The organism is Novosphingobium sp. BF6 (assembly GCF_058273105.1).
In genome coordinates, this window is record NZ_CM177775.1 from 1,893,669 (window position 1) to 1,951,339 (window position 57,671).

Consider the following 57,671-nt stretch of genomic DNA (forward strand, 5'->3'; position numbering starts at 1 on the left):
CGGCGCAGGACCTTGAGCAGGCCTTCCGGCGTCTCCATCCGCTCGGGGGCCTTGCCGCCGGAACGGAGCTCGGCTCGTTCGACTTCGGGAGGATTGACGCGGCGAACGCGCACGGGAGCATGGCTGCCCGGCGCCAGACCAAGCTGCGTGGCGGCATCTGCCGAGAGCTCTACCAGCGCGTCATTGACCATCGGCCCGCGCCGTTCGACCCGGATGAGGATCGTGCGGCCGCTGTCGAGCGCGGTTACTTCGACGTAGCTGGGCAGAGGCAGGGTCTTGTGCCCGCCGCTGGTTCCGGCCCCCTCCCCGACGACGGCATGCCCTACCGCGTCGTAGCTGAGCTGGTCCGTCGGCGTCCAGATGACGCTGCCGATAGTGAACGGCTCTCCCACTACCACGGGATAGTCTGCTGCCGATCCCGTCGCTGTTGCTGCCTGCGCCGTCGCAACCTGAGCGACAAGGAACAGTGCTGCCAGAGGCAGGCAATGGTTAACGGGCAATCTCATCTGCAAGCAATCCCACGGACAATGCGTAGTAGTTCGAGCAGTTGTACTGGAGGATCACCCGATAATTACCGGTTAACAGATAGGCGGGAGTCCCCGGCCCGTCGGGCTGGAACAGCGAGGCCAGCACGTCGCCGCCGATGGCACTCTGCGGCGTCACGCCCAGCGCGCGCCATTCGGATACGGACTTCCACTGGCCGTGGCGGGCATGGACCCGGTCGCATGTCGGTGCGGCCAGCTTGGATGCATAGGTATTGGCGTCGAAGCCCGCAGGCAGCGAGACGCGCACCCCCCAGGGCTGGCCCGGACGCCAACCGGAATCGCGGAAGTAGTTGGCGATCGAGGCAATGGTATCCGCCGGGCTGGTGAAGATATCGCGCGTGCCGTTGCCGTCGCCGTCCACCGCGAGGCGCAGATAGACGCTCGGCAGGAACTGTGGGTAACCGAAGGCCCCTGCCCAGCTTCCTTTCAACCGGGAGGTCGGCACGCCTTGGTCCACCATCTTGAGCAGCGCGATCAATTCGCCTTCGAACAGGCCGCGGCGGCGCCCTTCCCAGGCAAGCGTCGCGAGCGAGCGGGCGAGATCGAAATCGCCGACATAGCTGCCGTAGTTCGTCTCGTGCCCCCAGATCGCGAAGAGCACCGGTGCAGGAACGCCATAGCGCCGCTCGATCGCGGGAATGATGCCGGAAAGCTCGGCATAGCGCGAGCGGCCCCGCGCGATGATGCTCGGGCCGACGTGCTGCGCGATATAGGGACCGACCGGGGGAGGTGTTGTCGCGCGGCTCGGCTGGGCCGAATCTAGTTCGACAACCCTTTGATTCGGCGTCAGTCCCGTCAGCACCCGCGAGATCGTCGCCTCGCTGACACCTTCCCGGCGCGCGCGTGCACCAACCGTTTGCAGATAGCTCTCGAAGCTCTGCGCGGGAACGGCCTGACTGCCGATATTCTGCACGACCGGCTGCGCATCCGATGAGACCATCGGCACGGCGGCAAGGGCGGTGGCAAATAGCGGAAAGCGCAAGGAACGAAGCTTCGAAGCAAAAGTCATCACTTGCAAATCTGGCACAATGCCGCGCTCTTGAAAATGGTCGCCGTGCATCGTCCGTGGACAGTCACCGCAAGCGGGCGGCCGTCTGTCCCAATCAGACTTTGCAGGCGGGGCTTGCAAGCGGCTGCGATTTCTCTATTCGCAGGGGCCAACGGACAGGTGGCCGAGTGGTTTAAGGCAGCGGTCTTGAAAACCGCCGTGGGTGTAAGCTCACCGTGGGTTCGAATCCCACCCTGTCCGCCAAGTGCTTTTCCCAGGATATCCCGAAGAGTCTTGGAAGTGTCTGATTTTAGACGATTTTTATGCTATCACTGGTCTCACTTAGACCTGCTTTGTTCCACTCTCGCCCACGGTAGAGTGGGGTACAAAGCGGGGTATCGTACTTACGGACAAGCAGTGCAGAACGCCAAGCCGCGAGAGAAGGCTTAGAAGCTTTGGGATTCGGGCGGGCTGTTCCTTCATGTTACGAAAGCCGGCCTCAAATCCTGACGCATGAAGTTCAAGTTCGAGGGCAAGGAGAAGCTCCTGACTTTTGGAGTCTACCCGGACGTGAGCTCATTCAGGCCCGGGATAAGCGAATAAGGACCGAGGGAAAGCTTGGTGCATACACATTTTCCTTGGCTAAATCGTGAGGGTTCAGGAATCCAGCAAGACCGTCACTGTCTTGCTCTCCGTATAGTGAAGAACGCCCTCTTCACCGACCTCTCGGCCCCATCCTGACTCCTTCACGCCACCAAACGGCGCGGAAGGGTCGTTCATGCCGTGCGTATTGACCCAAACGACGCCTGCCTGGAGCCTGCGGGCCGTCAGATGGGCGCGGGAAATGTCGCGCGTCCAGATATTGGCGGCAAGGCCGTAACGCGTGTCGTTCGCGGCCCGCACCACTTCCTCGACATCGTCGAACGGCGTGGCGACGAGCACCGGGCCGAAGATTTCCTCGCGCACGATGCTGGCATCCGGGTCGGGATTGGCAAAGATCGTCGGTTCCACGAAATAGCCTTCCCGGCCACCCGTGTTGCCGCCGAAAACCAGCTCCGCACCGGCCCGTTTCCCCTGTTCGATGTAGTCCAGAACCCGGCTCTGCTGCCCGCGCGAGACGAGCGGACCGATCCGCCATGGCGAACCCGGCCACGAGGTGGATCTGCCGGACACGCGGATGCTGATCGGCGGCGCGCGCTGCGAAGCGGAAAGCGGTGAGCGGATCGATGTGGAAGACCCTGCCACCGGCAAGGTCTTCGCCAGCGTACCGGCGGGCAGCGCGGCCGATGTGGACCGTGCTGTCGCGCGGGCGCGCAAGGCATTCGAAAGCGCCGAATGGTCGCGCATGCGCCCGCTCGATCGGGGCCGCATCATCGAGGCGATCGCCCGCAAGGTGGAGGAGCACGCCCACGAACTGGCGCTACTGGAAAGCTACGACAACGGCAAGACCTACCATCACGCGCTGGCGGTGGACGTACCTTCGGCTGTCGACATCTTCCGCTACATGGCCGGCTGGGCCTCGAAGATCGGGGGACAGGTCAATCCGTTTTCGGGCGACGGACGGCAGTACCATTCCTATACCGTTCGCGAGCCGATCGGCGTCGTCGGCCAGATCGTGCCGTGGAACTATCCGCTGGCGATGGCGGCATGGAAGATCGCGCCTGCGCTTGCCGCCGGCTGTACGATCGTCCTGAAGCCGTCCGAAGTGACTCCGTTGACGGCGCTGCGACTTGCCGAACTGGCGCTGGAAGCGGGTCTGCCGGACGGTGTGCTCAATGTCGTGACCGGCTACGGCCACGAAGCGGGGCAGGCGCTGGTCGAGCATCCCGGTATCGACAAAGATCGCCTTCACCGGATCGACGCGCGTGGGCAAGCAGATCGTCCAGACCGCCGCTCGGGACCTGAAGCGCGTCACGCTGGAACTGGGCGGCAAGTCGCCCTCGCTGGTCTTTGCCGATGCCGACCTCGACGCGGCGGCCGTGGGGGCTGCGCTGGCGGTGTTCTTCAATTCCGGACAGGTCTGCCTCGCAGCCTCGCGCCTCTATGTCGAGCGCTCGGTGTTCGACCGCGTGGTCGAAGGGGTGGCCAAGGCGGCGGCGGGCTTCAAGCTGGGCCATGGCCGCGATCCGGATGCCATGCTCCCCGTCCATGTAGGTCAGCGAGGAGATGATCTTCGTCGATCCGCCGTTGATCGAACGGGTGAACTCGTCCGAGGCGCGGTCGTTCAGCACCGGGTTGAAATCGGAATTTCGGAACAGCTTCGCATTGCGTTCCGCCTCGCGAATATCCGCGTGCTTGGTCACGATCCAGATCGGATCGAAGCCCGGAACATGCGCCTTGGCCAGCGGCATGTTCTCGCGCAGCCAGCGAAATGTGCCGTAGATCAATTCGTCGTCGGTATAGGATTTCGGCGAGATCACAATGCGTGCGATATCGTCAGGAATGACGGGGCAGCTCTCGGTATCGAGCGAAACGGTCATGGGCTCTCCCTTGGGCGGTTGGCTCCGCCGCAAATTGCGTGTTACAGACACGTAACTATGGACAGGCTCCGAGGTCAATCGTAGATATAGGTCCGACCATTCGAGGGATAAAATGGCAGGAATGGCCGTTTTCCGGTGCTCACGAGACCGATCGGACAAAGGACCATCCCGCTAATCGAATGGCGAGGCAAAGATCGAATAGGAGAGAGATGCGCCATGGAAATACGTGCAGCAGTGGTTCGCCGCCCGGGCGAGGCCTTCGCCGTGGAGACGCTGACGCTTTCGGGCCTGCGGCCCGACGAAGTGCGCGTGAAGATCGTCGCGACGGGCCTGTGCCACACCGACCTCGTCGTGCGCGACCAGATCCTGCCGGTGCCGCTACCCGCCGTTCTGGGGCATGAGGGTGCCGGTATCGTGGAGGCGGTCGGGGCGGACGTGACGACGCTGCAAGTGGGCGACAGCGTGATCCTCGGCTTCGCCGCCTGTCGGGGATGTCCGCAGTGCGACGCCGGGGAACCCGCCTATTGCAGAGACTTCGCCGCGCTGAACTTCGGCGGGCGCCGGATGGATGGCAGCACCTGCATTCACGACGGCGACCACGATGTCAGCAGCCATTTCTTCGGGCAATCCTCGTTCGCCACCCATGCCATCGCTGCCGCACGCAATCTGGTGAAAGTGCCAAAGGAAGCGCCGCTGGCGCTGCTCGGCCCGCTCGGCTGCGGGATCATGACCGGGGCCGGTGCGGTGCTCAACGCCCTCGAGGTCAAGGCGGGAGAAAGCCTGCTGGTGACGGGCGCGGGTCCGGTGGGCCTGAGCGGGGTCATGGCTGCCGCCTCGGCCGGGGCGCGCGTGATCATCGTCTCCGACCCGCTGGCTTCACGGCGCGAAATGGCGCTCGACCTTGGCGCGACCCATGCCCTCGATCCCGCCGGGGAACCGCTGGCCGAACAGGTCCGCGCCATCCTGCCGCCGGGGGCAGACGCCATGCTCGACACCTCGGGCGTGCCGGGGGTGATCGAGGATGGTCTCGGCGCCATGGCCGTGCTGGGGCGCCTTGCCATGGTCGGCGTGCCGCGCAGCGCGGACGCGGCAATCTCGCTCAACCTCCTGCACATGCTCTCGCTCGGCCTGAAGGTCTGCGGTGTCACCGAAGGCAATGCGGACCCGCAGGAATTCCTGCCCCGCCTGATCGAACTCCATGCCGCCGGGCACTTCCCGTTCGACCGGATGATCCGCACTTATCCGCTCGACCGGATCAACGAGGCCGTTGCGGACCAGCACGCGGGTCGCTGCGTCAAGGCGGTCCTGACGATGTAAACCCATGGGCCGGACAACCTCGGGGGCTGTCCGGCCTCAGCCCTCTGTGTGGCCCCTGATCGCGTCAAAGTGGCGGAAGAACGCGCGCTGGCGCAGGACGCCGAAGAAATCGAGCATCAACGGCAGCGCCTGCTCGACGAGATCGGCCGCCTCGCCCACTTCCACCCGCCCGGTCACGCGTTCGAGGAAAGTCGTGGCTTCCCACTTGCCGACGAAGTCCGCCGCCTCGACGTAGAAGCCCAGCACTTCGGGGGTATAGTCCAGATGCGCGTCGAACCCGGCCTTGCGCATGTCCCCCCAGATGCGAACCATCTGCGCATCGGAAATGGTCAGCGCATCGCCGTCCGGCGTCTCGATGATCGTGAGCACCCCGATCCCGGCAAGTATGCGTGCGTCCTCGGCGGCAGAGGGATAGCTTTCGAGCAGCGAGGCGACCGGAACCGGCCCCTGGTCCTCGCCCGCGCGGTGCGCCACGAGTTGCTCCAACTGGTCCAGCGCGCTGGTGTCGACACGGGGCTGCTGGCCGCCGCCCTCCATCAGCGCCTTGATCTGCGGCAGGGTCAGGCGGCTTTCGTGCTGGAGCTTGCGGACCGTGGCTATCGCCTGGACGTGATCCTCGCGGTAGATCGCAACCGTGCGCTTGGGCCGATCGGGCTCGGGGATGACGCCGCTGCGCAAGTAGAGGCGGATGACCTCCCGGTGCACGCCGGTGCGTTGTTCTAGCTCACGCATCTTCATGGGCACGTCTAGAGCACGGCACGGGAGCCTTCGCAATGCGGCGCGCCCGGCCTGCGAAAAGGCACAGCGCGGCGATCTCGCAGCCGATCAGGATCGCGATGGCCGTCATCGCCCCGTCGCCGCCGACGCTTGCCCCTGCCGCCGCCAGCGCGCCGACGGCCATCTGGATCGCGCCATAGAGCCCCGAAGCCGAGCCGAAGGCGGCGGGATCGACGGACGTCGCCAACGCCAGCGCCGCCGGTCCGGCAAGACCGACGCCGCAGGTGAAGAGGAACATCAGGCCCGTCACGAGGATCGGGCTGGCAAGGCCCGAAAGAAATGCCGCCAGCAGCCCGAAGGCCACGCCCAGCGACAGCCGGCATCCCAAAGCCAGCATTCGGGCCGCCGCCCAGTGGTGGCTCAGCCGCGAGGCCATAAAGCTGCCGACCCAGGCTCCGGCCACCACCACGCCGAGATGCACGCCGCTGGCATCGGGCGTTAGTCCGAAGCGCTGCTGGTAGATGAGCGGCGCGGCGCTGAGAAAGGCGTACCAGCCGGTGGTGACGCAGCCACCGCCGATCGCATAGGCCGCGAAATGGCCCGATGTTACCAGCCGCGCATAGTTCCCCAGCACGCCCCGCGTCGTTGCCGCACGCGGCGTGCCGGTTTCCGGCAGGAGCGAGACGATCGCGGCGGTGTTGAGCGCGCCCGATAGCGCCAACAGGATCAGGATCGACTGCCATCCTGCATGCGTGACCAGAAAGCCGCCGATCATCGGCCCCAGCCCCGGCCCGACCAGAATCATCAGATTGAGCCTGGCGAGGCCGCCGGTCGAGCCCTGTTCCGTGCTCACGTCGCGCACGATGGTCCGGGCGATCACCATCCCCGCGCTGCCGCCCAGCGCCTGCGCGAACCGGCACACGTTGAAGAAGCTCGCCGAAAACGCCGTCGCCGCGATGAGGCTCGCCAGGGTGAAGACGGCGCTGCCGCCGATCAGGACCGGCCGCCGCCCGAAGCGGTCGGACAGTGGGCCATGCACCAGCTGCCCGAAGGCGAGGCCCCAGATGTAGAGGCTGATGCCGAGTTGCAGTTCGGCGTTGCGGGCTCCGAAAGCCTGTGCGGCAACCACGAGCGCGGGGGCGAAGATGTGAATGCCGAGCGTGCCGCTCAGCGTCATCGATCCGAGCAGCCAGATCGGCACCCTTGCACGGGTGCCGATCCCGGCCTCGCTCACGCTGGCCTCACCCAAACTGGCAGGCATTACTCGGCGGCGGCGAGTTCGCCCTGCTCCGCCTCGAACAGGTTGCTCAGGACGCGGCGGGCCTGGTTGACCGCGCCGTCGCTGGCGATGCCCACGAAGCCGCGATGCGGCTGGTCGTCGATGCGAAGCTGCTGCGCCTGAAGCGTTTCCTCGTCCTCGGTGATGGTATCGAAGAACTGGTCGAACAGCACCTCCGGCACGCCGCTTTCCTTCGAGGCGGTCGTGCAGATGGTCCAGAGATAGTGGCTGCTCTTGTCCGTCTCCGGTGTGATGAAGTGGTTGTTGGCAAGCATGAAACCGTTGTCGCGCTTGCCTTCGTAGGCCCCTGTCCCGACATCGCAGCCGCCGGCATTGACGCGGCAGGTCATGCCCACGCGCGGTTCGAAGCGCACTTCCTGCCAGCGGTCCACCCTTCCCTTGAAGCCGCCGGCGTCGATGTAGGAGCGCGGCGGGACGGAGTTGGGCATCTTGCGCAGCAGCGTGACCTTGTTGCCGTCGAACTCCACCTTGGTGTCGGCGCCGTAATGCTGTTCCGGATTGCCGCCGATGGTGCGCGCATGGATGTACGGGACGTGCGTCAGGTCCATGATGTTGTCGATGATGAGCTGCCAGTCGGCCTTCACATGGAAGTTGTAGGGACGCCAGGTCCAGGCCGGATCGTTGTGCTCGGGACTGTCGATCACGGTGGAGGGATCGGCCAGCGCCTCGTCGCCCATCCAGATCCAGATCAGGTGGTCCTTTTCGAGAACCGGGTAATGGCGCACATTGGCCGAGGGCGGGATGCGGGTCTGGTTGGGGATGCGCGTGCAGGCGCCCAGCCGGTTGAATTCGACGCCGTGGTAGCAGCAGCGGATCACGTCCCCTTCGACATGGCCCGCGCTCAGCGGCATGGCGCGGTGACTGCACCGGTCCTCCAGCGCCGCGATCTGGCCGTCCGACGTGCGGAAGAGGACGACCGGTTCATTCAGAAACCGCCGCGCCAGGGTCTTGCCGGGCTCGATCTCGGCGGCGAAGGCGGCGACGTACCAAGTGTTGCGAATGAACATGTAACTCTCCTTGTCCGGATCGGTCTTGCCGCCGTCCGGCTTGCTTTATGGATAGAGGCTATCCTCGCAGAAATCCCGCCTCCAATCGCAATTGAATAAAGCCATTGGAAAAGCGGGACGAGCACCGGCATGCCATGCGCTTACCGGAGGTAGAGTCCGCCGTTCATATCGAGCGTTGCCCCCACGAAGAACCCGCCGCGATCCGAGGCGACCAGCGCGACGGCGGCAGCGATTTCGCCCACTTCCATGAACCGGCCGACCGGCACTTCCGCCTCCACGCGCGCGATCTGTTCTTCCGAAAGGCGGCCCTTGGCAGTGTCGATCGGGCCGGGCGCAATGGCGTTCACGGTCACGCCGGTTCCGGCGAGATAACGCGCGAAATACTTCGAGAGCATGATCGCTCCGGCCTTCGAGGCGGCATAGTGCGGCGAGGCGACGGTGCCGCCGTTCTGGCCCGCCAGCGAGGTGACGTTGACGATACGGCCATAGCCGCTGGCTTTCATATGCTCGGAGAAGATCTGGCAGCTGAGGAACACGCTGCGCATATTGATGGCGACGATCTCGTCGAATTCTTCGGGGCTGATGTCCTGCGTCGGCGTGCGGCGCGCAAGGCCGGCATTGTTGACGACGATATCGACCCGCTCCCATGCCGCGACGATCCGGTCGCGCGCGGCGAGGAAGTCGTCCTTGCTGCGAACGTCGAGCGCGAGGGCCATGGCCGTCTCGCCCGAGGGATCGAGCGAGCGCGCCACCGCCTCGGCAGCGGCAAGGTCGATGTCGCTCACCGCCACCTTGCCCCCGCCAGCATGGATTTCCCGCGCGACCGCCTCTCCCACGCCGCGCGCCCCGCCGGTGACGAGCGCGGTACGCCCCGAAAAGGAGAAGCTGCCGTTGGCGGGAAGCTGGGTAGGCATAGTCATCTCGGATTCCTTGGTTCTTGAATTTCCATCGAAAAAGGCGGAGGAACGGCGTGCCGGTCCCCCGCCAGGCCGTCAGCGCCGAATGGAGAGAGTCACGCCGTAAGTGCGCGGCGTGTTGGTGAAGATCTTCCAATACGTCGTGCCGTTGCCCGGCCTCGCGAGGAACGCCGTGATGTCGTCGGCATTGACGATCTGGTAGTTGTTGGTGAGGTTCTTGCCCCAGATGCCCAGGGTCCAGCGGCCATCGGCGGACTCGTAGTTCAGGCGCGCGTTGAGCGTGCGGCCCCGCGTATCGTTGTAAAGGTTCTGGTAGAGACGCAGCGTGTTCGCATCGTCGGTCGAGATGCGCGCGGAGTAGTTGAAGTCCATCTGCGGCGTCAGGCTTGCCCCGTTGCCGAGCACCGCCTGATAGCTCGCACCGATGGTGAAGGCGTCGCGCGGCGCGAACTTCGCCGGATTGCCCGAATAATCGAGGCCGACCAGCGGATCTTCCAGCGAGGTATATGTGCCGATCAGGTGGGTATAGTTCCCGGTCAAGCGCAGTCCGTCCATCGGCCGCAGCACGGATTCGATTTCCCAGCCCTTCATCTTGAGCGTGCCGTTGTAGGTATGGGCGATGCCACCCGCGCCGGAGAAGTTCTGGAGGTCCTTGGTCTTCTGGCGGAACAGCGCGACATTGAAGTCCAGCATGTCGCCGAACAGGCGGGTCTTGGCGCCGATCTCGTAGTTTTCGGCATGTTCGGGCGCGAGCGGGATGGTGGGATCGCGATAGGCATTGTCCACGAAGCCGCCCGACTTGAAGCCCTTGGCGTACGTCGCGTAGAGGTTGACCTTGTCGAAGGGCTCGTACTTGATCGTGAAGCGCGGGGTGAAGGCGTTCCAGGTCTTGCCGCCCGAGGCGATCACTTCTCCGGGGAAGCCGAAGCCCGGAATGGCGCCGGCATCGGTGGTCGAGAACGCGTGATAGTCGATCTTCTTGCGATCGGACGTATAGCGCCCGCCCGCAACAAGAGAGAGCTGGTCGGTGACTTTGAGCGTCGCCTCGCCGAACACCGCGAGGCTGCGCACGTCGCCCTGCTGCACGCGGGTGATGTTGTTCACGTCGGGATTGCGGCGCACGCTGGCGGGAACGGCCGAGCCGGGCAGCGGGCTGTAGTTGAAGATGTTCGTGGTCGAGACGTCTGCCGAGAGGTAATAGGCGCCGACCACGTAGGACAGCACGCCCGGCGCCGAGGCGTAGCGCACTTCCTGCGTGAAGCTGCGGTTGCGCACCACCTGACGGCGGTCGAACACGGGCACTTCGGTGCCGACCGGCACGTCGTCGTTGGTCGCGCGGCTGTCGTTCATGCGGTAGCCGGTGATCGAGGTCAGCGTGCCGCCCAGCAGGTCGAGGTCGCCGCGCAGATAGCCGCCGCGCAGACGCTGGCGATAGGGCGAGGCCGCGTAGTCGTTGTTCACCCACTTGTCGTTGGTAAAGTCCCCGAAGGTATCCGGAACCACCTGATTGCCGCCGATCCCCAGCCCGATCGCGCCGCCATTGCCCTTGGTGTAGCTGTAGTCGCCCGAGAGCACGACCTTCAGCGTGTCGGTGGGCTGGAACAGCAACTTGCCGCGCATCGCATAGCCGTCCGTCTTGCCGTAGCTGCCCGACTGGTTGGGCGTGTCGATCTGGCCGTCCGAAGTCTCGGTGCTGAACGAGAAGCGCGCGGCGATCTTGTCTTCGACGAGCGTGGTGTTGACCATGCCTTCGCTGCGGAAGTAGCCCGCATTGCCGCCGGTGCCCTGGAGGAAATAGTCGTCCTTGAACTCTGGGTTCTTGCTGATCACGGCAATGGCGCCGCCCACGACGTTACGGCCGAACAACGTACCCTGCGGGCCGCGCAGCACTTCGACGCGCTCCACGTCGAAGAAGTTGGCGTTCAGGTCGTTGTTGAACACATAGTAGATGTCATCCATGAAATAGGCGACCGGAGTATCCAGCGTCGCCGTGCGGAACGTCGAGACGTTGCCGCGAATGGCGACGATCGACAGCGACTTGTCCGACGTGTTGACGGTGATTCCCGGCATCTGCTGCGTCAGCGCGGTGGGGCTGAAGACCTGATCGGTGCGAAGCTGTTCGCCGCCGAACGCAGCAATGGAGAAGGGAACCTCGCGCACGGTGGAAGCACGGCGCTGGGCGGTGACGATGATGTCCTGCGAATCGACGCTGGGGCGCGATGCGGCAGCAGGGCTGTCGTCCGCTTCGGCCGTTTCCGGCGCGGCGGTCTGCGCAAAAGCCGGTGCAATCGATATAGTCGACAAGGCGCAAACGGCCGCGGAAGTCATATACTTGAATGTCATGGATGGCATCTCCCCAAGGGCTTTATCGCGGCTTCCCTGCCGCCTTGAGACGGTGAGAAGCGGCAAACGCGATGCCTTGCAATAGTTTCATCCCGGTTTTCGAATGGTAAGACCATATTCCGATTGGGGTTGACGGAAATCTGCGGGTAGCTCGAATGGGCAAACGAGAACCGCCACCGCCTCACCGGAACCACAGGCTTCAGGAGGAGGGTCGAGGCGATCGAAGACGACCAAGGAAGAGCCTGAACCATGCAGCCACAAGACAGCACCGACCTCACCCGCGTTGGCCCCGGAACCGTCATGGGTTCCTTCATGCGGCAGTACTGGATGCCTGCCTGCCTCTCCTCCGAGGTGAAGGCGGACGGCGATCCGGTGCGCCTGATGATCCTGTGCGAAAAGCTGATCGCCTTCCGCGACAGCTCCGGCCGGGTGGGAATCATGGACCACCGCTGCCCGCACCGCTGCGCCTCGCTGTTCGTGGGCCGCAACGAGCAGAACGGCATCCGCTGCGTCTATCATGGCTGGAAGTTCGACGTGGACGGCAAGTGCGTGGACATGCCCTCTGTGCCCGCCCGCATGGACTTCAAGGAAAAGGTCCACGCCAAGGCCTACAAGACCCATGAGGCGAACGGCCTGATCTGGGTCTACATGGGCGAGAACCAGGCGAGCCCGCCGCCGCTTCCCGAGATCGAGGCGACCATGCACGCCGATGCCGAGATCTGGTGCCTCCAGCGCGACTGCAACTGGCTTCAGGCGCTGGAAGGCGACATCGACACCAGCCACGTCGGCTTCCTTCACGTCGGCTCCATCGAGGCCGAGGATCTCGAAGAAGACCACCCGATGCGTCCGACCGTGCTCAACCGCGCGCCGGAATATGAAGTGCTCCAGTCCGACTGGGGCGTGATGTACGGCGGCTATCGTCCCAATGACGACGGGCAGATGTCGTGGCGCGTGGCGCACTACATGTTCCCGTTCTGGACGCAGACGCCCAACAACCGCTTCGCCACCCGCGCCATCGCCCGCGCCTGGGTGCCGATGGACGACGAGCATTCCATGCTGTTCGACATCACTTGCGGCGTCGATGCCGGCAATCCGGCCTATACGTCCACGCTCAAGGACGGCACCCCGCTGTTCGGCCCACTGGAATATGCACCGACCACCACCGACTGGTTCGGCCGCTGGCGCTCGCCCGATAGCGAAGCGAACGACTGGGCGATCGACCGCGAATCCCAGCGTAACGGCACCCAGTTCACCGGCATCGCCAACATCACGATGCAGGACCAGGCCGTTACCGAGAGCATGGGCCCCATCACCGACCACAGCTTCGAGAACCTGGCCCCGACCGACCAGATGATCGCCCGCGTACGCCGCCGCGCTCTGATCGCCGCCCGCGCCTTCGCCAACAAGGGCGTGGTGCCGCCGGGTGTCGAGGACCCGTCGATCTTCTACCGCGCCCGCGCCGGATCCTTCCTGCACGATCCGCAGGACAGCCTGCAGAACGCCTATGAGTCCGCGCTTGCAAGGGCGGTGCGCTGGCCCGAAACGGTTGAAGCGGCAGAGTAATGAAAACCGGCGGGATGGTGCGATCCATGCACCGTCCCGCCCGATAAAAAGGACAGAGGGTGACGAGACGCATGAGGGTCTCCATCGGGCGCCGATCCATCGCGCACCGGGGCGACCACCGGACGCATCGTGCCTCAAGGAGAGTGTGATGCAGGCATTCATTCGGACCATTCGCTGGGAAGCGGAAGGCATCAATTCCTACGTGCTCGAACCCGTCGGCGGCGGCCTGCTGCCCGCCTTCGAACCGGGCGCGCATATCGACGTCCAGCTCAAGCCGGGCCTCGCCCGCAGCTACTCGCTGGTCAACGATCCCGCCATTCGCGGCTATTACGAGATCGCCGTCCACCATGCGATCGACAGCCGCGGCGGCTCGAAGCACATCCATCAGGAATGGCGCGTGGGCGAGCGGGTCGAGATCTCGGAGCCTAAGAACAACTTCCCGATGGTCGAGGATGCGGCGCACACCGTGCTGGTCGCAGGCGGCATTGGCATCACCCCGATGCTGCCGATGATCGCCCGCCTCGAAAAGCTGGGTCGCTCCTGGGAACTCCATTACGTTGCCGCCACCCCCGAGCGCGCCGCCTATGTCGACCGGATCGAGGACCATGACCGCGTCAACGTCGTCTATGACGGACTGCCCGGCGCGCAGCGGCTCGACCTTGCCGCGATCTGCGCCGCCGCGCCCGCTGACGCCCATCTCTATTGCTGCGGCCCGAACGGCATGCTCGACGCGTTCGTCGCCACCAATGCCGGGCGCCCCAAAGACCACGCCCATATCGAATATTTCTCGGCCGAGACCGAACTGGCAACCGAAGGCGGCTATACGCTGGAACTGGCGCGCAGCGGCAAGACGCTGACCGTGAGCGAAGGCGAAACGATGCTCGACGCGCTGCTCGGGGCCGGCGTCGACGTCGGCTTCGCCTGCTCCGAAGGCGTCTGCGGCACTTGCGAGGTCAAGGTGCTGGGCGGCGTTCCCGATCACCGTGACCATTTCCTGAGCGAGGACGAAAAGGCGGCCAACCGCTCGATCATGGTCTGTTGCTCGGGCGCGAAGACGGCCAGCCTGGTGCTCGACATCTGACGGCCATGATCAAACGGGATCGGCCATCCCGGCGATAACAAGAAGGGGCAAAGCCCCATGAAGAGGAGAAGCTGTGGCGATCATCGCGACAGACCGGGACGCGAAGGGCTTGCTGGACGACGCACCGATGTCGTCCTTCCAGGTATGGACGGTTCTGATGATAGCGGCGACCGTCGTCCTTGACGGTCTCGATAACCAGATGCTGGGCCTCGCCGCCCCGTCGCTGCTGAAAGAGTGGGCGATCGGGCGCGAGGCACTGGGCGGCGTCTTTGCGCTGGGCTTCGTCGGCATGGCGGTAGGCACGCTGGCGGCAGGCTACATCGGCGACCGCTTCGGACGGCGCGGTGCCCTGCTGGCAGGCGTCGCCCTGTTCGGCGTGGCGACCCTGCTGACCGGCACCAGCACCAGCCTCTGGCACATTGCCGCGCTCAAGACCCTTGCCGGGGTCGGCCTTGGCGGTGTGCCCGGAACGGCCAGCGCCATGATCGCCGAATTCACGCCGACCCGCTGGCGCAGCGTGGCGGTGACGTTCGGGGTCGTCTGCGTCTCGATCGGCGGCATTCTCGGCGGGATCGCGGCAGCTGCGGTACTGCCCGTGCTGGGCTGGCGCTGGCTGTTCTATCTTGCCGGCGTCGTCACCATCGCTTTCACCGTGCTGCTCCACTTCATCCTGCCGGAATCGCCGCGTTTCCTCGAAAGCCGTCCCGAACGGCGCGGCCAGTACGAGCGACTGATGCGCAGGATCGGCCACGCGCCTCTGCGGAGCGGCCCGGCCACCGTGGAGACCACCGACCACGTGCCGTCCGGCGCGCTTCTGCAAGGACGGCTGCTGCGCGACAGCCTCGCGCTTTCGCTGGCGATGTTTTCCGGCATGTTCATGATCTACCTCATGTTCAACTGGTCGCCGACGTTGCTGTTCTCTTCCGGTTTCAGCCTCGCCTCGGCCAGTCTTGGGCTGACCAGCTTTAACCTTGGCGGCACGCTGGGCGCGGTCGGCGCTTCGGTGGCGATCATGCGCTTCGGCTCGCGCCCGACCCTGATCCTGATGGCGCTGGTCGGCGCGGCGGTCTGCCTGTTCCTCGCATTCCTGCGCACTGGCGGGGGCGACGCCGAGACTTCCATGCTGATCGGCCTCGGCGCGCTGGGTCTGTTCGCCAGCGCCGCGCAGTCGGCCATGTTCGCAGTCGGCGCCCACGCCTTCCCCACTGCAGTGCGGGCGCGCGGCCTCGGCCTCATGGGCGCCGCCGGACGGGCCGGGGCCATCGTCAGTTCGGTAGCCGGTGCGGGCTTGATCGGCGGGGGCAATTTCCTGTTCTTCGGCGTTCTGGCGGCGCTCATGCTGGTCAATGCCATCGGTTTCATCGCCGTGCGCGGGCATGTCCCGCCGCTCGGCCGCCCCTCATTCGGCCGCAAGGAAATGACCGCGTGAACGACAGCTTCGACTATATCGTGATCGGCTCCGGTTCGGCCGGAAGCCTGATGGCCAACCGCCTCTCGGCCGATCCCGCCAACCGCGTCGCCCTGATCGAGGCGGGACCGTCCGACCGGAAATGGCCGGTAAACCTCAAGACCGTCATGCCGGTGGGCAACATCTTCCTGCTGCCGAGCGACCGGACCAATTGGAAGCAGGCGCTGCAAGGCAATGATGCCGTCGGGAACCGAACGATCAACTTCCCGCGCGGCAAGCTGCTGGGCGGATGCAGCGCCATCAACGGCGGTGTCTATATTCGCGGCCAGAAGGAAGATTACGAGGCCTGGGAAGCCGCCGGCAACGCGGGCTGGTCCTACGATGATGTGCTTCCGGCGTTCAAGGCGGTCGAAAACTATGCCGGCGCCGACAAGCCTTGGCACGGCAAGGGCGGCGAACTCGATGTGCAGAAGCCGCGCTCCTTCAATCCGGTGACAGGCGCCATTCTTGATGCCGCCGAACAGGCCGGGCATTACCGCAACGACGACTTCGCCGGGGAGCGCAAGGACGGCTTCGGCCGCTACGACCTCAACCAGCGCAAGGGCACCCGCCTGTCGAGCGCGCGGGCGTTCCTGCACCCTGCCCTCAAGCGCCTCAATTTGACCGTACTCGACGAAACTCTCGTCCGCCGCATCGTCTTCGACCGTGGCCGCGCGACCGGGATAGAGATCGAACGGGATGGCGTGCGCAGCGTGCTGAATGCCCGGCGCGAGATCGTGCTCTGCGCCGGCGCGACCAACTCCCCGCAATTGCTGATGCTCTCCGGTATCGGCCCGGCGGATCACTTGCGCGAAGTGGGCATCGAGCCGCTCCACGATCTTCCGGGCGTGGGTGCCCATCTCCAGGATCATCCCACGGTCCATGTCGCGATGGAGAACCCGAGCGGGGAATCCTACGCCGTCTCGCCCAAGTCGCTGCCGCGCATCCTCGCCAGCCCGCTGCAATATCTCGTCAATCGTACCGGCATGCTTGCCTCGAACGTCGCGGAATGCGGCGGATTCCTCTGCACCGACGGCAGCGGACGGCCGGATATCCAGATCACTTTCCTGGTCGGCCTCAAGCTCGACGCCCGCGCCATTCCGCGCCGCCACGGCTATATGGGTCTGGTCCAGTTGCTGCGCCCGCGCAGCGCCGGATCGGTGCGCCTCGCCAGCAACCGGCCCGAGGACAAGCCGGTGATCGATCCCAACTTCTTCGCCGATCCCTACGACATGAAGACCCTGATCGCCGGTTTCCGCGAGACCCGGCGCATCTTTGCACAGCCCGCACTGGCGCCGCTGACTGGCGAGGAAATCGAACCGGGCGCACAGCACCGGACCGATGCCGAGATCGATGCAGCACTGCGCAAGATCGTGAACACCGCCTACCATCCCACCGGCACCTGCAAGATGGGGCCGGATTCCGATCCGATGGCCGTGGTGGACGGCCGCCTGCGCGTACGCGGAGTCTCCGGCCTGCGCGTGGTCGATGCCTCGGTCATGCCCGAGATCGTCAGCGGCAACACCAGCGCCCCCACGATGATGATCGCCGAGCGCGCCGCACGCTTCATCCTCGAGGATGCCGCCCGTTCCAACATCGCCGCCTGACCGGCACGCCCTTTTCCAAGGAAACCGACATGGAACTGACCTCTATCGCCCGCCCCCGCCTGCTCGATATGCCGGAGCAGGACATGCTGATCGGCGGCCGCCGCGTCCCCGCTGCCTCGGGCAAGCGGTTCGAGACCCACAATCCGGCAACCGGCGAACTGCTCGCCATGGTCGCGCAGGGCGATGCCGAGGACGTCGACCGCGCCGTCAAGGCCGCGCGCACGGCGCTGGAAGGGCCATGGCGGCGCATGAAGCCCGCCGAACGCCAGCGGATCATGCTGCGCCTCGCCGATCTCGTGGAAGAGCATTACGAAGAACTGGCGATGCTCGACACGCTCGACCTCGGCGCGCCGCTGTCCCGCACCGTCCTGGGCAAGACCCGCGCCGCCGCGCTGCTGCGCTACTATGCGGGCCAGGCGACGCTGATCGCGGGCGATACGCTGAACAACTCCGCGCCGGGCGATGTGCTGTCGCACACGCTGAAGGAGCCGGTCGGAGTGGTCGCCGCGATCAATCCGTGGAACGGCCCTGTCGGCATGGCCGTGTGGAAGACCGGCCCGGTCCTGGCGAGCGGCTGCACTTTGGTGATGAAACCCGCCGAGCAGACGCCGCTTTCGGCGCTGCGCTTTGCCGAACTGTGCCTGGAAGCCGGCGTGCCGGAAGGCGTCGTCAACGTCGTGACCGGCCTCGGCGATGCCGGGGCGGCGCTCTCGGCCCACCCCGGTGTCGACAAGATCGCTTTCACCGGATCGACCGGAGTAGGCGAGAAAATCATCAAGGCCGCGGCGCCGACGATGAAGCGCGTAACCGTCGAACTCGGCGGCAAGTCGCCCAACATCGTCTTCGCCGATGCCGATCTGGACAAGGCGATCCCGGCTGCCGCTATGGCGGTCTTCGCGAACTCCGGACAAATCTGCAGCGCCGGCACGCGGCTCTTCGTCCAGTCCTCGATCCGCGAGGAATTCATGGAGCGCCTTGCCGCCTTCACCCGCACGATCCGGGTCGGCGATCCGCTCGATCCCCGGACGCAGATCGGCCCTGTGGTTTCGGCACCGCAGATGGACAAGATTCTCGGCTATATCGAGGGCGCCCGCAGCGAAGGCGCGCAGGCGCTGGTCGGCGGCGCGCGGCTTGCCGGCCCCGGCTATGACGATGGCTTCTTCGTGGCGCCGACGATCTTCACCGACGTGCAGGATGACATGACCATCGCACAGGAGGAAGTGTTCGGTCCGGTGCTCTCGGCCTTCTCCTTCGACACCATCGACGAAGTGCTGGAACGCGCCAATGCCACGCCTTTCGGCCTCGGCAGCGGCGTGTGGACGCGCGATCTCTCGACGGCGCATCGCATGGCGCGCGGCATCCGCGCCGGTTCGGTATGGGTGAACTGCTACCAGATGCTAGACCCCGGCGTGCCCTTCGGCGGCTTCGGGGTCAGCGGGTTTGGACGCGAATCCGGCCCGCATCACATCGAGGAATATCTCGAAACCAAGGCCGTCTGGATCAACCTCGACTGATCGGGGCTATACCCAGCCCGACGCGCGCAGATCGGGCTGGGTGAAGTCCGAGCGGATCTGCCCGGCGCTTTCCTTGAGCAGATCGAGGAAGCGCCGCTGGATCGCGGTAGGCCGCCAACTGCGCCGCGTGGTGATGCCGACGACACGGCGACTGTGTTCGAGCGGCGCACCGATCTGGGTGAGGAGCCCACTGCGGATCTGCAGCGCGACCTGGTCGGGCGACAGCAGGGTCAGGAAATCGCCGTCGGTCAGCAGGCGGCCGATGATCATGACCGAACCGCATTCGATGGGAGTAGGCGGCAGCGCACGCCCTTCGAACAATTCCTGCCATTGTTCGCGCAAGGGCGAATTGGCCGGTGCAACGATCCAGGGAAAGGCCGAAAGCTGCTCCATCGTCGGTCGCTCCACGCCCGCGAGCGGATGCTGGCTTCCGGCCGCGATCACCAGACGGTCCTCCACCAGCGGCATCTGGTAAAGGTCGGCGATCTCATAAGGCCGCAGTGCCCCCACGACCATATCGATCACCCCGTCGCGCAACGGCTCCACCAGTTCGCGCCAGCTGCCCTCCAGCACCTTGAAGGCAGCGCGCGGCTCTTCACGGGCGAGCCCGGCCATGGCGGCAGGCGCGAGATAGGGCCGCGCCAGAGGCAGCGCGCCGAACGCGATCAACTCGCTGCCGCTGCGGCTATCCAGGCCGAGGTCCGCGATGGCGGCGGCGATCTCGGCGCTGGCAAGGCGGGCCCCGCGCGCTAGCTTCTTGCCCGCCGGATTGAGCCAGACCACCCGCCCCCGGCGTTCGAGCAGCTTGCCGCCGATCATGTGCTCCAGATCGCCGACCGCGCGGTGCACGGCGGTCTGCGACAGGCCGGTGGACTGGGCAGCCGCGGAAAAGCTCCCGGCCTCGGCCAGTGCCATGAAGGCGCGAAGCTGCGTCATCGTCATCAGCCGTTCGGGATGGGCGAAGACCGCCGAAAGCCCCTTCGCCGCCGTGGAGAGATGTTCGAGCGCCAGGGTCGCACGCTCGATGACGATTGCCCCCATCGGGGTCATCACCATCCCGCCCGAGCGCCGTTCGAACAGCGTATAGCCGAACTGCTGCTCCAGCTTGGCAAGCCCTTGCGTCAGTGCCGGTTGCGAGAGGCTGACGACATCGGCGGCGGCCGTAATGCTGCCATGCTCACGGATCGCGAGAAGCGCGCGCAGATGCCGCAGGTTCAGGTCGAACGGATCGGTCGTCATGGACTTCCTTGCTCTACGTCATGGGGACCCCGGCACCAAGCCCGGAAAAATCGCATGGACGACCTATATATTGAATGGTACGACCATTAGGTCAATGACTCGTGACGGCTATTGCCGTTCATGCCAAGAGGAGAGGCTTCCCGTGGATTTCGAACTTCCCGAAGACGTCCGGAACATCTGTGACGTTACCCGCGACATCGTTCGCGACCTGTTGCCGCTGGAACAGCAGTTCGTGGAAACCGGAGAGGTTCCGCCTATCGTGCGCCAGACGCTGGTGGAGAACGGCTACTTCGGCATGGCCCTGCCCGAAGAATACGGCGGCCTCGGCCTCGGCGCCCTGGCGCAGGCGGCGGTGCAGATCGAACTGGCCCACCTGCCGCCCCAGTTCTGGACCGAGCTGCGCCCGCTCATGGGGCCGGGTGCCAAGAACATCATCTACCACGCCAGCCAGGCCCAGCGCGAACAGCTCCTGCCCGGCATGGCCACCGGCGAAATCGGCATCGCCTTCGCCCTGACCGAGCCCAACTCCGGCTCCGACCCCGGCTCGATGCGCACGACCGCCGTTCGCAATGCCGACGGTTGGGTTATCAACGGCAGCAAGACTTTCATTTCCAACGGGAAGAAGGCCAAGTACGTCATTGTCTATGCCTATACGGACAAGTCCGCGGGCACGCGCGGCGGCATCTCCGCCTTCCTCATGCCAACGGATACCCCCGGCTTCTCGGTGACCGGCACGATCGAACTGATGGGCACGGCCACGCCCGGTGTGTTCGAACTCAGCTTCGACAATTGCCAGGTTTCCGCCGACGCCCTGCTCGGCGAAGAAGGCCAAGGCTTCCGCTATGCGCTGGAAGGACTCAATGAGGGCCGCATGAACGTCGGCGCGACCGCCGTAGGCATGGGCGAATTCGCGCTCCAGCTCGCTATCGAGGAATCGAAACAGCGCCCCGCTTTCGGCGGCGTCATCTCGGACTTCCAGGCGATCCGCCATTACATCGCGACGATGGCGACCGACATGCGCGCGGCGCGGCTGATCCTGCTCGACGCAGCCTGGCGCTACGATCAGGGCGACAAGCGCCGCGAGCTTGCCTCGATGGCGAAGCTCTTCGCGACCGAGGCGGGCAGCCGCACCGTCGACACCGCCGTGCAGATCTTCGGCGGTACGGGCTACTGCCGTGGTTTCGCGGTGGAGCGCCTCTATCGCGACATCCGCATCACCCGGATCTACGAGGGTTCCTCGGAAATCCAACGCAACACGATTGCGAAGGAACTCCTTCGCTGACGACCGAAGGGGGCGGGCGCCCTGCCCTGCCCCCTGACACCGGCGCCTAAAGCAGTTGGCGTGCCTCCTTCAGAGCCATCACGGCTTCCTCGCCCAGGCCCAGTTCCTCCTGCAAGACCCCCGCGCCATGTTCTCCGAGTTCGGATACGAACGGGCGCACCTGTACCCGGCTTCCGCTCATCGTGAACGGCGGGTTCGGCACGAGATAGCTTCCGGCCGCATCGCCGACAGACGACATCGCCCCGCGCGCCGCGAGTTGCGGATCGGCCAGCACTTCGTCCATCTCGCGGTAGCGCCCGCAAGGCACGCCGTGACGGGAAAGAACGTCCTCCGCTTCCGCCGAGGACCGCTGGCTGGTCCATTCCTCCACGAGCGAAAGCATGGTCGCCCAGTTCGCATTGCGATCGGCATTGGTCAGGAAGCGGGGATCCTCGCGCCATTCCGGATGCCCCACCGCTTCGGTAAGCTGTTCGAAGTTCTTGGGGCTGGTCGGCGCCACCATGACGAAGCCGTCCTGCGTCCTCAGCGGAGTATAGAGCGGCCGACGCGGGCCGCCCGGAAATTGCGCTTCCTGCGTCTCGAACACCAGCATGCCGACCATCGCCTCCAGCATGGACAGATCGATGTACTGCCCCTTGCCGGTCCGTTCGCGTTGGAAAAGCGCGGCCTGGATCGCGCCGAAGGCATGGGTGCCGCCCAGCACGTCGGCCACGAAGATGCCCGAAGTCGCGGGCCGGCTCGCGTCGTCCTGATAGTGCAGGTTGACCATGTCGAAGCCGCTGGCGGCATGGATCACCGGGGCATAGGCGGGGAAGTGCGCCTTCGGCCCCTGCTGACCATAGCCTGAAATCGAGCAATAGATCAGGCGCGGATTGATCGCTGCAAGCGTCTCGTAATCGAGCCCGAAGCGCTTCATCACGCCGGGACGGAAATTCTCGACCACCACGTCGTAGCTTTCCGTCAGCCGCTGGATGAGGTCGCGCATTTCAGGTGACTTGAGGTTGCAGGCCAGGCTGCGCTTGCCCGCATTGAGATGGCCGAAATAGGCCGAATGCCCTTCTCGAACCGGCGGACGAGCGCGGACCTGATCGCCTTCCAGCGACTCGATCTTGAGCACATCCGCGCCCAAATCCGCCAGCATTCGCGTGGCGAACGGCCCTGCCATGACCGATGTGAAATCCAGCACCCGTACGCCCGCCAGAGCGTCTCCCGGTTCCCGTCCCGCCTGTTCGTCCATCCTCGCCGCTCCAATAGGTCGATTTATCTAATGGTCCTACCTATTGCACTGCCGAGGGATGCGGTCAATGACCGCTCCGGATCAGGCCTTGCGCGCCTTTCCCGGCCCGGCCTGCGCCTTGATGTTCTTGCGGACATGGCGATAGACGCGCTCCAGATGCTTGCGCATTTCCTCGGCGGCGGCCTCGGCATCGCGGGCGCGCAGGAAGCGGATCAGCTTGAAGCGGGATTCGATCAGCGTTTCCTGCAAGGTCTCGTAACCCGGCCCGCGCACGAATTCGTGGAGGACGCCAGAAAGGGAATCGACGAAGATCCCGAACATGCGGTTTCCCGTCGCGCGGGCGAGCACATCGTAATAGGCCGCCGCGCATTCGTAGCGCGCTTCCACCGACGTTTCCTCGCGCGTGCGCTCGGCGATCTGTTCGAGTTCGGCGAAATGCGCCTCGGTCCCCCGCTCGCAGGCAAGGCGCACGACGATGTCCTGGATCGCGATGCGCGCTTCGGTCAGTTCGTCGAGGGTGACGTCGCCCAGATGGACATAGTCCTGCATGGCCTGGACGATGCGGTCAGGCTCGGCCGACTGGATCACCGCCCCGCCCTTCACGCCCTTCAGGTTGCGAATGATGCCCGCGACTTCCAGACTGCGCAGTGCCTCACGCAAGGCGCTGCGGCTGACCTGAAACTGTGCGGCCAATTCGCGCTCGGCGGGCAGCTTGTCCCCCGCCTTCAGCGTACCGGCGGCGAGCTGGGCGCGGATCTGCTCGCAGATGACTTCGAACGCCCGCTGAGTCTTGATCGGCGCGAAAGCGGGTTTTTCGGTACTTGCTGTGGCCACTGGTGTTCTCTCTTCGACGATGGGCCAAGGGTACTCCTATCCCGGCCGGTTGAGCAATGCCCGGACCACTGAGTTGACAGACAGATACAAAACTATAATGGTCGGACCATTAATAGAGGAGTGGAGAGATGAAGATCCTCGTGCCCGTGAAGCGGGTGATCGACTACAACGTAAAGCCGCGCGTGAAGGCGGATGGCACGGGTGTTGACCTGGCCAACGTCAAGATGAGCATGAACCCGTTCGACGAGATCGCGGTGGAAGAAGCCATCCGCATCAAGGAAGCGGGCAAGGCGGAAGAGATCGTCGCGGTCTCGGTCGGCCCGGCCAAGGCGCAGGACACGCTGCGTACCGCACTCGCCATGGGCGCCGACCGCGCGATCCTGATCGAGACCGATACGGAAGTCGAGCCTCTGGCCGTTGCCAAGATCCTCAAGGCGATCGTCGCCGAAGAGAATCCCGGCCTGGTGATCCTCGGCAAGCAGGCGATTGACGACGATTCGAACCAGACCGGCCAGATGCTTGCCGCGCTGCTCGGCCGTCCGCAGGGCACGTTCGCCAGCAAGGTCGAGTTGGGTGGTGATTTGGGGGGCGACCACGTCGCCGTGACCCGCGAAGTCGATGGCGGTCTGGAGACCGTGAAGCTGGCGCTGCCCGCGATCGTCACCACCGACCTGCGCCTCAACGAGCCACGCTACGCTTCGCTGCCGAACATCATGAAGGCGAAGAAGAAGCCGCTCGATGTGAAGACCGCCGCCGACTACGGCGTCGATATCGCCCCGCGCCTCAAGACTCTCAAGGTCTCGGAGCCGCCGGTGCGTGTCGCCGGCGTCAAGGTTGCGGATGTCGATGCGCTGGTAGCAAAGCTCAAGGAACTGGGAGTCGCCTGATGAAGACGCTCGTTTGGGTCGAACACGACAACGCGTCGGTCAAGGACGCGACGCTCCACACCGTCACCGCTGCTGCCAAGCTGGGTGAAGTCCACCTGCTGGTCGCCGGCTCGGGCTGCCGCGCCGCCGCCGAAGCCGCCGCGAAGATCGCCGGCGTTGCCAAGGTCCACTTGGCCGACAATGCCGCCTACGAACACGCACTGGCCGAGAACGTCGCGCCGCTGATCGTGGACCTCATGGGCCACCACGACGCGTTCCTGGCGCCCGCCACCACCACCGGCAAGAACGTCGCCCCGCGCGTCGCTGCGCTGCTCGACGTGATGCAGCTGTCGGACATCCTCTCGGTGGAGGGCGAGAAGACCTTCACCCGTCCGATCTATGCGGGCAACGCCATCGCCACCGTCGAATCGAGCGATGCCAAGCTGGTGATCACCGTGCGCGGCACCGCCTTCGAGAAGGCCGCTGCCGAGGGCGGTTCGGCCGTGATCGAAGACGTCGCCGGAGCCGGTGACGCGGGCCTCTCCAGCTTCGTGGGCGCCGAAATCGCGAAGTCCGAGCGTCCGGAACTGACGAGCGCCAAGGTGATCGTCTCCGGCGGCCGCGCGCTGAAGGATTCGGAGACGTTCGAGCAGGTGATCCTCCCGCTCGCCGACAAGCTCGGCGCTGCCGTAGGTGCCTCGCGCGCGGCGGTGGACGCGGGCTATGTGCCCAACGACTACCAGGTTGGTCAGACCGGCAAGATCGTCGCTCCCGAAGTCTACATCGCGGTCGGCATCTCGGGCGCAATCCAGCACCTTGCCGGCATGAAGGACTCCAAGACCATCATCGCCATCAACAAGGACGAGGACGCTCCGATCTTCCAGGTCGCCGATGTCGGCCTGGTGGCGGATCTCTTCACCGCCGTGCCGGAGCTTACCGGCAAGCTCTGAGCTACATTCACCGTACCCTTTTTGAGACGCGGAAACGAACATGATAGAACGCGAAGAGATGCCGTACGACGTCGTCATCGTGGGCGGAGGCCCGGCGGGACTGGCGACGGCGATCCGGCTGAAGCAGGTCGATCCGGAGCTTTCGGTCTGCGTGCTCGAAAAGGGTTCGGAGATCGGCGCGCACATCCTTTCGGGTGCGACGATCGATCCCAAGGCGCTCGACGAACTGCTGCCGACATGGCGCGAGGACGGCTGTCCGCTGGCCGAGACCCCGGTGACCGACAACTGGCACTGGCACCTCACGAAGAAGAAGAAGTTCTCCCTGCCGCATCTGGTGATGCCGCCGTTCATGTCCAATGACGGCAACTACACCGGATCGCTGGGCAATCTCTGCCGCTGGCTGGCGGAGCAGGCCGAGGCGCTGGAGATCGAGATTTTCCCCGGCTTCCCGGCTGCCGAGATTCTCTACGACGCGGCGGGCGCCGTGATCGGCGTACAGACCGGCGACATGGGCGTCGACCGAGAGGGCAACCCCAAGGGCGACTTCCAGCCGGGCATGAACCTGCTCGGCAAGTACACCGTGTTCTGCGAAGGCGCGCGCGGCCACCTCACCAAGCGGCTCAAGGCGAAGTACGATCTGGAGGCGGATTGCCAGCCGCAGATCTACGGCCTCGGCATCAAGGAACTCTGGGACATCCCGGCGGACAAGCATGTCCCCGGCCGGGTGATCCACACCCAGGGCTGGCCGATGAGCGAGACCGACTCCTGGGGCGGCGGCTTCCTCTACCATCAGGCGAACAACCAGGTGGCGCTGGGCTTCGTCACCGCGCTCGATTACAAGAATCCCTACGTCTATCCCTTCGAGGAATTCCAGCGCTGGAAGCAGCATCCGGAGATTCGCGCGATCCTGGAAGGCGGCAAGCGTGTCGCCTACGGTGCGCGCGCGATCAACGAGGGCGGCTGGCAGTCGGTGCCGATGCTGGCCTTCCCCGGCGGCGTGCTGGCGGGCTGCTCGGCAGGTTTCGTCAACGTGCCGCGTATCAAGGGCACCCATACCGCGATGAAGAGCGGTATGCTGGCCGCCGAGGCGATTGCCGCGGCGATCAAGGCGGGCCGCGAGCAGGACACGCTCGGCGAATACGATACCGCCGTGCGCGAAAGCTGGATCGCGACGGAACTGAAGCTCGTCCAGAACGCCGAGCCGCTGGTCGCCAAGTGGGGCGGCGAGATCGGCACGGTGCTGGCGGGCGCCGACATGTGGCTGCGCACGCTGTTCGGTTTTGGTCTCGCGAAGCCGATGAAGCATCACACCGATGCCTCGACCTTGCAGCGCGCCGATCTCTACCAGCCGATCGCCTATCCCAAGCCCGACGGCGTCATCAGCTTCGACCGTCTGACCAGCGTGTCCTACTCGTTCACCAACCACGAGGAAGACCAGCCGGTTCACCTGCGTCTGAAGGATCCCGCGGTGCCGACCGCGATCAACCTGCCGCTCTATGCCGGACCCGAGGCGCGCTATTGCCCGGCGGGGGTCTACGAGTTCGTCGATCCGGACGGTTCGGGCATGAAGCTCCAGATCAACGCGCAGAACTGCGTCCACTGCAAGACCTGCGACATCAAGGACCCGACCCAGAACATCGAATGGGTCACGCCGGAAGGCGGCGGCGGACCGAACTATCCGAATATGTAGGCATTACCGTTACCTGTCGATCGTCAATGTCAGCACGCCGGCGCCTTGAGATAATCGCGGAGCCGGTACCCGGCTCAAATTTCGGTATGCGCCGATAAAGTGAGAGCATCGTCGTTATCTACGCCGAGGTAACCCACGGTGTTCTCGATGCTGGAGTGGCCCAGCAAGATCTGCACCGCTCTTAGGCCTCTTTTCTGCCTTGCGGGAGGCAGCAAGGCAGAGCCTTCACTGATGTGATCTGTAAGCGGAAGCTTTCCTTCTGATTCAGAAGCTCTGCCGTCGGGAGATAGCTGCAATGTAGGCCGGCGGCAGGGCTCGAGCCTGTTACCTTGCAGGAATAGGCCGTATCTGGATGTTGGCGGGAATCCACGCGGGCTGGAATCTGGTGCCTGGCGGATCATTCGGTGCGCGTGTCTCAGGCATGAGTGGCCAAGGAAGTCTGTTTGTCAGCTTGGCGAACCTCGGATCCTCTGATCTGCTAACAGGCGGCGCGTTTGACCCAGCAGCTTCCATTCCCGCCATAATTTTGGGTTCCACTGCGTTCATTCCAACCATACGGCTGGTGCCAAGGAGCATTGCCAGCGCACAAACGCAATCGTGATACCAGAGGCCGATGCAAGCCCCCTACGCGCTTTCCAGCCTCTCCCGCCGACAGGGCGGTCGTTGATCGGGGCAAGCGCCCTCCCCGGATCCTGCCCTTAGTTCATGGGGCGTTCTGGCCGTTTGCGGACCGACACGTCGTATCAGAAGTTGCGAGCGCCTTGCCAAGCGCACTTACGAACAGCCGAACCTTGGGCGGTACCATGTGGGAGCTTGGATAGACGGCCCAGATTCCCAAGGCCTCGGGCTCGGCATCTTCCAGAATGATCTGTTCGATTTCGCGTCGTGCGAGAGCAGAATGGACGTACCATCTCGACAGATTGGAAATGCCAAGGCCGCCTCGGCAGGCCTGATAGACCGCCTCGACCGAACTCGCAGAAAAGCGACCCGAAAGTTTCTGCTTCACCACCTTCCCCTCACGAACGAACGCCCAGTGAGACCCTCCCGTGGCAAGCAGGCATTCGCGTGCGGCAAGATCCGCAAGCGTTCGCGGGCGGCCATGGGCTTCCAGATAGGCCGATGATGCGCACAGGACCCTGGGATTGTCGGCCAGTCGCTTTGCCACAAGCCGATTGTCCTTGAGCGGGGCAATGCGGATGGCGACATCGATGCCTTGCCCCACGATGTCGACCTGATCGTCCGTCGTCAGCAGATCGACCTGAAGCGCCGGGTGCTCCAACATGAAGGACGGCAGCATCGGTGCAACGATCTTGCGCCCGAAGGCTGCCGACGCCGTAATGCGGAGATGGCCCGTCAACCCTCTGCCGTCTGGCCGCAAATCCGTCAAAGCGTTCGCACGGCCTTCGAGCAAGGCTCTGGCATGTGGGAGCAGAATCTCACCGTCACTGGTCGGCGACAGGGAGCGCGTCGTCCGATGGATCAGCCTGGCTCCAAGCTCCGTCTCGAGATTACTCAGACTGCGGGATGCGGCCATGGCACTCAAGCCCAGACGACGTGCAGCACCGGCCAGACTTCCCACCCGAACTGCCTCCACGAAGACCTCAAGGTCATCAAAATTCATTATCACGGATTCCGTTATACAGACCTAACAAATTGAGGGTCTACAGCAAATCAGGATAGGGTTCCATATTCGCCTCGTAATCACAGCCCACCCTGCGGATCGCCATTCGGGTTCAGTAGCCGGGCATTGTCGTCGAGGTCGATCATGAGCAACCCATCCGTGCTTCCAGCAGACGCGAACATGCCGTCGCGGATCGGCACAAGCCTGACTTTCGCCATGGCGGTGTCCTCCGGACTTGCCGTGGCGAACATCTACTATAACCAGCCAATGCTCGGTATTCTGGAGCATGACCTTCCCGGCGGCCTCACCGGACTGGTGCCCACCGCCACCCAGTTCGGCTACGCCATCGGCCTGTTTGCACTCGTTCCGCTTGGCGATATTATCGAGCGGAAGCGCCTGATACTCTCTCAGTTCGTTATCCTCGCCATCGCCTTGATCGGTGCCGCGCTCGCGCCGTCGGGTGCACTGCTACTGTTTGCATCGTTCGTGCTTGGCGTTGCCTCGACCGTCGCTCAGCAGATCGTTCCACTCGCAGCGCATCTGGCGCCGCCTGAACGACGCGGGGCTGTAGTCGGCACCGTCATGTCCGGCGTGCTCTGCGGCATCCTGCTCAGCCGGACCCTTTCTGGTGTCGTCGCGGCACACGAAGGCTGGAGGGCGATGTTCTGGCTTGGCGTGCCGCTTGCCCTCGGTGCCGGCGGCCTGATGGCGCTCACCCTGCCTCGCAGCGTTCCCGAGGGCCGCAGCACCTACTTCGGTCTCATAGGATCACTGATCCATATCTGGCGTGAATTTCGCGAACTGCGCACGGCCGCGATCACGCAAGCTCTGTTGTTCGGTGCTTTCACTGCCTTCTGGACGATCCTGGCGTTGCACCTGCAGGAACCGAAGTTCGGGTTGGGTTCCGAAGTCGCGGGACTGTTCGGAATTGTCGGCGCCGTGGGGATCCTCGCGGCTCCCGTCGCCGGAAGAATCGCCGACCGGCGCGGGCCACACTTGGTGATCCTTGCTGGCACGGTTCTGACGGTTGTGTCCTGGGTGATCTTTGGCCTGTGGGCTTCGATCGCGGGACTGGTGGTTGGGTGCATCCTACTCGACTTCGCCGTCCAGAGTGCCCTCGTTTCCAATCAGCACATTGTCTACACGCTGCGCCCGGAAGCCCGCGCCCGGCTCAACACCATCTTCATGGGCTCGATGTTTCTGGGCGGTGCAGCCGGCGCAGCTGCAGCGACTGCAACCTGGAAAGCAGGCGGCTGGAGCGCGGTTGCCACTCTCGGTATCGCCCTCGCCGGGATCGCCATGCTTGCACAGATGATCGCCCTGCTTCGGCGGCGCTGATCCAGCCTGCTCACCACTTTTCCCTCCCACGCCAGAACAAGGACTCTGATGATGATTTCGATCGTCAACCATACCCTGCGCGCCAACGGCATCCGCCAGAACTATATCGATGCCGGACAAGGCGCGCCCGTCGTGCTGCTCCATGGCTTTCCCGAGACCAATTACGCCTGGCGCCACCAGATCCCCGTGCTCGGCGAACGCTACCGCCTGATCGCCCCCGACCTGCGCGGCTATGGCGAAACAGACAAGCCCGCGAGCGGCTACGACAAGCGCACCATGGCGAAGGACCTCGCCGCGCTGCTCGACGAACTGGGCATGGGCAGGATCGCGCTGGTCGGCCACGATCGCGGGGCGCGTGTCGCCACCCGCTTCGCCAAGGACTATCCAGAACGTGTCGACCGGCTGGTGGTGATGGACAATGTTCCCACCCGCATCGTCGCCCGCGAGATCAATGCCGAGATCGCCAAGGCCTACTGGTTCTTCCTGTTCCATCTCGTGCCCGACCTTCCCGAAACGCTGATCGCGGGCAAGGAAGAGCAATGGCTGCGCTGGTTCTTTTCGGACTGGTCCTACGATCCTGCTGCGATTTCCGGCGAGGCGTTCGACACGTACGTTCGCGCCTATCGCGCGCCTGGTGCCGTACGCGGGGCGATGGCCGACTACCGCGCCAATGCCGAGGATGTCGCACAGGACCGGGAAGACGCCCATATCAAGATAGCCTGCCCCACACTGGCGCTGTGGGGCGCCGACTTCGGCGCGGTCGGCAAGATGTTCGATATGCCAAAGGTCTGGGCCGAAATGGCCGACGACTTGCGCGCCGTTGCCATTGAGCGCTGCGGGCACCTGCCGCATGAAGAGCGGCCGGAGGTCGTCAGCGCCCTGCTGCTGGATTTCCTCGAAGGCTGGAAAGGCTGAGCATGAGCCCGCTTTTCTCCGAATTCGGCACCATCGTCGGCAAACGCGGCCTGCTGGTCGGGGAAAGCCGGACGCGGCGCTATCGTACGGGCTTCCGCTTCGGATCGGGCAAGGCCCTCGCGGTGGTTCGCCGCGGCAGTCTTGGTCGAACTCTGGCGGGCAGTGAATGCCTGCGCGCAGGCGGGCGTCATCGTCATCATGCAGGCGGCCAATACCGGCCTGACCGGCGGCTCCACGACCGATGGCGACGACTACGACTACGACCGCGATGTGGTGATCGTCAGCACCACCCGGCTCGACGGCATCCACCTCGTGCGCGGCGGCAAGCAGGTGATTTGCCTGCCCGGATGCCGCCTGTTCGAGCTGGAGGACAAAGTGGCCGAAGTGGGCCGCGAGCCGCATTCGCGGATCGGCTCGTCCTGCATCGGCGCTTCGATCGTGGGCTGGGAAGACCCGCGCTGACGCTGCCCAAGGCTATGCTGGGCGGCATCCACTGGTTCACCGACAATGCAAGCGGCGACTTCACCGGGTCCCGACAAGGGCGAACCCGTGATGATGCGCATCGCACGTCACCTTCCAGGCTTCGACAATTCCAGGAAAACCGGTCCCCTTCACCCGATTACCATGGAGCATAGAATGAAACTGAAATCCGCACTCGCGGCAGCCCTGTTACCGGCAATGGCGATCATGCTGGCCCCGGCAGCCTCATCGGCATCGGCACCGATGGCTGCCCAGCGTCAGGCCCCGGGCTTTTACCGCATGCACGTTGGTCGGTTCGAAGTGACCGCACTGCTCGATGGAACCCACATGTTCCCCGTCGATCAGCTCGTCGTAGGCGCCAAGCCGGGTGAGACCGACAAACTGCTTGCCCAGCGCTATCTGGCATCTCCTGTAGAAGGCATGATCAATGCCTTCCTCGTGAACACCGGCGATCGCTTGATCCTTATCGATACCGGAGCGGGCGATCTTTACGGCAAGGAAGCCGGCGGCCTCTCTGAAGCACTGCGCGCATCCGGATATTCGCCGGAGCAGGTCGACGATATTTTCGTCACCCACTTGCACGAGGATCACGTCGGCGGGCTGGTAAAGGATGGCCGGATGGTCTTCCCGAATGCGATCGTCCACGTATCGAAGCGCGACTATGATTTCTGGACGGACGACAAGAACATCGCCGGTATGAGCGCATTGCTCAAGCCCTTCTTCCCCGCCGTCCAGAGCGTCTTGCGGCCGTACAGCGCAATCGGTCACGTCGTTCCGTTCGATGCTACCGAGGCGGACCTCATTCCCGGTCTCCGTCCGGTGGCGGCGCCGGGGCATACGCCCGGACACACCACCTATCTGCTGCATGATGGCAAGGAGGCGATGCTGTTCTGGGGCGATACCGTCCACGTCGCAGATGTGCAGTTCGACGATCCGCATGTGGCCATCGAGTACGACTGGAAGGTCCACGCTGCCATTGAGAGCCGAAACACGCTTTACGCTGAAGCGGTGAAGAATGGCTGGTGGATCGCGGCCGCCCACATCTCGTTCCCGGGCATAGGTCATATCGCGGCCAAGGGAGCGAACGCATACACCTGGGTTCCGGCAAACTATACGCTCAACCGCTGACCCGCTCACGTTCCGAGGGCTGAATTCCGCCCAATAGTAGCGGAAGCGCAACAAGCCTCCGCGATCACATCGAACTTTGAACTGCTCGGCGAGGGATGCGGATCGTGCGTCCTCTCGATCGCAGAAACACGTCTGGAATGGAGAACTGAGATGACCAATTTCGTTGCTGCCAAGGATGGCACCCAGATCTACTACCGCGACTTCGGCAAAGGCCGCCCCATCGTCTTTTCGCACGGTTGGCCGCTCAACGCCGATGCCTGGGACGGGCAGATGCAGTTCCTGGCAAACGCCGGCTTTCGCGTGATTGCCCATGACCGACGCGGCCACGGCCGCTCGGATCAACCCGCCACCGGCTACGACATGGATACTTTCGCCGACGACCTTGCCGCGGTGATCGATAGTCTTGAACTCGAAGATGCCATCCTCGTTGGGCATTCCATGGGCGGCGGCGAAATCGTACGCTATGTGACCCGCCACGGAACCGCTCGTGTGGCCAAGCTCGTGCTGCTTGGCGCAGTTACCCCGCTGATGGGGGCCACCGCCGGTAACGTAGACTGCGTACCGATCGAAGTGGCTGACGGCGTGCGCAAGGCCGTGATGGACAATCGCTCGCAACTGTTCCTCGATCTTCCCGATGCCTTCTTCGGCATGGATCAGGACGGTGCCGCAAAGAGCGAGGGGTGGCGCATGGCCTTCTGGCAGCAGGGCATGTCGGGTAGCCTCCAGGCTCAATATGCATGCATCGAGCAGTTCTGGGCCACGGATTTCCGTGAAGAGATGAAGTCGATTTCGTTGCCTTCGCTGATCATCCACGGCAGCGGCGACTACATCGTTCCGCTAGAGACAACCGCCAAGCGCGCCGCCGAGATCCTTCCGAACGCTACTCTCAAGGTATATGAAGGAGCCGCGCATGGCTTTCCTGTAACCCATCGGGGCCAGCTCAACGCCGATCTTGTGGATTTTGCTGGCCGCTGACGCTCCGAAATCGGTAGCTCAGGCCAAATCAAGAAGCGAACCAACCGAAATGGCCCGGACTTTGCGGGGATCAGATCCAAGACATTCACTATAGACATTCAAGGTTCTTTGTGAAGTACTTGGCGCTAACCTGACCCACGTCATACCCGGTTCTCCAGGTAAGCTCTGGGGGAGACGCCCATGGTGCGCCGGAACATGGCCGTGAACGCGCTGGGGCTGTCATAGCCATGCTCCAGCGCGACGGCGAGCACGGAGACGCCCGCCGCCAGTCTGGGAAGGCTGAGCAGCAGACGCATGCGCCGCAGCCAGTCGCCGAAGCTCATGCCGAGTTCGCGATCGAACATCCGCGCGAGAGTCCGACTGCTTACGTGGATTTCCTGGGACAGCCCCTCCAGTGTCACCGGGCGGGCGGGATCGGCGATCAGTCTCTGGCATAACCGGACAAGGCGGGGATCACGCGGCATCGGGACATGCAGGTGCAGGCGCGGCGCGGCGGCAATCTCGTCCAGGATCAGTTCCATGACCCGCTCGTCCCGGCCGCCCGTGGCATAGTCCAGAGGAATGCGCGTGGCGGCGACGATCGCCTCGCGCAGGAATGGCGAGACTTCGATCACCTCGCAGGCCTGCGGCAGATCGGGCCGCGCATCCTCCCGAACGAAGACGGTGCGCATGGGCACGTTGCCCGCGATGCGGATGGCGTGATCCTGCGCGGGCGGCATCCAGACGGCGCGGCCCGGCGGAACGATCCAGCTCCCCTCGGGCGAGGTCACGGTCATGACCCCGCCCAGCGTGTGGATCAGCTGCGCCCGGCCATGCCGGTGCGGCGCGATATGCTCCCCATCCGGATGATCGCTTGCAAACGCCGCCACCGGCCTTGGTGAGCTTTCACAATCTTCGAGCCTGCGCAGTTTGTCCATTTCGCGATGATGATTGTCATTCCCAAGAGAGAATGACAACCGCGAACTCTCTAGCAGGCGGGCCTCGTCACCGACTGGATCCGTCATGCCCTATTTCCTGCGAGGCCCGAGCGCCTTCATCCTCGCCCCTTTGTTGCTCGGCAGCTGCGCGCATGCGCCTTCGGCACCGCCGCAAGCGACTGTCGCGCTACCCCCGTCCGATGGAGCTGTTGACGGAACGCTGCCCGCCGAATGGTGGCGGCTCTACCGCGAACCGGCTCTGGATGCGCTGGTGTCCGAAGCGCTGACCAATAACCGCGATCTGCGGGTGGCGGCGGCGAATCTGCTGAAGGCCCGCGCGGAACTGGGCGAGACACAGGCGAAGCGCGGCCCCTCGACCGGGCTTTCCGTCGGTGCCGGCTATGGCAGCACTTTGCAGGACCAGATTGCCGCCGCAGCCGATGGCGGCGATTCCATCCGCACCGGCTCACGCTTCGATGCTGGTGCCGAACTGTCCTGGGAGCTTGATCTGTTCGGTCGCCTGAAGTCCGGCGTCAAAACCGCCACGGCAGAGTTCGCCGCAACCGCCGCCGATGCCGACGGCATTCGCGTGTTGATCGCTGCCCGTGTGACCGGCGCATGGCTCCAGGCCTGCGGCATCGCGCATCAGACCGCCCTCGCCCAAGAAATGCTGACACTGGCCGAACGTAACCGCGATGTCGCGCAGGCCTTAGCGGCAGCAGGGGCAAGTTCCCCGGCAGACCGGTTGCGGGCGGAGGCACAGGTTGCCGAGGCGGCGGCCGAAATTCCGGCGCTCGAAGCCGGTCGTCGCGCGGCCCTGACGGAGTTGGCGATTCTGACCGGCCGTCCGCCGTCCCAGATACCGGGATCGGCAGCGGCCTGTACGCGCCTGCCTGTCCTGAACGGTGGGCTTCCGAACGGAGACGCCGCATCCCTGCTGCGCCGCCGCCCGGACGTGAGAGCCGCGGAGCAGCGCCTTGCCGCCGCGACGGCGCGGATCGGGATTGCGGTGGGCGATCTCTATCCGCATGTCTCGCTGGGCGGCGGGCTCGGCCTGTCATCGCCTTCCGCCAGCGGGCTGACGTCCCGCGAGAATGCCGTCTGGCGCCTCGGTCCCTTGCTGAGCTGGAGCTTTCCTAACCTCGGCGCTGCGCGCGCCCGCATCGCCGGTGCCCGCGCCGGAGAGGCCGCTGCGCTGGCTCGCTTCGATGCCGCGATCCTGACGGCACTCGGCGAGGCCGACCGGGCCGCGCAAGGCTATCGCGCCGCACTGGATCGTCAGGCGCAATGGTGCATCGCACAGGATCGCAGCGGAAGGCTTGCGGCCATGACCCGCGCCCGACGCGCGGCGGGTGCCGCGACCGCGCCGGACATGTTGGACAGCGACCGCGCCGACCTTTCGGCAAGGCGTGCACTGGCCCAGGCCGATCTCGATCTCGCCGCCGCTCAAGTGCGCTTCTTCACCGCGCTCGGCAGCGGCTGGGAAGACGCCCCGGCGGTCCCGCTGCCTGTACCCGACAGGTCGCCCCCCACCACCAGGAACACCACCAAGAACAGGGTCCTCGCAAAGTGAACAAGTTGATCCCGCACATTCCTCGTCGCCATCTGATGATCTGTGGCGGCACCGTGCTCCTGCTCGCGGGCGGAGCCTATGCTTTGCACTGGTGGACGAGCGGACGGTTTCACGTCGTCACCGACAACGCCTATGTCCGCGCCGATGTCGTGACGATCGCGCCGCGCATCGGCGGCGAAGTCGTGGCCGTTGCGGTCACGGACGACCAGTGGGTCAGCGGAGGCGCCATCCTGGCGCGCATCGATGACCGCGATTACCGCGCGAAAGTCGAACAGGCCGTGGGGCTGCTGGAAGCGGCCAGAGCCGAAGTGGCCGCGCAGCAGGCCCGCATTGCCAACCTCGACGCGCGTACTGCCCGGCAACGGGGGACGATCGCGCAGGCTGCGGCCAGCCTTTCCGCTCACCAGGCCGACGCCGTGCTGGCCCAGCGCGAATACCGGCGCCAGGTCCTGCTGGCGAGCCAGGAGGTGACGAGCGAGCAGATCCGGCAATCCGCCGAAAGTGCCGCGCGTCGCACCGGCGCGCAGCGGGACGGCAGCCGCGAGGGGCTGGCCGTCGCCCGCGCCGAACTGCCCGTACTCGCCACCGAAAGAGCCGCCGCCGTCGCGGATCTCGACAAGGCGCACGGAGCCTTGCGCCAGGCCCGGGCCGGATTGGCCGCCGCCCGTCTCGACCTGTCGCGCACGGTCATCCGTGCGCCTGCGTCCGGCCGGATCGGCCAGCGCAGTGTGCGCGCCGGACACTATGTCGAAGCCGGAACGCCGCTTATGGCAATCGTTCCCGCCGAAACGTACGTCATCGCCAATTACAAGGAAACGCAGACCCGCCGCATCCGCGCTGGGCAAAGCGTCCGGATCAGCGTCGATGCCTTCGGCGGCACCGAACTGCACGGCCATGTCGAGAGCCTCGCCCCGGCTTCGGGCGCGCAGTTCGCCCTGCTTCCCCCGGACAATGCGACCGGCAACTTCACCAAGATCGTGCAGCGCATGCCGCTGCGCATCCGGATCGATCCCGGCCAGCGCGAGGCTGCCGACCTAAGACCCGGCATGTCGGTGGAAACCAGCGTCGATACGGCGGACCTCGATCGATGAGCGCGGCGGCAAGGGACGCGGCCTCCGGACATGTCTCGCTGCGCGCCTGGGTGGCCGTGCTGGGTGGGGTGGTCGGCTGCTTCATGGCCGGCATGAACGTCCATGTCACCAATGCCTCGCTGCCGCAGGTGCGTGGCTCGCTCGGCGCCTCCTTCGAGGAAGGCTCGTGGATCACGACCGCCTACCTGGTGGCGGAGATCATCGTCATACCGATGGCGGGCTGGCTGGTTTCGGTCTTCTCGATGCGCCGGGTGCTGATGGTGGGAACGGGCGGCTTCATCCTGTTCTCCATCGCCTGCTCGCTGGCGCAGGACATCGACACGATGATCGTCGCCAGAGCCTTGCAGGGGGCATTCGGCGGCGTGCTCATTCCGCTCTCATTCCAGATCATCGCGACGGAGCTGCCGCCCGCCCGCCTGCCCTTCGGCATGGCGCTGTTCGCGGTGGCCAACAATGTCGCACAGGCGGCCGGACCGTCGCTGGGCGGCTGGCTGACCGAGGCCTACGACTGGCGCTGGATCTTCTATCTGCAGGTGCCGCCCGGCCTGCTGCTGCTCGCCGCGATCGGCTGGGCGACACCCCGCTCTCCGGCAGCGCTCGACCGGTTGCGCAAAGGCGACTGGGCGGGGATCGCGACGATGGCGGTCGGGCTGGCCGCGCTCCAGATCATGCTGGAGGAAGGCGGACGGAAGGACTGGTTTGCCTCCACCTTCATCGTCGGCGCCGCCATGATCGCCGCGCTGGGCTTGATCGCCTTCGTCGCCATCGAGCTGCGCCGCCGCGATCCCTTCATCGACCTGGGTCTGCTCGCCCGCTACAATTTCGGCATCGCCAGCCTGATGCAGTTCACTTTCGGTGCGGTGGTATTCGGCGTGGTGTTCCTGGTGCCCAACTACTTCGCAGAGACGCAGGGCTATAACGCGCAGGACATCGGCCTGACGATGATCCCCTATGGCCTCGTCCAGCTCGTCATGTCCTTCGCCACACCGCCGCTGATGCGGCTGACGAGCGCGCGGACGATCATCATGCTGGGCTTCGCGATCATGGCGGCGGGCTGCCTGATGAACATCCATCTGGACGGTGATGCCGCCGCCAATGTCATCGTTCCTTCGCTGGTGGTGCGCGGGATCGGCCAGTCCTTCATCGTCGTTGCGCTGGGGGTCATGGCGGTGAACGGTCTGGAGAAATCGGAAATGGGTTCGGCTTCGGGTCTCTTCTCCACCGTGCGCAACGTCGGCGGCGCGATCGGTATCGCGCTGGCCGGCCAGTTCGTGGTGGAGCGTGAGAAACTGCACGCCGCACGCATCGGTGACGCGGTGACGCCTTTCTCCGCCATATTCAGGAATCGAACGGTCGAATGGGTGCAGGCGCTCGCCCACCACCACCTGGACCGGCACGCCGCGCTCCACGCCAAGGCGGCGGAACCGCTGCGCCGGCAGGCACTGGCAGTGATGGATCAGGCTCTGCACCACCAGGCGCTGCTGCAGTCTTATAGCGATGCCTTTCTCGTGGCGGGCATCTGCATGCTGTTTTGCGCGGGCGGAAGTTTCCTTCTCCGAACGAAGCAATAGTCCCCGCTTAGACGTTCTTTCAGGTTTCAACCTGAAAGGCATCTGGCGGCTGTTGGCCCCTTGGATGTCCGGTTCCCGCGTCAGCGGGCATTCCAGCGATTGGAAGCACGGTATGTACATAAAGAAGAGGCGGCCGAATGGCCGCCTCTGTTTCATTCAGTACTTGAAACCGAAGTTCAGGAAAAAGCTGCGACCCGGTTCCGGAAAACCATCGGTGAGCACATAGTAATCGTCGAACAGGTTGCGCACGCCCGCACCAATCTCCACGCCTTCGCGCAGCGCGTAGTTCACCGTGAGGTTAGCCTGCACATAGCTGCCGGTGCGGTAATAGCGCGTGCCTGCCGTATTCACCGTCCAGCGGTCCGAGGCGATGTCGGCGCTGGGCAGCACGTGCAGCCCCTCGACGGGCGACCAGTCGGCCCAGACGAAGGCCTTGTGCGTGGGCACGCCGGTCGGCTGGAAAGCGTTATTGGTCGGATCGTCGAGATCGCGGTGGGTGTAGGTGTAATTGCCGCCGAGGCTGAGTGTGGAGGACAACTTTGCCGTGAGCGCGATTTCGCCGCCGTAGTAATTGCCGCTGCCGAGATTGCGGCTCTGCGTGACCGGCTGCCCCTGGAACACGGTAGGGAAAGCGACGATCACATTGTCGAGATGCGAATAGAACGCCGCAGCTTCGGCATGGAGCGGGCCGATGTCGCGCGCGCCGCCGATCTCGTAATTGGTCGCGCGCTCGGCCTTCAGGTCGGGACTGGACGTTGCCCCGCCGAACCGCGAGCTGAAACGCTCGAAGATCGTCGGGAACCGCGCACGCGAGGAGATGCCGGCGTGAAGGCTCGTCTGCGCATCAACGCTCCAGACGAGCTGTGCCTGTCCGTTCAGCGCCTGTCCGTTGTGCAGCGGATATTCGATCAGCGTATTGTTGGCGTAGTCCTCCGCCCGCGACAGGTTGCGCCAGTCGAAGCTCACGCCTGCGGTGAAGGCCAATGCCGAAGTCAAGTCGAGCTTGTTCTCGGCGGCGATGCTGTAGGTTTCCTCGACGCTGGTCTGCTTCGGCTCGGTTGCGCCCGAAGGGAATGCCTGTTGCCACTCGACGTGCTTGTCGCGCCGATAATGCGCGGCAATGCTCAGGCGGTCGATATCGCTGACCTCGACGTCCAACTGTGCCGAGCCGCCCCAGGCTCTGTCTGCATAGTAGCTGTTGAACGCCCGTCCCTTGCTTTGCGTGGTCTGGCTGGCATCGTCGAAGGCGCGAAGCAGGTTGTCGAAGCTGTTGTGGTAGACGCGGGTCTTCAGCGTCGCCCGATCGCCTAACGCGGTGGTGGAAAGGAAGTAGATGCTCTCGATGTTCCAGTACGGCCACGACCAGTTACGCTGAGAGGCGGCCGTGTCGGTAATGTGCAGCGGCGCGTTCTTGGAGCCCTCCTGCCGGGTATAGCTGATCGAATATTCGTCGGTAGCGTTCGGCGTGAAGCCCAGCTTGGCATTGACCCGCCAGTCCTCAGTGCGGGAGAAGCCGCGTCGGCCGCCGTCCTCGGCTGATCCGGTGATCGGCTCATAGCCGCCGGGAAGATCCCAGTGGTCGGTGAAATTGCGGGTGTAGCTGGCCTGCGCGTACCATTTGTCCTGCTTCGTGCCGAGCAGGGCGAAGACATTGTAGCCGGCATATTCCGCTTCGCGCCCAAGGTTCAGGGTGCCGCGCGCCTCGGCCTCGATCGACTTGGTGGGTTTGCGGGTGACGAGGTTGATCGCGCCGCCCATCGCGCCTGGCCCGTCGAGCACCGAGGCATAGCCCTTGGCCACCTGCACTTGCGCGATATCGGACGTTAGGAAGCGGCCATAGTCGAGCCGTCCGTCGGCAGGCAGGTAGACCCGGATACCGTCGATGGAGAGCGGTACCTGATAACGATCGAAACCGCGCACGTTGATCAGCCGCTCGTTGCGCGAGCCGCCGGTGTTTGACGACGAAACACCCGGCATCAGGTTTACTGCATCGTCCAGGCTGTTGCGCTGGAACAGCGAGATCGCCTCGGCATCGAGCGTGGAGGATGTGATCGAGGGCCCGCCGGGCGCCGGCGCGGTAACGACGATTTGTCCAAGGGTGAAGGCATTGCCACGCTGCGCGTCTTGTTCGGGCGCTGCTGACTGCGCAAGCGCGGGACTGGCAATAATACAGGAAAGGGTAAAGGCAGACGCAGTTGCGAAACGCATGAAAAGAAGCCCCTGTGTTTTGTGCTGTCGTCGTCGTGACGAATCGCTATATCCGGCCGTATATAGTTTTTGTGCGATGCAAAAGTGAGCGAATAGGAAGTCATGGTGGTTGGATGCAAAGTTGCGCGTGCCAAAGGCGGAGCGGTTCTGACCGCATTGGTGATACTGGCCTCTATCGGCGGCGCCATGGCCCAGGATATGTCGACGATGGTGGCGGGCCATGCCTCTACGGCGCTCGTCCCGCAACGTGCCTGCGAAGCTAACCCCGCCGCGCTGTCCGGAGAACTCTCCGGTTGGAACAATCGGGCACCCTTGGTCTCAGCGCAGGCAGCGGGGGCAGTGGCGCGGCTGACGCTCGGGAGGGCCGTGAACGGCATGCTCAGCCCAACCCCTGAGGTCAGCTATGTCCTGCGACCCGAAAAGCCGGGCGGTTCGGTAAGTTTCGGCGGTATCTATACTTTCACCGTCCCCAAGGCGGGTCATTACCGCGTGGCGCTCGGCTCGGCAGCGTGGATCGACGTGATCAATGCCGGGAACCCCACCAAAGGCCTGACCTCGATCGCGCACGGCCACGGGCCAGATTGTTCGGGAATCCGCAAGATGGTTGATTTCGCGCTCGAACCGGGGGACTACATCCTGCAGATTTCGGCCAACGCCCAAGCGGAGCTGCCGCTGCTCGTCACTCGCCTTCCCTGAGGCTGATGTGCGTTATGCCCTCATTGGACTGCTCCTGATCGTCACTGGATTTTCCGGTCCGATGGCGCTCTCTCGCGCGGCCCAGCAACTCTCTCAGGACACAAAAGCAGCTCGTATCGAACTGGGCAGGCGACTCTTCTACGACGCCGATCTCTCGATCAACGGCACGATGTCCTGCGCGACCTGCCACGAGCAGCACCATGGTTTTGCCGATGGCAACCGCTCTCATCCCGGCGCACTCGACGATCCGGGGCGGCGCAATGTACCCACGCTCGCCAACGTCGGGGACTTTCCTCGCCTCACATGGGCCGATCCGCGGCTAACCAGTCTGGAAGAACAAGTGGCGGTTCCAATGTTCGGTGACCACCCCGTGGAAATGGCGATGAAAGGGCACGAGGTCGAGATTGCCCGGCGCCTCGGCCGCGATCGCTGCTATCGTGCACAGTTCTTGCAGGCGTTTCCCGAGAGCGATGGCGCTATCGACTATCCCAAAGTAGCCAGCGCTCTCGCCACCTTCGAACGCGCACTCGTTTCGCGGGGAAGTGATTGGGACAAGTCTATCCTGAGCCATCAGGCCCGGGAGGGCGCGGAAATCTTCAAGCGGAGCTGTGCGAGTTGCCACAGCGGCGTGAACTTCACAGACTCGCGCTATCATCGCATCGGTGCCCTACCGGCCTTGGAAGCCGCCGATACCGGACTTGCCGAGGTCACTGGTCGCCCCGGCGACCGTGGCCGCTTTCGCACGCCCAGCTTACGCAACGTAACCGTTAGTGCGCCTTACCTGCATGACGGTTCAGCCGTGTCCTTGGATGCTGCGATCGCCGCTCACACCCGGAATGCGACAATATCGAAAGCGGGTCGCCGTAAAGTAATCGCTTACCTTGCCAGCCTCACCGATCATGCCTTCCTGACAAATCCGGCATACTCGTTGCCGACGGTGGCTTGCGGTAAAGCGCTGTAAGTTCTGCGGATTGATCTCGTTCGTTTCATTGAAACTGTCATAGGCCCGATGCGTCGCCTGCCACCCCCTTATGCAGCGCGGTCGGATAGCATGGATTAGCCGCCAAACCGGCTCGTATCGGCAGCACTTGACGATCTGCGGAGTCATGTCTGGACGGATCGCCGCGCGATCGGTTTTCTCGCAGCCACCACCACGCAGAAAGATCTATGGCCCGAACCTTTCCAGTGACGTTCACCATCGCGGCTAGCCGATCGCAAGAGAAGCCGACACGACGATATTGATAACGATAACCAAGACGGACACGCCGGAGTTCAATGCCATTGACTGGCCTATCGATTCATGCCTAATTTGCCCTACTAATAATATGACCGGGTGAGGAAAATGACCAAGAGATACTCTTGTGCATCTGTCAAATGCGCCAAAATGATAGCGCTATCATATTTTGGATCCCATCTGGAGAAATCCCGTCCGGCAGGCGGCCGTCATGATGGTGAGCAGTAATGGACCGCAGGATAGCCCTCGCGTCCATCATGGGCATGCTGGGAGCGAACATCTTCGCCCCGCTTGCACGGGCCCTCGCCTACCAGCCGAACCCGGCCATCAATACTGGCGCGCCTGAGATCGTATTCACGCCTGCACAAAGAGCGCTGGTCACGGCACTGAGCGAACGCATCCTGCCGACGTCCGATACGCCCGGTGCAATTGCCGCGGGCGTGCCCGAATATATCGAGCATATGCTGGGCGACTGGGCGATCACCGATGAACGGGCGACGATCTTCGACGGCTTGACCGCCATCGATACGCGCAGCATCGCCGATTATAAAAAGCCGGCCATAAAGGCCTCTGCCGCGCAGCAGGACGCGTTGCTGACTCTTGCGATGAACGGCGAACTGTCGGGTGGCGCTCCCTTTTTCGAAGCGTTCCGCCAGCTTGTCATCACCGGCTATTACACATCTGAAATCGGCATCACGCAAGAACGTGAATATCTGCCCGTACCTGGCGAGTATGATGGGGCCTACCCCTATGCGAAGGTCAAGCGGATCTTCTCCTCATAAGTCGAGCGATCGCCTTCGACCCTCGATTCCATTCATTTCCGACACTCTCATCGGACGGGCAAAATCATGGCTGCAACAGATCGTTTCGACGCTATCGTCATTGGTTCGGGCGTCAGCGGCGGCTGGGCCGCAAAAGAACTTACGGAAAAGGGGCTGCGCGTCCTTATGGTCGACCGCGGTCGCATGGTCGAACATGGGGAAGATTATCCCTTCGATGGCAAATCGGCCTATGACATTCCGGCGCGTGGCAAGATGCCGGCCGCCCTTGCCAAGAGCGATTATTTCGCACTCAACGGCTGGGTTTCGCCCGCCACCCAGCCCTTCTTCATCAACGACCGGCTCAATCCCTACGACTATGACGCGCCCAACAAGTTCAACTGGGTCCGTCCTTCAGTGGTCGGTGGCAAGTCGCTGACCTGGGGGCGTTGGAGCTTCCGCTGGAGCCAAGCCGATTTCGAGGCCAACAAGCGCGAGGGCGTGGGGACCGACTGGCCCATCCGCTATGACGATGTCGCGCCCTGGTACAGCTACGTCGAAAATTATATCGGCGTTTCGGGTGGCCGGGAAAATCTGCCTTACCTTCCCGACAGTGAATTCATGCCGCCCTTCCCGATGAACGTCGCCGAAAAATGGCTGAAGGAACGGCTGGAAAGCGAATTTCCCGGACGCAAGCTGATCAACGCGCGCCTCAGCAACATCACGGAAGACAAGCCAGAGCAGAATCGCACCCGCTGTCAGAAGCGTGCGCAATGCGACCGCGGCTGCAGTTTCGGCGCCTATTTCTCGACCCAGGCCGTCACGCTGCCCGCCGCCCGCGCTACGGGTCGGCTGACGCTGCGTTCGGACAGCTGGGTTACCAACCTGGAATATGACCCGACAAAAAAGCGCGTGACCGGCGTCCGGATGGTCGACGCCAACACTGGCCAGGTGGAAGTCGTCCAGGCCCGCATGGTCTTTCTGTGCGCATCGGCAATGAGTTCGCTCCATATCCTGCTCAACTCCCGCCCTGCAGGCAGCGAACGCAGCTATTTCCATTCCAACGGTGCGCTTGGCAGCGCGGTGATGGATCATATCTTCCGCGTCGGCGTATCCGGCGACATTCCGGGCATGAGCGAATTTGTGGAATATGGCCGACGGCCCGGCGGCGTCTACGTGCCGCGTTTCCGCAATCTGGAAGCGGAGGATCTGCCCTTCAAGCGCGGCTACGGCTTCCAGGGCGCCGCCGGCCGTCAGGCGTCCGCGCCTAAAGGCTTCGGCCTGTCCATGAAGCACGGGATGCGCGAATATGGCCCGTGGCGCTTTTCAATGAGCGCCTTTGGGGAATGCCTGCCCTATGACGACAATCGCGTCATGCTGAACCATAGCAAGACCGATCGCTTCGGTACGCCGCTGTTGCGCTTCGACGTCCGCTTCCGCGACAATGAAATCAGGATGATGGACGATGCGCTGGAACAGGGCCTGCTGATGCTGCGCAAGGCGGGCCTCACGAACGTGACCGGCGGTCGCGGCAAGCATGTACCAGGTGAGGCGATTCATGAAATGGGCGGCGCCCGAATGGGGCATGATCCCGCCACGTCGGTTCTGAACAAATGGAATCAGGCGCATGACGCCGCCAATCTGTTCATCACCGACGGTGCGCAGATGGCCTCTGTGTCCTGCGTCAATCCATCGCTTACTTTCATGGCGATGACCGCCCGAGCCGCCGATCAGGCGGTCAAGCAGATGCGCGCCGGGGTGATCTGACCCGGCAAGCAGGGTTCAGTTCGTTTTAGCTGCCGCATTTTGCCCCTTCCACCCTGTGGCAAAAGGACCAGTCCAGCCACAGGTGATGGTTTCAAGCGTGCGGCAACCAGCCTCATGAGCCAGCGCGCAAAAGGAGAGATGATGTACAGGATATTCGCGACCATCGCGCTATTGACCACTGCACAGACGGCGCCCAATCCTCATCTGCCTACCCCCACCTACGACACTACAGCCCCAACCCTTCCGAAAGACCTGAAGCAAGCGGTTCTCATTCTATCCAAGACCAACGGCTGGCGGCATATCGAGCATATACCTCATTCCAACATGGTCCTCGCTGACATCGCCGCCAATCTGGGACATGCCAGCTACACCACCGAAAACGCGGCAATCTTCAACGACGAACAACTGCGACATTTTTCCGTAATCATTCTCAACAGTGCGAGCGGCGATTTCCTGACCGAGGCGCAGCGATTAGCCTTCGCGCGCTTCGTCGCGCGCGGCGGTGGCGTGGTCGCGCTGCACGCTGCAGGAGACAACAGCCACAAGGCGCCCTGGTATACCGGAACTATCATCGGCACCAAATTCATCGGGCATCCGGGAGGCAAGGATCAGTTTCAATCCGCGCAAGTCATCGTCGACCAACCACGGCATCCCGTCATGGCTGGAGTGACCATGCCTTGGGCGCCCGTCGATGAATGGTATTCCTTCGACGCAAACCCGAAAATCCAGGGCATGTCGATACTCGCTCGGATCGACGAGGCGAGCTACCGCCCTGGCGCCAAGCTGACGATGGGATCGCATCCGGTGATTTGGACCAATCCCGCGGCAAAAGGGCGTATCGTTTATTCAGCGCTCGGCCACTTGCCGGAAAGCTACGACGATCCAAACTATCGCCGCATCCTTACGAACGCGATCCGCTGGGCAGGAAAATTCGGTCGGTGAAACGAGAATATCGAAGTGACGTGCATTGAAGATGCCGGCCTCGCGGCGACGGGATTTGTAGTGATAGGTTGAGTCCATTACCGGAAACGGAATTGCGCACACGTCTGCGCAAGCTTGCCAACGAGCGCTGCCGGTTCGGCGATCGCCGGCTTTACATCCTGTTGCGACGGGAAAGTGAGCCGTCGGGCACCAACCGGGTCTACCGGCTCTATCGGTAAGAAGGGTTGAGTGTTCGCAAGCGACGGGCGCGGCGCAGGGCGGCCGGCACACGGGCTCCTGACCGACATCATCGCATGGCGGGGCAAGCCGGAGCAGCGATTCAATGTCGGATCCAAGGCGCAGAGATCACCAGACGTTCCGAGCCACGACAACGGATTTTACCTTGCGAACACGGAACGATATCACATCGCCAAGGCAATTGCCTTTGTAATGTTGACGAAGGCAATTTCATCGCATTAGTTAGGTGGATGGCTTACTGTTCTAAGCTTCTTGATTCCGCGTTCCACGCCCTTAGCGATCCTACTCGCCGCGCCGTTATTTCGCGGCTCGCTGAAGGTGAAGCGCCGGTCAGTATTCTGGCTGAGCCCTTCGACATGGCGCTGCCATCTTTCGCTCAACATCTCAAAGTGCTGGAGGCTTCAGGCCTGATCACGAGCGAGAAGCGCGGTCGAAGCCGCTGGTGCCGGCTCGAGCGAGCATGGTTCGAGGAAGCAACCGACTGGATGTCCGCCGAGCGGCGGCGCTGGGCCGAACGCCTCGACCGTTTGGAGATCTATCTGGACAAGCCGCAGAAGGATGACATGTGATATGGAAAATCCTACCGAAACTTGGTCGCTTGATCGAGAAGTGGTCGTGGTGAAAGTGCTCAAGTCCCCGCGCGACCGCGTCTTCGCTGCCTGGATGGATGCGGATTCGCTGGCGCAATGGTACGGTCCTTCCGGCCTCAAAATCGAAAATCATGAAGCGGATATTCGCGAAGGTGGGATCTGGCGCTTCGATATGGTCGGCGTTTTTGAAGATAATATGCAACGATTTGCGAACCAGATACGATTTCTCGAGATCGTGCCGAATGAGAGAATCGTTGCAGAATATGGCACGCCCGATCCAGCGGATCCCGACCGATTTCGTTTGACGGTGACCTTTGATGAGCAAGCCGACGGTAAGACGATCCTGACGCTGCGCCAGCTTCACCCCAGTTCGCAGCGGCGCGAGGAAGTTATCGGATTTGGTGCGGTCGAATACGGACTGCAAACACTGGATGGTCTTGCAGAGTGGCTGGACGCCTAGCTTTGAGCTGTGAAGGCATCGCTGGCACAGACAGCGTGGGATTGGGGTGAACGACTATTATTGAACAGCACGGCTTCGCGCCGTCTTAGGGATAGTCCGTAACAGTATCCGCGCAGCCAACAGAACGCCGAACTTGGAAAAATTTCTGTGCGGGCGGTTACCTTACCGGTCCGAGATGGTTATCCGTCTTCGTTATGCATCAGCAAGCCCTTGTCTTCGCGCTGATCGGTATTCTCGGTATCGGCGCCCAGTGGATCGCGTGGCGTACAGGCTGGCCAGCCATCGCCCTCATGCTCGCAGCCGGTGTCCTTGCAGGCCCTGTCACCGGTCTCGTGGTCCCCGAACAGACCTTCGGAGATCTGCTGGAGCCGATGATCTCGGTGGCCGTCGCGCTCATCCTTTTCGAAGGAGGGCTCAGCCTCAACTTCCGCGAACTCAGGAAGACAGAAGGCGCGGTAACACGCCTGATGCTCGTGGGGATTCCGGTAGGCTGGGTGCTGGGCACACTGGCCTGCTACTATGTCGCCGGCCTCGTATGGCCGGTTGCCATCCTTTTCGCAGGTATCCTCGTCGTGACGGGGCCCACCGTCGTCATACCTCTCCTGCGCCAGAGCAATATCGCGCCTCGCCCGCGGGCGATCCTGAAGTGGGAAGCCATCGTCAACGATCCGTTCGGTGCCCTCTGCGCCGTCATTACTTACGAATACCTGCGTCGCTCCGGCGAAGGCGGTACCCTGATCTCAGTGGCCACGTCGCTCGTCGCCGCTGCGGTCGTGGCCGGTCTGATCGGTTACGGAGCTGCGCGCGCGATCGCCTGGGCCTTCCCCCGGGGCCACGTCCCCGAGTACCTCAAGGCCCCCGTCCTTCTCGTCGCCGTCATCAGCACGTTCGTGCTTTCAAACCTGATCCAGCAGGAAACCGGCCTTCTCGCCGTAACCGTGATGGGCGTCGCCATCGCCAACATGCGGCTCGATTCCCTGCGCGACATTCACCCCTTCAAAGAGAACGTCACGGTTCTCCTCATCTCCGGCGTCTTTGTTCTGCTGTCAGCCTCGCTCGATTTCGGCGTCCTGCGCCAGTTCGAGTGGCGGTTCATTGCCTATCTTCTCGCGCTGCTGTTTCTGGTGCGTCCGGCGACGGTGCTGCTCAGCCTGGCCTTCAGCAAGATCCCCTGGAACGAGCGCCTGCTGGTCGCCTGGATCGCACCGCGCGGCGTCGTCGCGGTGGCCATGTCGGGGCTTTTTGCCCTGAGGCTCGATCAGCTCGGCTACGGTGATGGCAGCATTCTGGTCACACTGTCCTTCTCTGTCGTCGTCGCCACGATTGTCGCGCACGGGTTCAGCATCCGCTACGTCGCACGCTGGCTAAAGGTCATGGGCGCTCGCAAGAAAGGCCTCTTGATCGTCGGCAGCACCTCGTGGAGCCTGTCCCTGGCCAATCAGTTGCGGCAACTGGATGTCCCGGTCATGATCGCCGACACCAGCTGGCAGCGCCTTTCGGTGGCGCGGCAGGCCGGTATCGCGACCTATCACGGTGAAATTCTGGCGGAATCGACCGAGGACCGCCTCGATCTGGCGCAGTTCCAGGTCCTCGTCGCCACGACCGACAACGAGGCTTACAATGCGCTCGTCTGCAGCGAATTTGCACCGGATATCGGCAGGGATGCCGTCTATCAGCTTGGCGGCATGGGAGATGACGAGGATCATCGCAGCCTTCCCGAAGCTCTTCGCGGACGCGCGATGTTCGCCTCAGGCATCGGCGTAGAGGAAATAGCCGAGCACGAAAGCGCCGGCTGGACCTTCCGCAAGACGCGGATCAGCGAACAGTTCGATTTCGCCGATGCACAGGCCGCACTACCGGATGAGGCCGACATGCTTTTCGTGTTGCGAAAAGAGGGCAAGATCCTGTTCTTTACCCACGCTTCGCGCCCAACGCCTCAGCCGGGCGACACGATCATCTCCTACGGCCCGCCTCGCCGTGCAGAGCCGGAGCCCACTCGTAACATTCCCGAAACCAAGGAGGCGACAGCATGAATAACGCGCGGATAACCGCATCCTTACTTCTGCTGGCATCCCTTGGCGCTTGTCAGCAGCGGAGTGAGGGACAAGCAAACGATGTGCCTGCAAGCGATGCCGCCATACCTGACGCGCTTGCCAGCGCGGCACCGGACGAGCCAACGCAGGAGCCGAAGAAGTCCATCATCCGTGAAGATGTCGATATCGGCCCGAGCGAGGCTCCCTCTCTGGAGCCGGTTCATTTGGTAGTTCCCTACCCGGCAACAGGTGCAAAACCCGATGACACCGGGCGCGGGTTAATTGATGGCCTGCTCGCCAATCCGACGCTCAAGGCCGGCGGACAGATCACGATCTGGGGGCACAGCGATTCTCGCGGATCCGACACGGAGAACCTTGCCGCCTCCCGCCGCCGGGCCGAGGCGGCGCGCGACTACCTTGTCAGCAAGGGCATTGATGTGAAGCGTATGACCGTCATTGCTCTTGGCGAGGCGCGTCCGATAGCGCCCAATCGGAACCTCGATGGCAGCGACGATGCCGAGGGTCGCGCGAAGAACCGCCGGGTAGAGATTGAAGTCGCGGCACCGATCTCAGGCACTGCGGATCGAGCGCCTGAAAAGAAAGGACTTTAAGTCTCCAAGTAGTCTTCCTCGCGAGTCATCATCGCCCAGATTGTCCGCGCCATTTGTTCGCCAGTGCTACGGCGACCGCCATCCTGGGCCTGCGAGCCATCATGCGGCCCAGCCAGTTGTCGGGGAGAACGCCTTTGCTCACGACCCACCGTATTCTGCTCACCGGACCTGCGACGAGAAGTTTGCGTATATCGCTTTGGCCTATTTTGAGACAGTGTAGCTCGATCGACTCACGTTTTTACCTGGCGATGGGTCCTATTTTATTCCGCTCATATCGATGACGCGCTTTGCCTCTGCCGGCCAGGCAGTTCCGTTAACTTTCATATTACCGCTCGCGCGATTGTTGAGATAATCCGTCCATTCGCCGTTCAACCTGCCGCTATTGTACCAGTTGAACATCGCAACATTGTCCAGCGCGGTCCGTCTCGGTGCAATATGAGACTGGGTGTTCAGGTTCAGCCATACTCCACCGACATTATCTATGACATTGTTGCGCACAGTCACGAAGCGAGATCCTTCGTCGAGATAGATGGCAATGCCCCCTGCCCCCTTCACATCGTAGATGTAATTCTCGGCGATCAGCGCGCCGGGGTCGGCCGAGAGATGATAGATCGCGCCGCCATCGGGGAACCACTGCTTGACCCGGCCCACCCGGTTGCCCATCACCACCGTGTCGCGCAACGTCGTGGGGGTGTCGTAGACCAGGTTTCCCGGTTGGTCGTAGTAACCGCGTTGTTTCCGCCAATACTCGGCGCTGCCACCGGGATCGTTCGCCCCCCAGCCCCATCCAACGTCGATCCCGTCATAGGGGGTGTCGGAAATGTCGTTGTTCATAATGACCGTGCCGGAGGCGTAAGTCACGAGAATTGCCGACTGTTCCTTGTAATCCCGAGACACGCCCTTGATGCGGTTACCGCGAATGACGATGTCGCGCAGGCCCATCTCGGGGCGCGAAGGGTGGTGCGCGTCCGGCTGTACGCCACCTGCCATGATGGCGCCCCCGGCCAGATCGGTGAATTCGCTGTTCGTCACCTCGATCGCCGATGTGCCGAGGCCGATACCGCTATCGTTGGCATCCGGGTTGTTGCCGATTCCCAGCGCGATCTGGCCCAGTTGCGAAAACCGGTCTTCGTCGAAGACGACGCGCCGCGCGGCTGCAACCTGCACGGCTGCCGGTTGCTGGTTCCAGCGATTGCGCATCCGCTCGAACGACCAGCACCCCCAACTGCAATCGCGGATGGGATCGGCCGGGTAATCGACAAGCTCGCCGGTGAGATATGCGCCGCTCTGCTGGCTGGGATAGCCCTCCGGCCCGGATGGACGCAGCCAGCTCGTATGGCTGAAATGAAGGCGGCGGAACTCGAGATCGTGGACGGGGTCGTCATAAGTGCCCGCGATGGAGACCAGACGTTCCAATCGCGGCACTACCACCGCGATACGGTTCATGTCCTCGTTCGGCAGTGGCTTGTAATACAGCCGCCCGGCCTTGGGATCGATGAACCACTGCCCCGGATCGCGCAGGAACGCCAAGGCGTTCACCAGGAACATCCGCGCGACTTCCGCCGATACCGGCTTCGCGACGGTGTCATACCCCACCAGATTGTTCCGCCAGCCGGGTTGCTGCATCACGATCCTGTCGCCCTCGATGCGATCGACCATCGCGTGCCGGTGGGTGAACCAGCTTATGCCTTCGACTTCCAACCGGCTCTGGTCGGGTAAATTCGCGAGGAAACGCCAGGCTGGGTCCTTGATCTCGATTCCCCAGGGATGAAAGGCTACCGAGCTACGTGGCATTTCGACCGATGCGCGCTGCGCCAGGCGTCCGCCCACGCTCAACTGCCGCGGGTCCATGCTGGCCGGAACGCGCGCGGACCAGATGTTGCGCTGGCTGTCGACCAGCCCCCAGCCCGTGACCGGTGTTCCTCCCGACAGCAACGTGTCCATGCCCGGCGCGCCTTCCCAACGCACCGTATAGCCGTTCTGCCCTCCGTCCCTTGCCGTGAACCGCAACGGCGCTTCGAGGCGATAGACACCGGCAGCCAGCGAGACGGTTACGTCATGGTCGCGGTTGAGCGTGCGCACCGCCTGCTGCGCGCGGGTGAGCGAAGCGAAGGGGCTGGCCGCGGAACCGTCGCCCTCGTCAGAACCCGTCGGCGATACATACAGAACGACGGGCACGGGATCCGGGCGGTTAGGGATGACGACCTTGTAGTGTCCATCGGTTGGCGGAACAGGAGGCGCCGCGCGCGGAATGTCCGGCATCGGCGGCAATTGCGCCGCGACCGGGCACGCCCACACGATTGCCACCGCCCACAGACCTGACCTCTGCAACCGCATCACGCGCATCTCCCTATATTTGCCGCCGTCCTGTCCCTCGGGACGGTGCCGATCGTTTCAGGCGAAGAAGGGGGAGAGGACGTCAACACGGCAGCGAAGGGGAATGGAGCCGCTCGTGCTTCATCGACGCGATTTCCTCACGAGGCCCTCTCCCCAGTCCAGAGCGTGACCTGCCAGCAGCAGGTCACGCTCCATTCTTCTTTATCGCCTCATTTTCCGGGCGGATTTCAGAAACGGAAGCGCACGCCCGCGCGGTACATCCGCCCAACCACGTCATAGAGCGCCGGATTGACGAAGAACGGCGACTTCGCGGGATCGCGGTCGAAGAGATTGTCGACCTTGAAGTAAGCGGTCACTTGCGGAGTGATGTTGTAGGTGCCGCCGATGTCCATGTAGAATGCGCCGGGCATGAAGTTCTGGTCGATCGTCGGCGCATTGTTGGTGGACGCCGGGCAGCTTCCCGGCTGGCAGACCACATATTGATGACCGAGCACGCCATCGCTGAACCAGCGCTCCTGGACCATGAACGAGAACTGGTCGTTCTCGTAGCTCTGGATCGCCAGCCACTTCCAGTCCGGCGTGTTGCCCGTGTTGACGCCCGCCGTGTCGTTGGGAAGCGTACCGATGAGGCCGGAGTCCGTGACGAACTTGCTCACATGGGTCGCCAGCCCGCGGAAGGTGAGGCTGCCCGGCAGGCCCAGCGGCTGTTCCCAACGATAGCTTGCCTCGATGTCGAAGCCGCTGGTGTCGATCGACGCCAGATTGAAGGCCTGGACGTTGATGAAGTTCGGCCCCTGCTGGTTGTTGAGGTTGAACGCGCTGCAGGTTTCGGGCCGGACGTTCTGGAAGCACAAGTTGACGATGTCGGTGGCGCCCAGGCTGGAGATCACGTCCTTGATCTTGATCTTGTAGTAGTCGAACGAAACGCTCAGCCCCGGCAGCCAGGATGCGCCGGACAAGGCGATGCCCACGGTGGTGTTGCGCGCGGTTTCCGGCCGCAGGTTCGGATTGCCGATGCTGTTCTGGATCGCGAGGACATTCACGCCGCGGAACGGGTCGAAAAAGTTCGGCAGCGTGGTGGTAACCGGTGCGGCGAACAGTTCCGACAGGTTGGGCGCGCGCACGTCCTTGGAGGTAACGCCGCGAATGCGCAGGCCGTCGATCGGCAGGTTCCAGGTGCCGCCGACCTTCCAGGCCCAGATCGTGCCCGAGGTGCTGTAGTCGGTGACGCGTACCGCGCCGTTGATATTGGCCCGGCCCAGCGCGTCGCTGTTGATGATGGGAAGATCAGCCTCGAAGAAGGCTTCCTTCACGCTATAGGCGCCGCCGCCGCTCTTGTAGTTGCCCGCATACCAGTTGTTGCCGCCGGGCAGCAGGGTCGGGTCGGCCGGATAGTCGGGCGTGTTTGGCGCGAAGTTGGAACCCATGCCATAGGCATCGGCGCGCACCTTGTAGAATTCATGGCGATACTCGCCGCCGAACGCGATCGAGAGCGGTCCTGCCCAGAGATCCACCGGCGAACCGGAGACGTTGATGCTGACCACGTCCTGGGTCTGCCGGGTCCGCTGGAACGGCCCGTTTTCCGGCATGATATAGGCCAGGGCTCCTGCCGAGGGATTGCCGCCGAACAAGTTGAGCGGCTGGCATCCGTTTGCCCGTGCGGCGGCGCTGGCACAGACGATCGCGCCGTTCAGCGTCGTTGCATTGATCGCATCGTTGAAGCGGTTGGTCAGCAGGATGTTCGACACGTCGATATCGGTGTAATTCGTGCCGTGCTCGTAGTAATTGTCGTAGGACCAGTCGGTGCCCAGGAAATCGAATTGTCCCTTGGCGCCGAGTACCGCGCGGTACTGCCGGCGATCGGTATGGACTTGCGTATTGCCCAGCGCCGCGTTGCTGGTGCCGTAGCCGAAGCTGGTAATGCCCGCCGTCGCGCAGGCGGCCTTGATCGAATCCGGTACGAAGGGATTGGCGCACTGGATCGTCAGGCCGGGCTTGTTCATGCCGCCGACCGGCTGGTTCTGCGTCTTCACCTGACCGTAGTTGAAAGTGAAATAGACTTCGTTATCGGCGGCGAAATCGAAGCCGAGGCGGCCATAAGTATTGATACGTTCGATCGACGACTGGAGCGTTCGGCCTGCATCGACGTTGCCGGAAAGGTCACCGCCGAGGCAGAAGCCCGGATAGCAATTGCGCACCGTCGTCGTACCGTCGCGCGCCGGGATGCCGTTGGAGCCATAGTTGAACTGGAACGGCACCCCGTTCTGGTCGAACGCCGTACCCTGGAGCGGGCCGGAGGTGATGAGGCCATATTTGGTATAGTTATAGGCCTGCGCGAAATCGCGCAGGACGTAACGCGGCGATCCGTCGTTCACGACGCCGCGATCGATCAGGCTGGTCTGCTTGAACCAGTCGCGACCGCCGGCCAGCCCGATGCCGAAATCGCCGCCGCCGACGCCGTCTTCGTTGGCATATTCGCCGCTGACCACCAGATGCAGGCGGTCATCCATGAAGCTCGTGCCGGCCGCGAGCTGGACCAGCACCTGCTTGTTGTCGTCGTAGCGGCTGATGCCGCCCTGGACATTGCCCTTGATGCCCTTGAAGCGGGTGTCGGTGATGAAGTTCACCACGCCGCCGACCGCGTCCGAACCGTAGGAAGCCGAAGCGCCGCCGTTCACCACATCGACGCGCTGGACGAGAAGCTGCGGGAACAGGCTGATGTCGGGAACGCCGGTCACGTTGGCGCCGACGACGCGCTGGCCGTCGAGCAGCGTCAAGGTCCGGATAGCGCCGACACCGCGAAGCGAGAAGGAACTGAGTCCCTGCTGGCCGCTGGATGTGCTGAACGTGTTGACGGACGTACCGCTCGAACCCTGAAGCGACGGGAGCTGGGCGATCGTCGTGAAGATGTTCGGTTGCGCGTTGGACTCGATCGCGCCCGAATCGATCACCGTGGTGGGCGTCGGAGCGGTATAGCCGCTGGTCTTGATGCGCGACCCCGTAACCACGATGTCGGCGGCCTGGACGCGTTGCTCGTCGCCCTGAGATGTCGCCGCATCGGCTGAGTCCTGCGCAGAGGCCGGAACCGCCATCATGCAGGCCGCCATGGCAGCTACACTGACCATGGTGAAACGCGAACAAGACGTATCGATACGAGAATTGGACCGTGACATACTGCTCTCCCCAAGATTTATTATTTGCCCGTCGCAGGCTTTGCTGCGGGGGCGCACCGCCTCCGATGAGTGTGTCACAGACTCGACAGAAAGTTAGGTAGCGCTAACAACGGGTATTGATATCTTCTCGATTCGTTGTCAATACTCAGACAAGAGAGAAAATGAGCGGATCTTGGGAGTTGAGACGAATTATGCCGACCGATGTGTTCCAGGCGTTACAGGCTTTTCTGCGGCATCTGTCGGCCGAAAGGCCGCTCGATCTCCAAAATTGTGTTAACGTTATCAAGAATCAATCATGATGGCCGTTAGGATCGGCAAGGTAAGGTGGACCATCATCGGCCTGTTCGTGGGCGCGATGGTGATCAACTACCTCTCGCGTTCCGTCCTGGGCGTCGCGGCCCCTGTAATCCTGGATGAGCAGTCGATCGACAGCGTCGAATACGGCTGGATCACCAGCGCATTCCAGCTGGGCGTCATGCTGCAACCGGCTGCCGGATATTTCCTGGACAGCGTGGGTCTTCGGATGGGCTTCGGCATCTGTGTCGCCGCCTGGTCGCTGATCACGATGGCACATGGCTTCGTTAACGGCTGGCTCGGATTTGCCGCCCTGCGCGGCCTTCTGGGACTGGCCGAAGGGGCCGCGCAGCCCGCCGGCCAGAAGCTGGTGGCGGAGTGGTTCCCCTCCAGAGAGCGAGGCGTGGCCGGCGGAATCTACAATATCGGCGCGTCGTTCGGTGCGGTTTTCGCGCCGCCGCTCGTGGCCTGGGCGGTGATGATGCACAGTTGGCGGCTGGCATTCGTCATCGCGGGAGGAATTGGCCTCATCTGGGCATTACTCTGGCTATTGTATTACAACAGCCCGGCGCATCACAAACGGCTGAAGCCCGCCGAGCGAGAATATATCGCCAGCGGTCAGGAAGCACGGCTCGCCCCGCAAGCGAAGCGCTCCTCCATATTGACGCTGGTGCGCAGGCGCGACCTTTGGGGGATAGCCCTCCCCCGGATGCTCGCAGACCCGGTATGGGGCATGCTCTCCTTCTGGATGCCGCTCTATCTGGCCCGCGTGCGCGGTTTCGATCTGACACAGATCGCGCTGTTCGCCTGGCTGCCGTTTCTGGCCGCAGATATGGGATGCCTGTTCGGTCCCGCTGTCGTAGCTTTCCTGCAACGCCGCAATATAGACCTGATCGACGCCCGCCGCTGGACCTTCACGCTTGGCGCACTGATGATGACCGGCATGGCTTTCGTGGGAATGGCGACCAATCCCTACGCAGCGATTGCGCTGCTGTGCCTCGGCGGTTTTGCGCATCAGACCTTGTCGGTCACCGTCATCACCATGGCGTCCGACCTGTTCCCCCGCAACACGGTGGCGACGGCAGCAGGCCTGGCCGGTCTGGCCGGAAACCTTGGGGTTCTCGTTTTCACCGTCCTGCTCGGCCAGATGGTCGATCAAGTCGGTTACGGCCCTTTCTTCGTCATTCTTGGCGTCCTCGACCTGTTGGGCGCCGTCCTGCTTTGGACATTGGTACGCAAACCTTCATGAGCACGATCTCAAACCCGATCCTCCCGGGATTCAACCCCGATCCGTCGATCCTGCGGGTCGGCGACGACTTCTACATCGCGACATCGACCTTCGAGTGGTATCCCGGCGTCCAGATCCACCACAGCCGCGATCTCAAGCACTGGCGGCTGGTCGCCCGTCCCCTGGCGCAGGCATCGCAACTGGACATGCGCGGCGCCCCGGATTCCTGCGGAGTCTGGGCGCCGGACCTCAGCCATGCCGACGGCCGGTTCTGGCTCATCTACACCGACGTCAAGCGTTACGGCATGACGACGGTGAACGGCGCCAAGGGCGCGTCCCTCCGGGACTTCCCGAACTACGTCGTGAGCTGCGACCGGATCGACGGGACCTGGTCCAGCGCCGCCCATCTCAACAGCAGCGGCTTCGACCCCGCCCTGTTCCACGACGAGGACGGGCGGAGCTGGATGCTCAACATGCTCTGGGACCATCGCCCCGATCGCGGCCGCTTCGCCGGCATCCAGATCCAGGAATTCGACCGCGCTGCCTTGAAGCTCGTCGGCGAACCCCATC

General features: G+C 63.6%; 46 protein-coding genes, 1 tRNA gene and 4 pseudogenes (2 of these 51 cut by a window edge). 33 read left to right on the top strand and 18 right to left on the bottom strand.

The features are described from left to right. Positions 1–506 carry the 5' portion of an SPOR domain-containing protein gene (locus AC4D6D_RS09335; protein ID WP_491325054.1) on the bottom strand. Its footprint begins 448 nt before the window's first position, so 506 of the gene's 954 nt are visible here — the first part of the coding sequence; it begins with the start codon at positions 504–506; its stop codon lies beyond the left edge, outside the window. Next, complete coding sequence (locus AC4D6D_RS09340) at positions 490–1,554, bottom strand: lytic murein transglycosylase (RefSeq protein WP_491325055.1); 1,065 nt, start codon at positions 1,552–1,554, stop codon at positions 490–492. The genes AC4D6D_RS09335 and AC4D6D_RS09340 overlap by 17 nt, the downstream gene beginning before the upstream one ends. A 153-nt stretch (positions 1,555–1,707) precedes the next feature. Between AC4D6D_RS09340 and AC4D6D_RS09345 the strand changes: the two genes are divergently transcribed. Then, positions 1,708–1,797 (top strand) — tRNA-Ser (locus tag AC4D6D_RS09345). Between the two features lie 393 nt (positions 1,798–2,190). Here the strand turns inward: AC4D6D_RS09345 and AC4D6D_RS09350 are convergent. Continuing rightward, positions 2,191–2,880 carry an aldehyde dehydrogenase family protein gene (locus AC4D6D_RS09350; protein ID WP_491327229.1) on the bottom strand — a complete coding sequence of 230 codons (690 nt, stop codon included), beginning with the start codon at positions 2,878–2,880 and terminating at the stop codon, positions 2,191–2,193. On the opposite strand from AC4D6D_RS09350, the pseudogene AC4D6D_RS09355 reads away from it, so the two are divergent. From AC4D6D_RS09355 to AC4D6D_RS09365, 3 genes and pseudogenes are all read left to right on the top strand, one after another. After that, positions 2,762–3,304, top strand: a pseudogene (locus AC4D6D_RS09355) (aldehyde dehydrogenase family protein); the annotation flags it as partial. The gene AC4D6D_RS09350 and the pseudogene AC4D6D_RS09355 sit on opposite strands and share 119 nt — an antisense overlap. A gap of 94 nt (positions 3,305–3,398) precedes the next feature. Continuing rightward, entirely contained in the window at positions 3,399–4,097 is a 699-nt protein-coding gene (locus tag AC4D6D_RS09360) for an aldehyde dehydrogenase family protein (RefSeq protein ID WP_491325056.1), read from the top strand. A gap of 132 nt (positions 4,098–4,229) precedes the next feature. Further along, positions 4,230–5,330: an NAD(P)-dependent alcohol dehydrogenase gene (locus AC4D6D_RS09365; RefSeq protein WP_491325057.1), complete on the top strand. Its 1,101-nt coding sequence runs from the start codon at positions 4,230–4,232 to the stop codon at positions 5,328–5,330. Between the two features lie 36 nt (positions 5,331–5,366). Here AC4D6D_RS09365 and AC4D6D_RS09370 read toward each other — a convergent pair whose 3' ends face one another. The 5 genes from AC4D6D_RS09370 to AC4D6D_RS09390 form a co-directional block, all read right to left on the bottom strand. Continuing rightward, on the bottom strand, positions 5,367–6,068 hold the full coding sequence (locus tag AC4D6D_RS09370; protein WP_491325058.1) for a MerR family transcriptional regulator: 702 nt from the start codon (positions 6,066–6,068) through the stop codon (positions 5,367–5,369). Further along, positions 6,055–7,308, bottom strand: a complete 1,254-nt coding sequence (locus AC4D6D_RS09375) for a Bcr/CflA family efflux MFS transporter (RefSeq protein WP_491325059.1) — start codon at positions 7,306–7,308, stop codon at positions 6,055–6,057. Before AC4D6D_RS09375 ends, AC4D6D_RS09370 begins: the two co-directional genes overlap by 14 nt. Then, entirely contained in the window at positions 7,308–8,354 is a 1,047-nt protein-coding gene (locus tag AC4D6D_RS09380; RefSeq protein ID WP_491325060.1) for a Rieske 2Fe-2S domain-containing protein, read from the bottom strand. The genes AC4D6D_RS09375 and AC4D6D_RS09380 overlap by 1 nt, the downstream gene beginning before the upstream one ends. A gap of 140 nt (positions 8,355–8,494) precedes the next feature. Beyond that, on the bottom strand, positions 8,495–9,274 hold the full coding sequence (locus AC4D6D_RS09385; protein ID WP_491325061.1) for an SDR family NAD(P)-dependent oxidoreductase: 780 nt from the start codon (positions 9,272–9,274) through the stop codon (positions 8,495–8,497). Between the two features lie 72 nt (positions 9,275–9,346). Further along, positions 9,347–11,575: a TonB-dependent receptor gene (locus AC4D6D_RS09390; RefSeq protein WP_491325062.1), complete on the bottom strand. Its 2,229-nt coding sequence runs from the start codon at positions 11,573–11,575 to the stop codon at positions 9,347–9,349. Positions 11,576–11,863: 288 nt separating this feature from the next. Here AC4D6D_RS09390 and AC4D6D_RS09395 point away from each other — a divergent pair, with 288 nt between their 5' ends. The 5 genes from AC4D6D_RS09395 (at position 11,864) to AC4D6D_RS09415 (ending at position 18,826) form a co-directional block, all read left to right on the top strand. Then, positions 11,864–13,177, top strand: a complete 1,314-nt coding sequence (locus tag AC4D6D_RS09395) for a Rieske 2Fe-2S domain-containing protein (RefSeq protein WP_491325063.1) — start codon at positions 11,864–11,866, stop codon at positions 13,175–13,177. 148 nt (positions 13,178–13,325) lie between these two features. Then, positions 13,326–14,258, top strand: a complete 933-nt coding sequence (locus tag AC4D6D_RS09400) for a PDR/VanB family oxidoreductase (RefSeq protein WP_491325064.1) — start codon at positions 13,326–13,328, stop codon at positions 14,256–14,258. 73 nt (positions 14,259–14,331) lie between these two features. Then, positions 14,332–15,687 carry an MFS transporter gene (locus tag AC4D6D_RS09405; protein ID WP_491325065.1) on the top strand — a complete coding sequence of 452 codons (1,356 nt, stop codon included), beginning with the start codon at positions 14,332–14,334 and terminating at the stop codon, positions 15,685–15,687. Beyond that, complete coding sequence (locus AC4D6D_RS09410) at positions 15,684–17,312, top strand: GMC family oxidoreductase (RefSeq protein ID WP_491325066.1); 1,629 nt, start codon at positions 15,684–15,686, stop codon at positions 17,310–17,312. The genes AC4D6D_RS09405 and AC4D6D_RS09410 overlap by 4 nt, the downstream gene beginning before the upstream one ends. A 29-nt stretch (positions 17,313–17,341) precedes the next feature. Next, positions 17,342–18,826, top strand: coding sequence for an aldehyde dehydrogenase family protein (locus tag AC4D6D_RS09415; protein ID WP_491325067.1), 1,485 nt, complete (start codon positions 17,342–17,344; stop codon positions 18,824–18,826). Between the two features lie 6 nt (positions 18,827–18,832). Here AC4D6D_RS09415 and AC4D6D_RS09420 read toward each other — a convergent pair whose 3' ends face one another. Continuing rightward, positions 18,833–20,065: a LysR family transcriptional regulator gene (locus AC4D6D_RS09420; RefSeq protein WP_147221102.1), complete on the bottom strand. Its 1,233-nt coding sequence runs from the start codon at positions 20,063–20,065 to the stop codon at positions 18,833–18,835. A gap of 142 nt (positions 20,066–20,207) precedes the next feature. Between AC4D6D_RS09420 and AC4D6D_RS09425 the strand changes: the two genes are divergently transcribed. Next, a complete protein-coding gene (locus tag AC4D6D_RS09425) occupies positions 20,208–21,347 on the top strand; it encodes an acyl-CoA dehydrogenase family protein (RefSeq protein WP_491325068.1) in 1,140 nt (379 codons plus the stop codon). Between the two features lie 46 nt (positions 21,348–21,393). Here the strand turns inward: AC4D6D_RS09425 and AC4D6D_RS09430 are convergent, their stop codons facing one another. Beyond that, positions 21,394–22,584: a CaiB/BaiF CoA transferase family protein gene (locus AC4D6D_RS09430; protein WP_491325069.1), complete on the bottom strand. Its 1,191-nt coding sequence runs from the start codon at positions 22,582–22,584 to the stop codon at positions 21,394–21,396. Between the two features lie 81 nt (positions 22,585–22,665). Next, positions 22,666–23,418, bottom strand: coding sequence for a FadR/GntR family transcriptional regulator (locus AC4D6D_RS09435; protein ID WP_491325070.1), 753 nt, complete (start codon positions 23,416–23,418; stop codon positions 22,666–22,668). A gap of 128 nt (positions 23,419–23,546) precedes the next feature. Here AC4D6D_RS09435 and AC4D6D_RS09440 point away from each other — a divergent pair, with 128 nt between their 5' ends. Genes AC4D6D_RS09440 through AC4D6D_RS09450 form a run of 3 tightly spaced genes read left to right on the top strand, consistent with a single transcriptional unit; the run spans position 23,547 to position 26,924 of the window. Further along, positions 23,547–24,305: an electron transfer flavoprotein subunit beta/FixA family protein gene (locus tag AC4D6D_RS09440; RefSeq protein ID WP_491325071.1), complete on the top strand. Its 759-nt coding sequence runs from the start codon at positions 23,547–23,549 to the stop codon at positions 24,303–24,305. Then, complete coding sequence (locus AC4D6D_RS09445; RefSeq protein ID WP_491325072.1) at positions 24,305–25,234, top strand: electron transfer flavoprotein subunit alpha/FixB family protein; 930 nt, start codon at positions 24,305–24,307, stop codon at positions 25,232–25,234. The genes AC4D6D_RS09440 and AC4D6D_RS09445 overlap by 1 nt, the downstream gene beginning before the upstream one ends. A gap of 40 nt (positions 25,235–25,274) precedes the next feature. Then, positions 25,275–26,924 (top strand): electron transfer flavoprotein-ubiquinone oxidoreductase, encoded by a 1,650-nt coding sequence (locus tag AC4D6D_RS09450; RefSeq protein ID WP_491325073.1) that lies wholly within the window; start codon positions 25,275–25,277, stop codon positions 26,922–26,924. 74 nt (positions 26,925–26,998) lie between these two features. Here the strand turns inward: AC4D6D_RS09450 and AC4D6D_RS09455 are convergent. The 3 genes and pseudogenes from AC4D6D_RS09455 to AC4D6D_RS09465 all read right to left on the bottom strand — a co-directional run. Next, positions 26,999–27,124, bottom strand: a pseudogene (locus tag AC4D6D_RS09455) (integrase); the annotation flags it as partial. 503 nt (positions 27,125–27,627) lie between these two features. Then, entirely contained in the window at positions 27,628–28,545 is a 918-nt protein-coding gene (locus AC4D6D_RS09460) for a LysR family transcriptional regulator (RefSeq protein WP_491325074.1), read from the bottom strand. Between the two features lie 80 nt (positions 28,546–28,625). Beyond that, complete coding sequence (locus AC4D6D_RS09465; protein ID WP_491325075.1) at positions 28,626–28,763, bottom strand: hypothetical protein; 138 nt, start codon at positions 28,761–28,763, stop codon at positions 28,626–28,628. On the opposite strand from AC4D6D_RS09465, the gene AC4D6D_RS09470 reads away from it, so the two are divergent. The 5 genes and pseudogenes from AC4D6D_RS09470 to AC4D6D_RS09490 all read left to right on the top strand — a co-directional run bounded on the left by AC4D6D_RS09470 (position 28,762) and on the right by AC4D6D_RS09490 (position 33,381). Continuing rightward, a complete protein-coding gene (locus AC4D6D_RS09470; RefSeq protein ID WP_491325076.1) occupies positions 28,762–29,883 on the top strand; it encodes an MFS transporter in 1,122 nt (373 codons plus the stop codon). The two genes, AC4D6D_RS09465 and AC4D6D_RS09470, sit on opposite strands and share 2 nt — an antisense overlap. Positions 29,884–29,931: 48 nt before the next feature. Then, positions 29,932–30,798, top strand: coding sequence for an alpha/beta fold hydrolase (locus tag AC4D6D_RS09475; RefSeq protein ID WP_491325077.1), 867 nt, complete (start codon positions 29,932–29,934; stop codon positions 30,796–30,798). Positions 30,799–30,800: 2 nt separating this feature from the next. Next, positions 30,801–31,242, top strand: a pseudogene (locus AC4D6D_RS09480) (FAD-binding protein); the annotation flags it as partial. Positions 31,243–31,434: 192 nt separating this feature from the next. Continuing rightward, the gene (locus tag AC4D6D_RS09485) at positions 31,435–32,406 is read left to right on the top strand and encodes an MBL fold metallo-hydrolase (protein ID WP_491325078.1); all 972 of its coding nucleotides are present in this window, start codon (positions 31,435–31,437) and stop codon (positions 32,404–32,406) included. 150 nt (positions 32,407–32,556) lie between these two features. Further along, positions 32,557–33,381, top strand: coding sequence for an alpha/beta fold hydrolase (locus AC4D6D_RS09490; RefSeq protein WP_491325079.1), 825 nt, complete (start codon positions 32,557–32,559; stop codon positions 33,379–33,381). A 140-nt stretch (positions 33,382–33,521) separates the two neighbouring features. Here the strand turns inward: AC4D6D_RS09490 and AC4D6D_RS09495 are convergent, their stop codons facing one another. Beyond that, positions 33,522–34,250, bottom strand: a complete 729-nt coding sequence (locus AC4D6D_RS09495) for an AraC family transcriptional regulator (protein ID WP_491325080.1) — start codon at positions 34,248–34,250, stop codon at positions 33,522–33,524. Positions 34,251–34,383: 133 nt separating this feature from the next. Between AC4D6D_RS09495 and AC4D6D_RS09500 the strand changes: the two genes are divergently transcribed. Genes AC4D6D_RS09500 through AC4D6D_RS09510 form a run of 3 tightly spaced genes read left to right on the top strand, consistent with a single transcriptional unit; the run spans position 34,384 to position 38,533 of the window. Next, positions 34,384–35,871, top strand: a complete 1,488-nt coding sequence (locus AC4D6D_RS09500) for an efflux transporter outer membrane subunit (protein WP_491325081.1) — start codon at positions 34,384–34,386, stop codon at positions 35,869–35,871. After that, complete coding sequence (locus AC4D6D_RS09505) at positions 35,868–36,962, top strand: HlyD family secretion protein (RefSeq protein ID WP_491325082.1); 1,095 nt, start codon at positions 35,868–35,870, stop codon at positions 36,960–36,962. The genes AC4D6D_RS09500 and AC4D6D_RS09505 overlap by 4 nt, the downstream gene beginning before the upstream one ends. Further along, positions 36,959–38,533 carry a DHA2 family efflux MFS transporter permease subunit gene (locus tag AC4D6D_RS09510; RefSeq protein ID WP_491325083.1) on the top strand — a complete coding sequence of 525 codons (1,575 nt, stop codon included), beginning with the start codon at positions 36,959–36,961 and terminating at the stop codon, positions 38,531–38,533. The genes AC4D6D_RS09505 and AC4D6D_RS09510 overlap by 4 nt, the downstream gene beginning before the upstream one ends. A gap of 156 nt (positions 38,534–38,689) precedes the next feature. On the opposite strand, the gene AC4D6D_RS09515 is transcribed toward AC4D6D_RS09510, so the two are convergent. Then, positions 38,690–40,741 (bottom strand): TonB-dependent receptor plug domain-containing protein, encoded by a 2,052-nt coding sequence (locus AC4D6D_RS09515; RefSeq protein WP_491325084.1) that lies wholly within the window; start codon positions 40,739–40,741, stop codon positions 38,690–38,692. A gap of 159 nt (positions 40,742–40,900) precedes the next feature. Here AC4D6D_RS09515 and AC4D6D_RS09520 point away from each other — a divergent pair, with 159 nt between their 5' ends. The 10 genes and pseudogenes from AC4D6D_RS09520 (at position 40,901) to AC4D6D_RS09565 (ending at position 50,069) form a co-directional block, all read left to right on the top strand. After that, complete coding sequence (locus AC4D6D_RS09520; protein ID WP_491325085.1) at positions 40,901–41,437, top strand: homogentisate 1,2-dioxygenase; 537 nt, start codon at positions 40,901–40,903, stop codon at positions 41,435–41,437. Between the two features lie 7 nt (positions 41,438–41,444). Next, positions 41,445–42,398 (top strand): cytochrome-c peroxidase, encoded by a 954-nt coding sequence (locus AC4D6D_RS09525; protein WP_491325086.1) that lies wholly within the window; start codon positions 41,445–41,447, stop codon positions 42,396–42,398. A 500-nt stretch (positions 42,399–42,898) separates the two neighbouring features. Continuing rightward, entirely contained in the window at positions 42,899–43,453 is a 555-nt protein-coding gene (locus AC4D6D_RS09530) for a gluconate 2-dehydrogenase subunit 3 family protein (RefSeq protein ID WP_147221070.1), read from the top strand. Between the two features lie 66 nt (positions 43,454–43,519). After that, positions 43,520–45,196 carry a GMC oxidoreductase gene (locus AC4D6D_RS09535; protein WP_491325087.1) on the top strand — a complete coding sequence of 559 codons (1,677 nt, stop codon included), beginning with the start codon at positions 43,520–43,522 and terminating at the stop codon, positions 45,194–45,196. A gap of 114 nt (positions 45,197–45,310) precedes the next feature. Further along, positions 45,311–46,138: a ThuA domain-containing protein gene (locus AC4D6D_RS09540; protein WP_491325088.1), complete on the top strand. Its 828-nt coding sequence runs from the start codon at positions 45,311–45,313 to the stop codon at positions 46,136–46,138. 80 nt (positions 46,139–46,218) lie between these two features. After that, positions 46,219–46,416: pseudogene (locus AC4D6D_RS09545) on the top strand (IS3 family transposase); the annotation flags it as partial. Positions 46,417–46,605: 189 nt separating this feature from the next. Next, positions 46,606–46,944 (top strand): ArsR/SmtB family transcription factor, encoded by a 339-nt coding sequence (locus AC4D6D_RS09550; protein WP_491327230.1) that lies wholly within the window; start codon positions 46,606–46,608, stop codon positions 46,942–46,944. 1 nt (position 46,945) lies between these two features. Next, positions 46,946–47,425, top strand: coding sequence for an SRPBCC family protein (locus AC4D6D_RS09555; protein WP_491325089.1), 480 nt, complete (start codon positions 46,946–46,948; stop codon positions 47,423–47,425). A 194-nt stretch (positions 47,426–47,619) separates the two neighbouring features. Further along, the gene (locus AC4D6D_RS09560; protein WP_491325090.1) at positions 47,620–49,458 is read left to right on the top strand and encodes a cation:proton antiporter; all 1,839 of its coding nucleotides are present in this window, start codon (positions 47,620–47,622) and stop codon (positions 49,456–49,458) included. Next, entirely contained in the window at positions 49,455–50,069 is a 615-nt protein-coding gene (locus AC4D6D_RS09565) for an OmpA family protein (RefSeq protein ID WP_491325091.1), read from the top strand. The genes AC4D6D_RS09560 and AC4D6D_RS09565 overlap by 4 nt, the downstream gene beginning before the upstream one ends. Before the next feature lie 255 nt (positions 50,070–50,324). Here AC4D6D_RS09565 and AC4D6D_RS09570 read toward each other — a convergent pair whose 3' ends face one another. Both AC4D6D_RS09570 and AC4D6D_RS09575 read right to left on the bottom strand, forming a co-directional pair. Next, positions 50,325–52,406, bottom strand: a complete 2,082-nt coding sequence (locus AC4D6D_RS09570) for a right-handed parallel beta-helix repeat-containing protein (protein WP_491327231.1) — start codon at positions 52,404–52,406, stop codon at positions 50,325–50,327. Between the two features lie 227 nt (positions 52,407–52,633). Then, positions 52,634–55,531, bottom strand: coding sequence for a TonB-dependent receptor plug domain-containing protein (locus AC4D6D_RS09575; protein ID WP_491325092.1), 2,898 nt, complete (start codon positions 55,529–55,531; stop codon positions 52,634–52,636). A gap of 343 nt (positions 55,532–55,874) precedes the next feature. Between AC4D6D_RS09575 and AC4D6D_RS09580 the strand changes: the two genes are divergently transcribed. Continuing rightward, positions 55,875–57,122 carry an MFS transporter gene (locus AC4D6D_RS09580; protein ID WP_491325093.1) on the top strand — a complete coding sequence of 416 codons (1,248 nt, stop codon included), beginning with the start codon at positions 55,875–55,877 and terminating at the stop codon, positions 57,120–57,122. Continuing rightward, positions 57,119–57,671: the start of a glycoside hydrolase family 43 protein gene (locus AC4D6D_RS09585; protein ID WP_491325094.1), read on the top strand. The gene runs 1,082 nt beyond the window's last position; the window shows 553 of its 1,635 coding nt (coding positions 1–553); it begins with the start codon at positions 57,119–57,121; its stop codon lies off the right edge, out of view. Before AC4D6D_RS09580 ends, AC4D6D_RS09585 begins: the two co-directional genes overlap by 4 nt.

Excerpts from the sequence above, each read along its gene's own strand:
- AC4D6D_RS09440 (WP_491325071.1), top strand. The coding sequence starts at position 23,547 with ATGAAGATCCTCGTGCCCGTGAAGCGGGTGATCGACTACAACGTAAAG.
- AC4D6D_RS09530 (WP_147221070.1), top strand. The coding sequence starts at position 42,899 with ATGGACCGCAGGATAGCCCTCGCGTCCATCATGGGCATGCTGGGAGCG.
- AC4D6D_RS09400 (WP_491325064.1), top strand. The coding sequence starts at position 13,326 with ATGCAGGCATTCATTCGGACCATTCGCTGGGAAGCGGAAGGCATCAAT.
- AC4D6D_RS09375 (WP_491325059.1), bottom strand. The coding sequence starts at position 7,308 with ATGCCTGCCAGTTTGGGTGAGGCCAGCGTGAGCGAGGCCGGGATCGGC.
- AC4D6D_RS09365 (WP_491325057.1), top strand. The coding sequence starts at position 4,230 with ATGGAAATACGTGCAGCAGTGGTTCGCCGCCCGGGCGAGGCCTTCGCC.
- AC4D6D_RS09450 (WP_491325073.1), top strand. The coding sequence starts at position 25,275 with ATGATAGAACGCGAAGAGATGCCGTACGACGTCGTCATCGTGGGCGGA.
- AC4D6D_RS09540 (WP_491325088.1), top strand. The coding sequence starts at position 45,311 with ATGAGCCAGCGCGCAAAAGGAGAGATGATGTACAGGATATTCGCGACC.
- AC4D6D_RS09380 (WP_491325060.1), bottom strand. The coding sequence starts at position 8,354 with ATGTTCATTCGCAACACTTGGTACGTCGCCGCCTTCGCCGCCGAGATC.
- AC4D6D_RS09460 (WP_491325074.1), bottom strand. The coding sequence starts at position 28,545 with ATGAATTTTGATGACCTTGAGGTCTTCGTGGAGGCAGTTCGGGTGGGA.
- AC4D6D_RS09475 (WP_491325077.1), top strand. The coding sequence starts at position 29,932 with ATGATGATTTCGATCGTCAACCATACCCTGCGCGCCAACGGCATCCGC.
- AC4D6D_RS09515 (WP_491325084.1), bottom strand. The coding sequence starts at position 40,741 with ATGCGTTTCGCAACTGCGTCTGCCTTTACCCTTTCCTGTATTATTGCC.
- AC4D6D_RS09555 (WP_491325089.1), top strand. The coding sequence starts at position 46,946 with ATGGAAAATCCTACCGAAACTTGGTCGCTTGATCGAGAAGTGGTCGTG.
- AC4D6D_RS09570 (WP_491327231.1), bottom strand. The coding sequence starts at position 52,406 with ATGCGGTTGCAGAGGTCAGGTCTGTGGGCGGTGGCAATCGTGTGGGCG.
- AC4D6D_RS09550 (WP_491327230.1), top strand. The coding sequence starts at position 46,606 with ATGGCTTACTGTTCTAAGCTTCTTGATTCCGCGTTCCACGCCCTTAGC.
- AC4D6D_RS09470 (WP_491325076.1), top strand. The coding sequence starts at position 28,762 with ATGGCGGTGTCCTCCGGACTTGCCGTGGCGAACATCTACTATAACCAG.
- AC4D6D_RS09430 (WP_491325069.1), bottom strand. The coding sequence starts at position 22,584 with ATGGACGAACAGGCGGGACGGGAACCGGGAGACGCTCTGGCGGGCGTA.
- AC4D6D_RS09560 (WP_491325090.1), top strand. The coding sequence starts at position 47,620 with ATGCATCAGCAAGCCCTTGTCTTCGCGCTGATCGGTATTCTCGGTATC.
- AC4D6D_RS09340 (WP_491325055.1), bottom strand. The coding sequence starts at position 1,554 with ATGACTTTTGCTTCGAAGCTTCGTTCCTTGCGCTTTCCGCTATTTGCC.
- AC4D6D_RS09580 (WP_491325093.1), top strand. The coding sequence starts at position 55,875 with ATGATGGCCGTTAGGATCGGCAAGGTAAGGTGGACCATCATCGGCCTG.
- AC4D6D_RS09415 (WP_491325067.1), top strand. The coding sequence starts at position 17,342 with ATGGAACTGACCTCTATCGCCCGCCCCCGCCTGCTCGATATGCCGGAG.
- AC4D6D_RS09350 (WP_491327229.1), bottom strand. The coding sequence starts at position 2,880 with ATGCGCGACCATTCGGCGCTTTCGAATGCCTTGCGCGCCCGCGCGACA.
- AC4D6D_RS09420 (WP_147221102.1), bottom strand. The coding sequence starts at position 20,065 with ATGACGACCGATCCGTTCGACCTGAACCTGCGGCATCTGCGCGCGCTT.
- AC4D6D_RS09535 (WP_491325087.1), top strand. The coding sequence starts at position 43,520 with ATGGCTGCAACAGATCGTTTCGACGCTATCGTCATTGGTTCGGGCGTC.
- AC4D6D_RS09500 (WP_491325081.1), top strand. The coding sequence starts at position 34,384 with ATGCCCTATTTCCTGCGAGGCCCGAGCGCCTTCATCCTCGCCCCTTTG.
- AC4D6D_RS09510 (WP_491325083.1), top strand. The coding sequence starts at position 36,959 with ATGAGCGCGGCGGCAAGGGACGCGGCCTCCGGACATGTCTCGCTGCGC.
- AC4D6D_RS09565 (WP_491325091.1), top strand. The coding sequence starts at position 49,455 with ATGAATAACGCGCGGATAACCGCATCCTTACTTCTGCTGGCATCCCTT.
- AC4D6D_RS09370 (WP_491325058.1), bottom strand. The coding sequence starts at position 6,068 with ATGAAGATGCGTGAGCTAGAACAACGCACCGGCGTGCACCGGGAGGTC.
- AC4D6D_RS09485 (WP_491325078.1), top strand. The coding sequence starts at position 31,435 with ATGAAACTGAAATCCGCACTCGCGGCAGCCCTGTTACCGGCAATGGCG.
- AC4D6D_RS09575 (WP_491325092.1), bottom strand. The coding sequence starts at position 55,531 with ATGGTCAGTGTAGCTGCCATGGCGGCCTGCATGATGGCGGTTCCGGCC.
- AC4D6D_RS09385 (WP_491325061.1), bottom strand. The coding sequence starts at position 9,274 with ATGACTATGCCTACCCAGCTTCCCGCCAACGGCAGCTTCTCCTTTTCG.
- AC4D6D_RS09465 (WP_491325075.1), bottom strand. The coding sequence starts at position 28,763 with ATGGCGAAAGTCAGGCTTGTGCCGATCCGCGACGGCATGTTCGCGTCT.
- AC4D6D_RS09445 (WP_491325072.1), top strand. The coding sequence starts at position 24,305 with ATGAAGACGCTCGTTTGGGTCGAACACGACAACGCGTCGGTCAAGGAC.
- AC4D6D_RS09490 (WP_491325079.1), top strand. The coding sequence starts at position 32,557 with ATGACCAATTTCGTTGCTGCCAAGGATGGCACCCAGATCTACTACCGC.
- AC4D6D_RS09395 (WP_491325063.1), top strand. The coding sequence starts at position 11,864 with ATGCAGCCACAAGACAGCACCGACCTCACCCGCGTTGGCCCCGGAACC.